The 57,671-nt window shown below is 60.0% G+C and carries 51 protein-coding genes and 1 pseudogene (2 of these 52 cut by a window edge); 37 read left to right on the top strand and 15 right to left on the bottom strand.

Annotated elements, in window-relative coordinates; all coding sequences use genetic code 11:
- The 10 genes and pseudogenes from FIU28_RS17110 to FIU28_RS17065 all read left to right on the top strand — a co-directional run.
- Nucleotides 1-121 carry the 3' end of an NAD(P)-dependent oxidoreductase gene (locus tag FIU28_RS17110; protein ID WP_168209952.1) on the top strand. 767 nt of this gene lie to the left of the window's left edge, so only the last 121 of its 888 coding nucleotides appear in the window; its start codon lies beyond the left edge, outside the window; its stop codon occupies nucleotides 119-121.
- A 24-nt stretch (nucleotides 122-145) separates the two neighbouring features.
- The gene (locus FIU28_RS17105; RefSeq protein ID WP_143574403.1) at nucleotides 146-1,036 is read left to right on the top strand and encodes an amidohydrolase family protein; all 891 of its coding nucleotides are present in this window, start codon (nucleotides 146-148) and stop codon (nucleotides 1,034-1,036) included.
- Between the two features lie 117 nt (nucleotides 1,037-1,153).
- Entirely contained in the window at nucleotides 1,154-1,843 is a 690-nt protein-coding gene (locus FIU28_RS17100) for a cyclase family protein (RefSeq protein WP_210247731.1), read from the top strand.
- 1,255 nt (nucleotides 1,844-3,098) lie between these two features.
- Nucleotides 3,099-3,902: a hypothetical protein gene (locus FIU28_RS17095; protein ID WP_143574401.1), complete on the top strand. Its 804-nt coding sequence runs from the start codon at nucleotides 3,099-3,101 to the stop codon at nucleotides 3,900-3,902.
- Nucleotides 3,903-3,992: 90 nt separating this feature from the next.
- Nucleotides 3,993-4,106: pseudogene (locus FIU28_RS17090) on the top strand (phospholipase effector Tle1 domain-containing protein); the annotation flags it as partial.
- A gap of 289 nt (nucleotides 4,107-4,395) precedes the next feature.
- Entirely contained in the window at nucleotides 4,396-4,917 is a 522-nt protein-coding gene (locus tag FIU28_RS17085) for a hypothetical protein (protein ID WP_143574400.1), read from the top strand.
- Nucleotides 4,914-5,264, top strand: coding sequence for a helix-turn-helix domain-containing protein (locus FIU28_RS17080; protein WP_246660717.1), 351 nt, complete (start codon nucleotides 4,914-4,916; stop codon nucleotides 5,262-5,264). The genes FIU28_RS17085 and FIU28_RS17080 overlap by 4 nt, the downstream gene beginning before the upstream one ends.
- A 117-nt stretch (nucleotides 5,265-5,381) precedes the next feature.
- Nucleotides 5,382-8,270 carry an SNF2-related protein gene (locus FIU28_RS17075; RefSeq protein WP_143574399.1) on the top strand — a complete coding sequence of 963 codons (2,889 nt, stop codon included), beginning with the start codon at nucleotides 5,382-5,384 and terminating at the stop codon, nucleotides 8,268-8,270.
- Nucleotides 8,267-9,100: a site-specific DNA-methyltransferase gene (locus FIU28_RS17070; RefSeq protein WP_143574398.1), complete on the top strand. Its 834-nt coding sequence runs from the start codon at nucleotides 8,267-8,269 to the stop codon at nucleotides 9,098-9,100. The genes FIU28_RS17075 and FIU28_RS17070 overlap by 4 nt, the downstream gene beginning before the upstream one ends.
- Complete coding sequence (locus FIU28_RS17065; RefSeq protein ID WP_168209950.1) at nucleotides 9,019-11,619, top strand: DEAD/DEAH box helicase; 2,601 nt, start codon at nucleotides 9,019-9,021, stop codon at nucleotides 11,617-11,619. The genes FIU28_RS17070 and FIU28_RS17065 overlap by 82 nt, the downstream gene beginning before the upstream one ends.
- A 129-nt stretch (nucleotides 11,620-11,748) precedes the next feature.
- Here the strand turns inward: FIU28_RS17065 and FIU28_RS17060 are convergent, their stop codons facing one another.
- The 3 genes from FIU28_RS17060 to FIU28_RS17050 all read right to left on the bottom strand — a co-directional run bounded on the left by FIU28_RS17060 (nucleotide 11,749) and on the right by FIU28_RS17050 (nucleotide 15,880).
- On the bottom strand, nucleotides 11,749-12,090 hold the full coding sequence (locus FIU28_RS17060; protein ID WP_143574396.1) for a hypothetical protein: 342 nt from the start codon (nucleotides 12,088-12,090) through the stop codon (nucleotides 11,749-11,751).
- A gap of 948 nt (nucleotides 12,091-13,038) precedes the next feature.
- Nucleotides 13,039-14,991 (bottom strand): hypothetical protein, encoded by a 1,953-nt coding sequence (locus FIU28_RS17055; RefSeq protein WP_143574395.1) that lies wholly within the window; start codon nucleotides 14,989-14,991, stop codon nucleotides 13,039-13,041.
- Between the two features lie 451 nt (nucleotides 14,992-15,442).
- The gene (locus tag FIU28_RS17050) at nucleotides 15,443-15,880 is read right to left on the bottom strand and encodes a hypothetical protein (RefSeq protein WP_143574394.1); all 438 of its coding nucleotides are present in this window, start codon (nucleotides 15,878-15,880) and stop codon (nucleotides 15,443-15,445) included.
- Nucleotides 15,881-15,910: 30 nt separating this feature from the next.
- On the opposite strand from FIU28_RS17050, the gene FIU28_RS17045 reads away from it, so the two are divergent.
- The 9 genes from FIU28_RS17045 (at nucleotide 15,911) to FIU28_RS17005 (ending at nucleotide 20,482) form a co-directional block, all read left to right on the top strand.
- The gene (locus FIU28_RS17045) at nucleotides 15,911-17,407 is read left to right on the top strand and encodes an AAA family ATPase (RefSeq protein WP_246660716.1); all 1,497 of its coding nucleotides are present in this window, start codon (nucleotides 15,911-15,913) and stop codon (nucleotides 17,405-17,407) included.
- 2 nt (nucleotides 17,408-17,409) lie between these two features.
- Entirely contained in the window at nucleotides 17,410-17,778 is a 369-nt protein-coding gene (locus FIU28_RS17040) for a hypothetical protein (protein WP_143574392.1), read from the top strand.
- The gene (locus tag FIU28_RS17035) at nucleotides 17,775-18,125 is read left to right on the top strand and encodes a hypothetical protein (protein ID WP_143574391.1); all 351 of its coding nucleotides are present in this window, start codon (nucleotides 17,775-17,777) and stop codon (nucleotides 18,123-18,125) included. Before FIU28_RS17040 ends, FIU28_RS17035 begins: the two co-directional genes overlap by 4 nt.
- Nucleotides 18,118-18,540: a hypothetical protein gene (locus tag FIU28_RS17030; protein WP_143574390.1), complete on the top strand. Its 423-nt coding sequence runs from the start codon at nucleotides 18,118-18,120 to the stop codon at nucleotides 18,538-18,540. Before FIU28_RS17035 ends, FIU28_RS17030 begins: the two co-directional genes overlap by 8 nt.
- Nucleotides 18,541-18,542: 2 nt before the next feature.
- On the top strand, nucleotides 18,543-18,881 hold the full coding sequence (locus FIU28_RS17025; RefSeq protein ID WP_143574389.1) for a hypothetical protein: 339 nt from the start codon (nucleotides 18,543-18,545) through the stop codon (nucleotides 18,879-18,881).
- A gap of 308 nt (nucleotides 18,882-19,189) precedes the next feature.
- Entirely contained in the window at nucleotides 19,190-19,417 is a 228-nt protein-coding gene (locus FIU28_RS17020) for a hypothetical protein (protein WP_143574388.1), read from the top strand.
- Between the two features lie 44 nt (nucleotides 19,418-19,461).
- Nucleotides 19,462-19,677 carry a hypothetical protein gene (locus FIU28_RS17015; RefSeq protein ID WP_143574387.1) on the top strand — a complete coding sequence of 72 codons (216 nt, stop codon included), beginning with the start codon at nucleotides 19,462-19,464 and terminating at the stop codon, nucleotides 19,675-19,677.
- Nucleotides 19,674-20,231, top strand: a complete 558-nt coding sequence (locus FIU28_RS17010) for a DUF7693 family protein (protein WP_143574386.1) — start codon at nucleotides 19,674-19,676, stop codon at nucleotides 20,229-20,231. The genes FIU28_RS17015 and FIU28_RS17010 overlap by 4 nt, the downstream gene beginning before the upstream one ends.
- Nucleotides 20,228-20,482 (top strand): hypothetical protein, encoded by a 255-nt coding sequence (locus FIU28_RS17005; RefSeq protein WP_143574385.1) that lies wholly within the window; start codon nucleotides 20,228-20,230, stop codon nucleotides 20,480-20,482. Before FIU28_RS17010 ends, FIU28_RS17005 begins: the two co-directional genes overlap by 4 nt.
- A 913-nt stretch (nucleotides 20,483-21,395) precedes the next feature.
- Here FIU28_RS17005 and FIU28_RS17000 read toward each other — a convergent pair.
- The 4 genes from FIU28_RS17000 to FIU28_RS26510 form a co-directional block, all read right to left on the bottom strand.
- Nucleotides 21,396-21,638 (bottom strand): hypothetical protein, encoded by a 243-nt coding sequence (locus tag FIU28_RS17000; RefSeq protein WP_143574384.1) that lies wholly within the window; start codon nucleotides 21,636-21,638, stop codon nucleotides 21,396-21,398.
- A gap of 704 nt (nucleotides 21,639-22,342) precedes the next feature.
- Nucleotides 22,343-23,152: an IS21-like element helper ATPase IstB gene (gene istB / locus FIU28_RS16995; protein ID WP_143574383.1), complete on the bottom strand. Its 810-nt coding sequence runs from the start codon at nucleotides 23,150-23,152 to the stop codon at nucleotides 22,343-22,345.
- Nucleotides 23,149-24,657 (bottom strand): IS21 family transposase, encoded by a 1,509-nt coding sequence (gene istA / locus FIU28_RS16990; RefSeq protein ID WP_143576244.1) that lies wholly within the window; start codon nucleotides 24,655-24,657, stop codon nucleotides 23,149-23,151. Before istA ends, istB begins: the two co-directional genes overlap by 4 nt.
- Nucleotides 24,658-26,203: 1,546 nt before the next feature.
- Nucleotides 26,204-26,353 (bottom strand): hypothetical protein, encoded by a 150-nt coding sequence (locus tag FIU28_RS26510; RefSeq protein ID WP_168209949.1) that lies wholly within the window; start codon nucleotides 26,351-26,353, stop codon nucleotides 26,204-26,206.
- Nucleotides 26,354-26,751: 398 nt separating this feature from the next.
- Here FIU28_RS26510 and FIU28_RS16985 point away from each other — a divergent pair, with 398 nt between their 5' ends.
- Together FIU28_RS16985 and FIU28_RS16980 are read left to right on the top strand one after the other, a co-directional pair.
- Nucleotides 26,752-27,105: a helix-turn-helix domain-containing protein gene (locus tag FIU28_RS16985; RefSeq protein ID WP_143574382.1), complete on the top strand. Its 354-nt coding sequence runs from the start codon at nucleotides 26,752-26,754 to the stop codon at nucleotides 27,103-27,105.
- Between the two features lie 339 nt (nucleotides 27,106-27,444).
- Nucleotides 27,445-28,902 (top strand): undecaprenyl-phosphate glucose phosphotransferase, encoded by a 1,458-nt coding sequence (locus tag FIU28_RS16980; RefSeq protein WP_143574381.1) that lies wholly within the window; start codon nucleotides 27,445-27,447, stop codon nucleotides 28,900-28,902.
- A gap of 39 nt (nucleotides 28,903-28,941) precedes the next feature.
- On the opposite strand, the gene FIU28_RS16975 is transcribed toward FIU28_RS16980, so the two are convergent.
- From FIU28_RS16975 to FIU28_RS16960, 4 genes are all read right to left on the bottom strand, one after another.
- Nucleotides 28,942-29,526, bottom strand: a complete 585-nt coding sequence (locus FIU28_RS16975) for a hypothetical protein (protein ID WP_143574380.1) — start codon at nucleotides 29,524-29,526, stop codon at nucleotides 28,942-28,944.
- Between the two features lie 46 nt (nucleotides 29,527-29,572).
- Nucleotides 29,573-30,310, bottom strand: coding sequence for a metallophosphoesterase family protein (locus tag FIU28_RS16970; RefSeq protein ID WP_143574379.1), 738 nt, complete (start codon nucleotides 30,308-30,310; stop codon nucleotides 29,573-29,575).
- Between the two features lie 16 nt (nucleotides 30,311-30,326).
- Nucleotides 30,327-31,565 carry a hypothetical protein gene (locus tag FIU28_RS16965; protein WP_143574378.1) on the bottom strand — a complete coding sequence of 413 codons (1,239 nt, stop codon included), beginning with the start codon at nucleotides 31,563-31,565 and terminating at the stop codon, nucleotides 30,327-30,329.
- 144 nt (nucleotides 31,566-31,709) lie between these two features.
- A complete protein-coding gene (locus FIU28_RS16960; protein WP_143574377.1) occupies nucleotides 31,710-31,973 on the bottom strand; it encodes a hypothetical protein in 264 nt (87 codons plus the stop codon).
- Nucleotides 31,974-32,613: 640 nt separating this feature from the next.
- On the opposite strand from FIU28_RS16960, the gene FIU28_RS16955 reads away from it, so the two are divergent.
- The 10 genes from FIU28_RS16955 (at nucleotide 32,614) to FIU28_RS16910 (ending at nucleotide 44,458) form a co-directional block, all read left to right on the top strand.
- Nucleotides 32,614-33,801, top strand: a complete 1,188-nt coding sequence (locus FIU28_RS16955) for a polysaccharide biosynthesis/export family protein (RefSeq protein ID WP_210247730.1) — start codon at nucleotides 32,614-32,616, stop codon at nucleotides 33,799-33,801.
- 156 nt (nucleotides 33,802-33,957) lie between these two features.
- Nucleotides 33,958-35,289 carry an O-antigen ligase family protein gene (locus tag FIU28_RS16950; protein ID WP_168209948.1) on the top strand — a complete coding sequence of 444 codons (1,332 nt, stop codon included), beginning with the start codon at nucleotides 33,958-33,960 and terminating at the stop codon, nucleotides 35,287-35,289.
- A 92-nt stretch (nucleotides 35,290-35,381) separates the two neighbouring features.
- Nucleotides 35,382-36,026 carry a hypothetical protein gene (locus tag FIU28_RS16945; protein WP_143574375.1) on the top strand — a complete coding sequence of 215 codons (645 nt, stop codon included), beginning with the start codon at nucleotides 35,382-35,384 and terminating at the stop codon, nucleotides 36,024-36,026.
- Between the two features lie 114 nt (nucleotides 36,027-36,140).
- Entirely contained in the window at nucleotides 36,141-38,417 is a 2,277-nt protein-coding gene (locus FIU28_RS16940) for a polysaccharide biosynthesis tyrosine autokinase (protein ID WP_143574374.1), read from the top strand.
- A 118-nt stretch (nucleotides 38,418-38,535) separates the two neighbouring features.
- Nucleotides 38,536-39,180 carry a hypothetical protein gene (locus FIU28_RS16935; protein WP_246660715.1) on the top strand — a complete coding sequence of 215 codons (645 nt, stop codon included), beginning with the start codon at nucleotides 38,536-38,538 and terminating at the stop codon, nucleotides 39,178-39,180.
- Nucleotides 39,181-39,284: 104 nt separating this feature from the next.
- Nucleotides 39,285-40,058 carry a class I SAM-dependent methyltransferase gene (locus FIU28_RS16930; RefSeq protein ID WP_246660714.1) on the top strand — a complete coding sequence of 258 codons (774 nt, stop codon included), beginning with the start codon at nucleotides 39,285-39,287 and terminating at the stop codon, nucleotides 40,056-40,058.
- A 6-nt stretch (nucleotides 40,059-40,064) separates the two neighbouring features.
- Nucleotides 40,065-41,183 carry a glycosyltransferase family 4 protein gene (locus FIU28_RS16925; protein ID WP_143574373.1) on the top strand — a complete coding sequence of 373 codons (1,119 nt, stop codon included), beginning with the start codon at nucleotides 40,065-40,067 and terminating at the stop codon, nucleotides 41,181-41,183.
- Nucleotides 41,176-42,483 carry an O-antigen ligase family protein gene (locus FIU28_RS16920; protein WP_143574371.1) on the top strand — a complete coding sequence of 436 codons (1,308 nt, stop codon included), beginning with the start codon at nucleotides 41,176-41,178 and terminating at the stop codon, nucleotides 42,481-42,483. The genes FIU28_RS16925 and FIU28_RS16920 overlap by 8 nt, the downstream gene beginning before the upstream one ends.
- On the top strand, nucleotides 42,444-43,832 hold the full coding sequence (locus FIU28_RS16915; RefSeq protein ID WP_143574369.1) for a polysaccharide transporter: 1,389 nt from the start codon (nucleotides 42,444-42,446) through the stop codon (nucleotides 43,830-43,832). Before FIU28_RS16920 ends, FIU28_RS16915 begins: the two co-directional genes overlap by 40 nt.
- Complete coding sequence (locus FIU28_RS16910; RefSeq protein WP_143574368.1) at nucleotides 43,832-44,458, top strand: class I SAM-dependent methyltransferase; 627 nt, start codon at nucleotides 43,832-43,834, stop codon at nucleotides 44,456-44,458. Before FIU28_RS16915 ends, FIU28_RS16910 begins: the two co-directional genes overlap by 1 nt.
- A 20-nt stretch (nucleotides 44,459-44,478) precedes the next feature.
- On the opposite strand, the gene FIU28_RS16905 is transcribed toward FIU28_RS16910, so the two are convergent.
- Nucleotides 44,479-45,213 carry an FkbM family methyltransferase gene (locus tag FIU28_RS16905; protein WP_143574367.1) on the bottom strand — a complete coding sequence of 245 codons (735 nt, stop codon included), beginning with the start codon at nucleotides 45,211-45,213 and terminating at the stop codon, nucleotides 44,479-44,481.
- 243 nt (nucleotides 45,214-45,456) lie between these two features.
- On the opposite strand from FIU28_RS16905, the gene FIU28_RS16900 reads away from it, so the two are divergent.
- Nucleotides 45,457-46,050: a class I SAM-dependent methyltransferase gene (locus FIU28_RS16900; RefSeq protein WP_246660713.1), complete on the top strand. Its 594-nt coding sequence runs from the start codon at nucleotides 45,457-45,459 to the stop codon at nucleotides 46,048-46,050.
- Here FIU28_RS16900 and FIU28_RS16895 read toward each other — a convergent pair.
- The 3 genes from FIU28_RS16895 to FIU28_RS16885 form a co-directional block, all read right to left on the bottom strand.
- Nucleotides 46,034-46,783 carry a class I SAM-dependent methyltransferase gene (locus FIU28_RS16895; RefSeq protein WP_143574366.1) on the bottom strand — a complete coding sequence of 250 codons (750 nt, stop codon included), beginning with the start codon at nucleotides 46,781-46,783 and terminating at the stop codon, nucleotides 46,034-46,036. The genes FIU28_RS16900 and FIU28_RS16895 overlap by 17 nt on opposite strands.
- An 11-nt stretch (nucleotides 46,784-46,794) precedes the next feature.
- Nucleotides 46,795-48,105 (bottom strand): nucleotide sugar dehydrogenase, encoded by a 1,311-nt coding sequence (locus FIU28_RS16890; RefSeq protein WP_143574365.1) that lies wholly within the window; start codon nucleotides 48,103-48,105, stop codon nucleotides 46,795-46,797.
- Nucleotides 48,106-48,296: 191 nt separating this feature from the next.
- Nucleotides 48,297-49,451: a glycosyltransferase family 4 protein gene (locus tag FIU28_RS16885; protein ID WP_368039450.1), complete on the bottom strand. Its 1,155-nt coding sequence runs from the start codon at nucleotides 49,449-49,451 to the stop codon at nucleotides 48,297-48,299.
- Between the two features lie 458 nt (nucleotides 49,452-49,909).
- On the opposite strand from FIU28_RS16885, the gene FIU28_RS16880 reads away from it, so the two are divergent.
- The 5 genes from FIU28_RS16880 to FIU28_RS16860 form a co-directional block, all read left to right on the top strand.
- Complete coding sequence (locus FIU28_RS16880; RefSeq protein ID WP_246660712.1) at nucleotides 49,910-50,977, top strand: glycosyl hydrolase; 1,068 nt, start codon at nucleotides 49,910-49,912, stop codon at nucleotides 50,975-50,977.
- A gap of 374 nt (nucleotides 50,978-51,351) precedes the next feature.
- Nucleotides 51,352-53,232 carry a bi-domain-containing oxidoreductase gene (locus tag FIU28_RS16875; RefSeq protein WP_246660711.1) on the top strand — a complete coding sequence of 627 codons (1,881 nt, stop codon included), beginning with the start codon at nucleotides 51,352-51,354 and terminating at the stop codon, nucleotides 53,230-53,232.
- Nucleotides 53,233-53,264: 32 nt separating this feature from the next.
- Nucleotides 53,265-55,220, top strand: coding sequence for a heparinase II/III family protein (locus tag FIU28_RS16870; RefSeq protein WP_246660710.1), 1,956 nt, complete (start codon nucleotides 53,265-53,267; stop codon nucleotides 55,218-55,220).
- Entirely contained in the window at nucleotides 55,217-56,383 is a 1,167-nt protein-coding gene (locus FIU28_RS16865) for a glycosyltransferase (protein ID WP_143574361.1), read from the top strand. Before FIU28_RS16870 ends, FIU28_RS16865 begins: the two co-directional genes overlap by 4 nt.
- A 422-nt stretch (nucleotides 56,384-56,805) precedes the next feature.
- Nucleotides 56,806-57,671, top strand: partial view of a calcium-binding protein gene (locus FIU28_RS16860; RefSeq protein ID WP_246660709.1) — the 5' portion only. 418 nt of this gene lie beyond the right edge of the window; only the first 866 of its 1,284 coding nucleotides appear in the window; the start codon lies at nucleotides 56,806-56,808; the stop codon falls past the right edge of the window.

The raw sequence follows: 57,671 nt of genomic DNA, 5'->3' as shown, positions 1-57,671 counted from the left end.
CCTCGAGCTTCCCCTGGCGCAGCGGACGTTGGCCGTGTTTGACCAGGCGAGCAGGGAGGGCTGGGGTGGCCGCGACTGCACCGAATTGCCAGCCTTCTGGTCGACTTCGCATTCATCCTGACCCAATGCGACCGGAGTTATGACAATGAAGCCGATCCCCACGATCGATGGGCACCACCACATATGGCGGCTGAAAGACCTTAGCTGGCTGTCGGGCCCGCAGGTGCCTCGCATCTTCGGGCCGTATCAGCCGATCTGCCGCGACTACACGATCGAGGAGTTCCGCTCCGAAGTCGCTGCATGCGACGTGGTCAGATCGGTTTACGTACAGACTAACTGGCCAGCCGGGCAGAGCCTCGACGAGGCCCGCTGGGTGCAGTCCGTGGCTGACGCCACCGGATGGCCGCACGCCAACGTCGCTCACGCCGATCTAGCGGATCCCGATGTCGGAACCCTGCTGAAGCAACTGAAGGACCTGCCTGCGACCCGCGGCATCCGCCAGCAGCTGCATTGGCACGACAATCCGCAATACAGCTTCGCGCTCCGCCCGGATGTCTTCAACGACAGCGAATGGCGGCGCGGCCTCGCGATGCTGTCGGACCACGGGTTGCTGTTCGAGTTGCAAGTCTTTGCCAGCCAGATGGCGGACGGCGCGAGGCTGGCCCGATGCTTCCCCGATACCACGTTCGTACTGGAACATGCGGGCATGCTCGAGGACACCTCAAAGGACGGCTGGAAGAGATGGCGGGACGGCATGGCGGCATTGGCCGACTGCAGCAACGTCAACGTCAAACTGTCGGGGCTTGGCACGTTCGATCACGCCTACCGCCTCGAGACGGTGGCGCCCATTGTTCGGGAGACGATCGCGCTGTTCGGCGCGGACCGCTGTCTGTTCGGCAGCAACTTTCCGATCGAGAAGCTTTGGACCGATTACGCGTCGCTGTATGGCACCTTTCGCCAAGCAATCGAACATCTTCCGGAAGGAGGGCAGCACGACGTGCTTTACAACACGGCGGCGCGTCTGTACCGGATCTGACGCCTGCGCTCGGCCATGCATCGATTGGCGCTTGCGACAGGAGACGGCATCCGAACAATGCCCGCCGATTTGCTCATTGCCAGCCAAACATTCCAAACGTTCTTTAGAGATTATGACATGAAGATCGTCGATCTTAGCCGCGAATTGCATCACCGAGCCCCGACTTATCCCGGACATCCTCCGATCATGCACGGGGTCTGGAAGAGCCATTCAGATTCCTTCGCCGACTCCGGCGGTGTTTACGGATTGGCATCCATGTTCATCTCGATGCCTGACCACGCCGGGACGCACATCGATGCGCCCAGTCATTTTGGCAAGGGAGGAATACCGATTGACGAGTATCCGCTGGAAAAGTGCATCGTGACGGGGATTTGCATCGACCTTCGCCATATCGCGCCACGCGCGGAGATCACACCCTCCGATCTGGAGGCGGCCGTGGAAAAGAGCGGCGTCGGTGTGCCCGATGGCGGCACGGTGCTGCTGTGTACCGGACACCACGAGCGCACCTTCCCCGGCAAGGAATACGCAACCGACAATTCGGGCATCAACGTCGCTGCAACCGAATGGCTGGCCGACAAGGGCGTTGTACATTTCGGCATCGACTCGATGCGACCTGGCCCCATGGGTGATGTGAACCTGCTGGTTCACAAGGCGTGCCTGGACCTTGATATCACCCACATCGAGAGCCTGTGTAATCTGGAATCGCTCCTCGGCCAGGGTCAATTCACCTTCATCGGCCTGCCCATGAAATGGCGTAACGGCACGGCTTCTCCAATCCGAGCCGTCGCTGTTTTCGATCTGAAGTAAGATGCGCCCCGAGAATTGATCCTACGACGCTGCACGGTCGTCCATTTCACACATGAACTCCAATGACCGAAATATTGATATGCATGGTCGATCACCACGACTGACAGCTTCTGGCGCAAAGCAGCCGATCGGCTGGGAGGACTACTCCGCCGGGCACGCCATCCACGTACGGTACTGCTGCAGCAACAGCACCAGCGCGCTCGCCGCCAGGGCGGCACCGTTAGTGACACAGCAGGATACCCGAGCCCAGCCCGATTACGGCTGCCCAACGCCGCGCCGATGGCATTGCCAAGGCGAATGTGCATCGGCTTCGAACTTTGACCCTAACGGGGCTCAACAGTACCCGCCCACGGCTGATTTTAATAGCGGTGTCGAGAAACATCGAGCGGCACCGATGAGGTCAACCTTGGAAGCCGATCGGGGTCAAATAGCGTGCCTGTTCATACCTGAGTTGCCCAGCTTTGTATCGAACGACTATTGCTCATTTAAAATTCATAGGCGACGCCGGCATCGCCGCTCACGTCGGCGGACCGGGCAGCCTAGCTGTCCGACACCGAGTTGGAAAAACTGTTCCGCGCGCGCGACTGGGAGCTTGTCGGCCGATACGTTTCGTCCAACACCGCGTCCGCAGCATGATGTTTCCGACGCCGACGCCATTGATGCGATCCGCGAGCGAGACCCACCGGTCCGCCGATGCCATGAGGACGGCGCACCGATGGGGGTGGCCACCGCCAGCCGAAGCCGATGCGCAGCGGTTGCCCGGCACTCCACGGCCGTGATCATGACGGGCGGGGCTCGATGACCCCATCCGGAGGTGGGCCTTACCTTTTCCAGGGCCGGACTCTCGCGGATGAAATCGCAGTTCATGCATTCGTATCGATGGATCCCGACGTCGTTGTTGATCGACCGAACTTGGACCAGCAGAAGCCTAGCATCGCACTTGGGGCATGGGGGGGCGGCCTGGCATTGTGCGCGCCTGACGGTTGTCAGGAAGCATGTCCCGGAGTTCCATCCTATCGACGGGTTCCATTCCTCTTGGCACCATAAGCGACTCTCGGTGACGATTCCCAGCAACGTGGCACAATCATCTCTTTCCGAGCGGTCCATCGCGGACCGATGTCCGGACCGCGGCCTTGCTCTCGATCAGCCAGTATTTCCCGCTGCTTATGCTTATTCACACTCCGGCTGGCTACGTGCATCTCACTGCCGAAGAGCTCACGACCGGATCGATAGCAGCGACGACGGAGGCGAAGATATGAAGAATCCACTAGACGCGTATACGCTCCAGGCGCGGCTGGCTCCGGCGATCGTCGCCGGCGCGCCGGCCTTCGCTTTCGCCGCGATCTTCCTTTCTTTCGGCTCGATCGGCTTGCCGCACTTGATCGCGGGTGTAGCGCTCATCGTGCTGTTCGGACTGTTCTCGGACGTGGCCCGACGACGAGGACGAGCGATCGAACCTCTGCTAATCGGGAAGATGGGCGGGCTGCCGACAACCGTGTTGCTGCGTCACCGGGATCCGAATTACGACGAGAGGACGAAGGCAGACTTTCACAGCTTCATGTCAGCGAAGCTGGGAGATCCCGCACCCTCATCGGAGGATGAGGAAAGACATCCTCAGGCGGCCGACGAGTTCTACGCACGCGGCGTCGCCTGGCTGCGAGAGAACACCAGGAACGCGAAGAAATTTCATGTGCTGTTCGGTGAAAACGTTAGCTACGGTTTCCGCAGGAATTTGCTGGGCCTCAAGGCGCCGGGCTTCCTGCTGAATGCGACGATCGTGCTGGTTTGCCTTTCCATCTTGTGGGCTCGCTGGCCGATCGATCAATCGAACGGGTTCGATGGGAAGCGGTTAGCCGTCGTGACGATCGCTCTGCTGCACGCCGCCTATCTAGAGCTGTTCGTGACGGAGGAGGGTGTGTCCGAAGCTGCCCGTACTTACGCCCGTCAGCTTCTGTTGAGCAACCAATCTCCCTATTTCGGCAAACACCCAAGAACTCTGCCGCCGCCCCGCAAGAGGGCAAGTCGTTCACGTGCGCCGGCAGCCGACCAACCCAAATGATTCCAGATCACCGCCTGCCTAGCTGGTTTCAAGCTTATAATGGGCGAACGACGGGGAACCAGCGAACCGTGAGATGAGGAGGGCGCCTACCTGCGCCAATTGTGGTTCGCCGGCAACCATTCCCACATCGGCGGCAGCTACCCAGAGAATGAATCCCGGCTATCCGACCTGGCTTTGAAGTGGATGGCCACCGAAGCAAGAAAGGCCCGCTTGCTGGTTAACGGGAACCTGCTCGCGACCTACGGCTGTCACATCGGACGCCAGCATGACGAATGCAGGGTCGGTATAAGGCTGCTCCACTTTTGGCGGTTACCGCAGCGGCGGCATCTCCGCATACAGGACGAACATCGAACGCAGAGAACCGCGTCGCCAATCCAAAAATAGCCCCGATCACGATTAGTTGTGCGGCTCAAAAACGAGGCTGCGGGAATGTAGAAGCCCTACGGTTTGATCCAATCCGTTCACGAAGCTCACGAGTGAGCGTTTGTGTGACATGGCAGGCCCGCTCAATCTTAAGGCAGCAGCAGATCTCTTCGAAGTGCACCCGCGACAAATAGAATCCGATGTTTTGATAGTTGCCGCTCATCAATTGATAGGTCATCTTCTTATGAGAAGATCTGGAGCCTATGCAATGAGAGCGATCGCGATAAATTCCGCCGCACAATCGGTTGAGATCACCGCGGTGTCATCGGATCTTGGGGCGACCGCAAAATGGTTTGGATCGCGTCCCCATAAGGCGGCCCGATTTCCGAACGGAGATATTTTACTAGCCGTAACCGCCAACGTTGCGGAGGCATTTACGGTCGGTGGATCAGCACCAATCGCCGGATCGGCCCTCCTGATCGGCCGTCGCAATAAGTTTGGAGAGTACGCGGCCGCGCGCACATCGGTGGACGTACTACAATCTCTGATCACCTGGACGATGATACAGATAAACAGTGATCCGCATGGCTATACTCAACCCGGGGTGGGGGGCAGGGTTAGAAATACGCGTAAGAAGGCCGCCGTTCTGTGATTAAAATCGCAAATGGAACGACGGTAAAAAGGCTGAACGCCGGCAGGGTTTCGATGCGGCTGACAGACTTCGAACTTACGGCGGAGTTGTTGTCAGAGGCCGTGCGCCAGGAAGACGGGGCGCGAGACCGTGTTGCAGACCGATACGGGATCCATAAATCGGTGATCACTGACCGGGTTCGAAGGATGGAAGTCTTTTTTAAAGTTCGGTTGTTTCAGGGGCCTCAGCGAAAGACGCCGACGGCGGCCGGCTTGAAAATGGCGCGGTATGGCCCGCAGCTGTTAGAAGAAGTCAAGCACTTTTCTTATATCCTTAAAGTAGCTGAAAAAGACGACGAAATTGTCTGAACGATAAACAAGCGGTAAAAACATGCTGTCAAGTTACAACGCCGGTTTAGAATGCCCGTCGTCGCGACGCCCGAATCGACCGTTCGGATGCTCGGGTGTGCTACTCTGGCGGGGAAAATGACGGCATACACACACTACCACGGCAAATATCTCGCCCATCGCATCATGCTGCAGGGGAGAAATGAAGAAGCGTTTGCCAAATCTCTTTCGGCCGCTCGCGTCGATATGAAGCCTCACCAAGTAGAGGCCGCTCGCTTTGCTTTACATTCGCCGCTGTCCAAGGGGGTCATTCTTGCCGATGAGGTCGGCTTGGGCAAAACCATCGAGGCATGCCTTGTCATCGCCCAGAGATGGGCTGAACGTCGGAGGCACGTCCTTCTGATCGTCCCGGCGTCACTGCGAACGCAATGGCAGCAGGAGCTTCAGGAAAAGTTCTCGTTGCCGAGCATCGTTCTCGATTCGAAAACCCACAGGGACGCTGTGAAGGGGGGCAAGCCCCGCCCTTTCGACAATCCCGCCGCTGTCATCATCACGTCCTATCAGTATGCCGCTCGCAAACACGACGAGCTTCGCGGCATTGCGTGGGACCTTGTCGTTATTGACGAGGCGCACCGGCTCCGCAATGTCTATAAAAAAGGACAATCGGCTCAGGCAAAGCAATTGAGGGACGCGCTCGCCTCCCGCTTCAAGATAATGCTGACCGCCACTCCTCTGCAAAACTCCCTCATGGAGCTTTATGGGCTGGTTTCCGTCATTGATGACTCTTTCTTCGGCGACGAGCAGAGTTTTCGCGGGATGTACGGCCGGACCACCGACCGGCTGTCATTGCAAGGCCTGCGGCGGCGCCTTGCGCCGATCTACAAGCGTCACCTCAGGCGCGACGTACAAGAGGCCGGACACGTCAGCTTTACGAAGAGGATCGCGGTTACATTCGATTTCGAGCCGCATGATCGCGAAGCCCAGCTCTACGAAGGCGTATCCGAGTATCTCCAACGCAAGGATTCTATCGCTTTCGGCTCCAAGCCCAACCAGCTCGTGCTCATCGGCGCGCGCAAAACCCTCGGGTCGTCAATCGCAGCAATCGTCCTGTTCCTGGAAAATGTCATCGCACGGCTTCGTAAGAGCGAGGTGGCAGACGTAAGTGTCGTTGAGGATATTGACGACACGGCAGAAGTCGAAGAGGAAATTGCCGACGACGCCATTCTCTCCGATTCGACCGGATCTGGTCCCAGCGAAGACGAAGATGATGATGGCACGGGTGGGATCGATCCAAACGTGCTGGCGGTCGAGATAGCTGAATTGGAGGGCTATCTGAGTCTTGCCCGATCCATCGGATCGAATGCAAAGGGCGAGAAGCTACTTGAACAACTCCCCTTTGTGCTTGACGCGGTAAAGTCGCTGAGAGGTCAACGGAAGGCGGTGATCTTCACCGAGTCCGTCCGTACGCAGCGCTACCTTGCCGACATTTTGTCACAGAATGGGTATGCCGGCGAGATCGTGCTGATGAACGGGTCTAACAGCGATCCGGAAAGCCAGACGATCTACAAGGACTGGAAGAAGGCAAAGCAAGGCACCGACGCAATTTCTGGCTCCAAATCAGCAGACATGAAGACAGCAATCGTCCAGGCGTTCAGGTCCGATGAAAAGACGATCCTGATCGCGACGGAATCCGGCGCGGAGGGCATCAACCTCCAATTTTGCTCGCTGATTATCAACTTCGACCTGCCGTGGAATCCACAGCGGGTAGAGCAGCGTATCGGCCGTTGTCATCGTTACGGTCAGAAAATCGACGTCACTGTTGTCAACATGCTGAATCGCAAGAATCAAGCCGAGAAGCGGATCTACGAGCTTCTCAAGAACAAGTTCAACCTGTTCGAAGGTTTGTTCGGTGCGAGCGATCAAGTGCTCGGGACAATCGAATCCGGGATCGACTTCGAGAAAAAGGTACTGGCGGTTGTGCAGAGCTGCCGCGGCGAGACTGAAGTTCGGGAGGCATTCGAGAGGCTCGAAGCCGAACTTGAAGAGCAGATCAAGGCTGATATGGCGGAAACCCGCCAGCACCTATTCGACCTGTTCGATGCATCTGTCGTCGACGTCTTGCGACGGCGCGCAACCGACATCGAGCGCACCATGTCGGACTTTGAGCAGCGCCTTTGGCTGGTGGCTCGCGCCGAGCTTCCAGACGCCGAGTTCTTAAATGACGGCATCCCCCACTTTGTCCATGCTAGCAAGACCTGGTCGACAGTCTGGCCCGAGGCGGATGAGCGTGGATGGCAATTTTTCCGGCTGGGCGATGGGACACTTGCGGATGGCTTGGTCGAGGAGGCGCGCAAGCGCGAGCTTCCGGAAGCGAAGCTGGTTTTTGACTACAAGGCCTACCGAAGCGAGGGGCAGCCTCGCCTGTCTGACCTCGAACGGGTTTCCGGAAAATCGGGCTGGCTCAAGGTGTCGCTTTTGAGAGCAGAAACAGCCCTCGGATCGCGGGACAGCATGGTGGTCGCAGCGCTGACCGATGACGGCCAGATGCTGGCTCAGGAGACCGCCGAGCGACTATTCCAAGTGCCCGCCTCCCACGGCCCGGTGGACGCTACCTATCCGGCCGGTACGATGGCGGCAATCGATGGGGAAGCCATGAAGGCTGCCCAGCAGGAGGCTGAGGACGAAAGCCGGAAGTGGCTGGATGAGGAAACCCTGAAATTAGAGGCCTACGCCGAGGACCTCGAAAGCGCCAACAAGCGTCGCGAGAAGGAGCTCAAGGCCGAGGCCGACGCCGCCAAACGAGCGCTTCGAGGCAATCAATCAATGCCGCTGGCAGAGAAAATCGTCGAAGAGCGCCGAATCAAGAAATTGGAGCAGGAGCGCGACGACTTGGTGTTCGGCAGTTTCCAAAGGCTACGCGAGATTCGCAGAGAGATCGATGACAAGTTAAACGATGTTGCCGCGAAACTGGCGATTACGCCGCAAATAACTCCCTTGATGACGATCCGTTGGGAATTGACGGCATGAACAGAAAAACACGTCTTGAACTCACCTGGATCGGCAAGGACGAGCGACCGAAACTTGAGCCAAGGATTCTCATCGAAGATCCAATAAATAGCCATCATGCATCGGAGATGAGTGAGGGTAGCATTTTCGACAATACGTTGATTCAGGGCGACAACTTACTTGCGCTCAGGGCAATGGAAACTGATTACACAGGCAAAATCAAATGTGTTTTTATTGATCCGCCATACAATACGGGCAGTGCATTCGAGCACTACAACGACGGAGTCGAACACTCTTTATGGTTGTCGCTTATGCGCGACCGGCTTGAGATCCTTCGACGACTGCTTTCCGAGCAGGGCTCTCTATGGATTACGATCGATGATAATGAAGCGCACTACCTAAAGGTGCTCTGCGACGAGGTGTTCGGGCGCGAGAACTTCGTTGGGAACGTCGTTTGGCAGAAGCGGTACTCGCGAGAAAATCGAGTAATTATTGGATACGCTCACGATCATATATTGATCTACGCGAAAGACGCATCGAAGCTTCGGTCAGCATTCAATAAGCTTCCGTTGGAAGAGAAGCAGCGAAAGGTTTACAGAAATCCGAACTCGGACCCTCGCGGTCTTTGGCGAGGAGTTTCGCTGGCCGCACAAGGCTATCGTCCGAACCAGATGTATACAATTACGGCTCCCAATGGGAGATTCAGCAGATCAAAGCGCGGCTTTCTCTCCGGACACCACAGTCTGAGGCGCTTGATATCCTCTCCGACGTGCTCGAAACGATCGAGTTTTCTAAGGCGGCGGATGTTGCCGCAGCGCTTGAGGCGATCAAAGCTGATTATCCAAGTGTGACCGAGTTCGAGCGGAATTTTCCGTCGCTGTGCTTCGCCCTTGCGACCGGCGTCGGGAAAACCCGGTTGATGGGCGCGTTCATCGCCTACCTCTATCTCACCGGCCGCTCGAAGCATTTCTTCATCCTGGCTCCAAACACCACGATCTATAACAAGCTGGTTGGCGACTTCAGCCAGCAGAATTCTCCAAAATATGTGTTCCGAGGCATCGCAGAGTTCGCCCAGCTTCCCCCCATCGTCGAAACTGGAGACAACTGGGAGCGCGGTTATGCCGTGCGGGGTGATCTTCTCGGCGACACGGCGGTCGTGTTCATCTTCAATGTTGACAAGATCAACAAGGAGCAGGGCCGCATTCGCAAGCTCCACGAGTATATCGGAGAGAGCTATTTCGAATACCTGTCTGGCCTGCCGGATCTAGTTCTCTTAATGGACGAGGCGCATCGCTACCGCGCCAACGCGGGCATGAACGCGATTGCCGAGTTGCGGCCGGTGATCGGACTGGAATTGACGGCAACGCCGCGCTCAGTCGGTGCGCGCTCGACGGCGTTCAAGAACGTCATCTACGACTACCCGCTCGGCCAGGCGATGGTGGACGGCTTTGTGAAAGACCCAGCGGTCGCGACGCGTGAAGGATTCCGCGCTGACAGCGTCACTCCTGAGCAACTTGAGCGCATCAAGCTGGAAGATGGCATCCACTGCCACGAACACACCAAGGCGGAGCTCGGAATCTATGCGCAGCAGACAGGCCGAAAGCTTGTCCATCCCTTCATGCTAGTTGTCGCACAGGATACCGGCCACGCCGGCGAGATCCGAAAATTAGTCGAATCCGAGGAGTTCTTTCAGGGCCGCTACAACGGGCGCGTGATCGAGGTGCATTCCGGAACGCGAGGCGAAGAAACCGAGGAGGCAACCGCCAGGCTTGTCGCTCTGGAGACCGATGCACAAACTGACATCGTGATCCATGTGAACAAGCTGAAAGAAGGTTGGGATGTCACGAACCTTTACACTATCGTGCCACTACGCGCTTCGGCATCGGACATTCTGACAGAGCAGACCCTCGGCCGCGGCCTCCGATTGCCCTACGGTCAGCGGACCGGAGTCGAGGCCATCGACCGGTTGACGGTCATCGCCCATGATCGCTTCGACGACGTGATCAAAGCAGCACGCGATCCCAATTCGTTGATTTCTATCCGTAAGACGGTGATCGTCGGCGCCGGCGGCGACGTGTCCAACGTTGGCGCGCATGTCGTCGAATCTGCTTCGAACGTTGAAACGTCGCTGACCGGGAATGGCGGAGCGTTCGGAGAATCCGAACAGAAGCCATATGTGTTCGAAACGCAGGAAGAGCGCGAGGTCGCGAAAGTCACCTGGGACGTAATCGCCCGGGAGTTCGAACGGAAAATCAAGACCGGTATCGATAAGCTCGAAACTCCCGAGGTTCAGGCCGAAATCACCCGCATCGTGAAGGAGGTGATGGCTCCGGAGCAAGGATCGTTCGAAACTTTCGAACAAAAAACGGACGTGGCGGCAACGGTGGCCAAAGTCACGAAACAGCTCGTCATGAACACCATTTCGACTCCCGAAATTGTGGTGCTGCCGACGAGCGAGGTGAACTTCGGCTTCAAGGATTTCGATCTTTCGAATCTCGAAACAATCGCCAAGCAGCCGCTGTCCGACCAGATCATGGTGCAGCGCCTGCGAGACGAGTCCCGCGCTTTCCTCGCGCGCACCGTCGAAGGGGTCAAGGAAGAGCGCCTCGAAAACTATCTCGTCCGTCATCTCATGGATCTGCCGCAGGTGGACTACGAGACCCAGAGCGAGCTTCTCTTCAAGCTTTCGGGGCAGATGGTGGAGCGGCTGGAAGCCTATCTCACCAAGCCAGAGGATGTCGAAAATGTCCTCATCGTGCACGGGAAGGACCTCGCCAGGTTCATTTTTGCGCAGATGCAGGAGCATTATTGGGAGACGGCGACCGACTATCGGGCGAGCGTGTCCCGGGGCTTCGTGATGCTGAAACCGACGGCCTATAACGTGCCCAGCCCGGCATTCGTTCGAGATTTCCGAACGCCTGTTGAGCCGCTCAATCAGACGCCAAAATACGTCTTCGAAGGCTTCTCGAAGTGCTGCTATCCGTTCCAAAAATTCGATTCGGACAAAGAGCGCGAGTTCGCAGTGATCGCCGAATCGAAGAGTGAAACCGGAGTGCTGCGTTGGATGAAGCCAGCGACCGGCCAGTTCCGGATCGAGTACGCGGCCGGGCAGTCATACGAGCCTGATTTCGTCATCGAAACAGACAAGGACAAGTTGATCGTCGAAATCAAGGCCAAGAACGAGATGTCCGATCCTATCGTGCAGGCGAAAGCAAAGGCTGCGCAGAAGTGGATCTATCACGCGAACGACCACGCCAAGGAGACTGGCGGCAAGCCATGGACCTATATGCTCATCCCGCATGATGCCGTCAGGCCGAGCGCGACCTTGGCGTCGCTGGCATCGGCATACTCTCGGTCAGCGTTGATTTGAAAAGATAAGGAATTAGCTAGCGACGTGGCCATGGCAGTATTTTTCGGCCGAAGCTCCTAGGGGTGACCGGCCGCGTCCATCGCGTTGGCCTGCTTGTTCATGAGCTGCTGGATCGCTCGGGGATCGAACTCAAACGACATCGACGCCTCCCGCCTGAGCCATGAGCGTCTGGACCGTGGCACGGCAGCCGCGGCCGCTGTGCTCTCCGGAAGCGGTCAGCTCCTCGGTGGTGGCGCGAACCAGGTCGGGTGCATCGCACGGCAGGCCTGCCTGATAGTGCTTGAAGACTATCTCACGCAGCATGCGATCGAAGGCGGCCACGGCAGGCTGACCTGCGGCCCGCTTGCGTTCCCTCGCTGCGCGCGCCCGTTCGGCCACGGTCTTCGGCGCCGGCTTCTCGGGACCGGACAACATGCGGCCGGCGACCTTGCGCCGGACAACGATCTGCGATGAGGGGTTCTGCTGCGTCATGCCGGCGAGGGTGACGGCCGGAACGTCATTAAACTAGGGCGATTGCGTTGCGTGTCACGCGTTTGCAAGACCACGGCCAGATTCGAAAACCTGCTATCCGGATAGCGGAAGTTCACGCGAGCGGCAGGTCTCGGTGGAATCGCAAACCTGCTACTTCGATAGCGGAAAAGAAAACCCCACCGCGCCTTGTGAGCACGATGGGGTTCCCGTTTCAGGGCTCGCATCACCAAGACCTGGACGGAATCTGATACCGAACCCTGCATGTGTCAAGCAGAGGCTTCAAAGAAACCCCGCCACCGAGGTTGCCCGGCAGCGGGTCAGTTGAGAGGACCATGCCGGATCGGGCATCGTCTGAGCGAGGGATAGCACGGCGTTGCGCAAGGGCCTTCGTCCTTCGTGCAGGCCTTCCGGGACGCGACAGGCTTTCCTCCCTGCGAAGGAGAGCGTCACGGCCAAGGCTCTCCTCGTTGCCCTTGGAGGGCATCACAGCGAAGGGCAGCCACCGCAGCATCGCCTTCCATGACAACGCAGGGCTTCCTCGCAGCGAGGGAGATCGACACTGCCGAGGTTCTCCGATGCTGCGCAGGCTCTCCATGAGCTACAGGGAGGCGTCACGGCGAAGGCCTGCGCGACAGCACCGCTCTCCTGAACGAAGGAGGTAAGCATGCTGCGCCGTGGACAGCGAGGCTCGCAGGGCCTTCCATGCAGCGGTGGAGAGCGATGCTGCGAAGGAAGGCCGAACTGCGATGGAGATCGGAAGAGCGTCGCTGCCCTGCATCCTGGCCTGTGACGCCACCTGCATGCGAAGGGCGTCAACGAAGAGGAAGGTTCGATGCTCGGCCGGGATCAACGGGGCATGCGCGGGCTTGGGGAGGTCGGACGGAGAAGGTGAGATGATGTTGGCCGGGACCTACCCGAAGGCGGTGACGGCTCGACTATGGCCGATGGTCAGGCTGCATAGGAGCCGGATGCCTCGGCGCGCCGGGACTGTCGATGAGCCTCAGCGAAGGCTTCGAAGATGCAAGTTGGCGGTTGGCCGGGGTCTCCCGATGCCGGGTCTGCCGTGGAAGGCTGGGCAGTGGCATGCTGGCCGGGTGCTGCGCCGTGGATGGCCGGGTTTAGGTTCGCTTGCTGGAGTGTATCCCCTACCCAAGGCAGCTTCTTTCCCTTGCAAACAGGGGTCAACGCGATGGCGACCTTGGTGACGATGTGCTGGAAGAGGAAGCCCTGCGCCATCTTGAGCGCGGCGTCCCAACGGTTGCGGACGGTCTTGATGTGCAGGCCGGTCACGACCGTCACATGGTCCTCGTTCGGCACCTTGTCGGCGCGCAGCGCAGGCAGCATCGCCTTCGCCATGGCCTTGATGTTCTTCTCCATGACCGACTGACGGGCATAGGTGCCGCCTGCGCCCTGCTTGGTGGCGAGGGCGTCCGTGGGCTTGATCTTGTCGCGTGCAGCGCCGCGGTTGACGCCGCCGGAAAGGGTGATGACCTCGAACTTCTCGGCGGCCCAGGTGGCGCGGGCGGAGCAGCACTCCAGGAGGGCCTCCAGCTCGGCGCCCTTGAACTCGGGGAATTCGACCTTGGCGCGGGCGTGCATCTCGGTCTCGATGATCTCGGCGAAGCGGGTGCAGTCGAAATCGAGCGCGTTGGCGTCGATGATGCCCTTCTTGTGCAGCTCGCGGGCCAGCAGCGACGAGGTCGAATAGCACCAGTCGTAGACCTCGTTCGAGCGCGTGCCGATGTGCGTGCGCTCGATCTTCCGGATCGACATGAGGCGGGCCATGGTCGCGCAGTCGAGCGTGACGTCGAGCTTCTCCGCCAGCTCGGAGAGCGTCGGCAGGTGCGTGTCGTTGCTGATGTAGTAGGAGGCGTGCGGCGACAGGGGGTTCTTGCCGTCATGGATGTTGGCGAGGCCGCCCGGGTCGGCGCCGAGGTGCTCGAGCTTGGCGAACAGCGCGGCCGCGACGCCCTGGAGCATGCGGTCGGAGACGTTGCCGTGGCCGTAGACGCCTTTCTTGTCGGGCAAATAGTGCCAGAGGTGAGGCTTGTTGACCGTGCCTTCGGGCAGCGTCTCGCACGGGATCCACGTGATGATGTTCGGCATCGGGTAGTCGGCTTCCTCGAGCTCGAACATCAGCTCGGCGATGCTCTTGAACGACTTGTCGAGCTCGACGCGGAAGCAGTCGCGGACCTCGGTGTTCATGGTGGCGTGCGTGCAGTCGAGCGCCGGGAGCTTCTTGTTCCAGGCCTTGCGTGCGTCGCCGTTGCCCATGCCTGCGAACAGGCCCGATCGGACCTTTGGGGTCGAGGCGGCATGGCGCATCAGCAGCCAGTGGCGGTCGCTGCGCTTGCCCTTCTCGACGAAGGCGCTCTGGTAGCTCTTGCCGGAGACCCAGCCGCCCTTCCAGACGTAGCCGATATTCAGGCGGTCCTTGGCGCTCTGCCGGGTTGGCTCGTCGCGGTTGATGCGCTTCGTGTACTCGATGAACTCGACGCGGTTGATCAGCTCCTTCTGGCGGGAGGTGATCTTCATCGCGGCCTGGCCAGCCTCGCGGGCGGCCTTCTTGGCGGCCTTGGCTTCCGCCTTCGTCATGCCGACGGCCAGGAAGGCCTTCGTCAGCTCCTGACCCTCGGCCTGCGCGGCCTTCTTGGCTTCCGCTGCCGTCATGCCGGCGGCCATGAAGGCCTTCGCCACCACCGCGCGCTCGGCATCGCGGCGCAGGTCGCCGTCCCGCATGGCAGCGGCGTAGGCGTCCTTGAGCTCGATCGCATCGATCGGGTCGAACGCGGCTTTGCAGTCCGCGCGCCGTGCAGCCTTCAGCTTACGCTTCGCCGTCGCCTCGCTTGTTTTCACAAAGGCGGCGTAAAAGAGCTGCTCGGATTTGAGGGCGATCGGCAAAGGGGAAAGGTCCAAGGTTCGATGCGAACCCTGATGGAACCTTGGACACCTGCCTGTGTCAACGACGGTCCTCGCGCTGTCCCCGGTCAACTACCTGTGGCTTGGTAGCAACAGTACGGACCGGAAGCTTCGAGATTCGAAACGTTCTGGAGGCCTGCTACACGACGGAAACCGCTGCTGTGGTTGGGACTGTATCGAATGATACACCTCCTATGATTCCGGCTTCATTACTTGATAGCAGCCGACGCCGCCGAAGTATCAAACCTTTCGAAACTCGAAGCTTTCCGGAGGCCATTATTTCGGAGAGCCGACACGCCGCAAACGCACGTTTTGCTCGGAAAACGCGCCGGGAACGTTTCGAGATTCGAAGCTTTCGGGACACCATTAATGCCCGCGATTGCCGATCACGAAAGCCTGCTGAGGTGCGGCGAGATGTCGCAGCCCTTGTGGGCTACTTCTTCGTCCGGGGCGGCCTGGCTTCCTCACGGAAGTAGGCGGCGTTGGCCTTGCCGAGGCCGGGACCGATGTTCGGGTGCTCATAGGTCAGCGGCGGCGGGCCACCGCTCTCCCTGAGATCGCGCATCTTGTCGATCCGAGTCTCGAACGCACCGGCTTGGCCGGGCGCCCTGCGCTTGCCGATGGCGTCCAACTCAGCGCCTTCAACGGTATTCATGTACTGGATCAGAATCCGCTCGACATATTGCGATCGGGTGAAGCCGGCCTCGCGGCTGCGCTGCAGGATCGCCGACATCAGGTCGGGGTGGATGCGCTGCACCAAGCGCTCGGAGCGCAAGTCTTCGAGCGGGCCCGGGATGCGGCCGGTGCGACGCTCAGGGGGCTTGGTCGGTGGTAACGGCTTCTTCACCATCGGGGCAACGAGTCCTTGCAATCGTGTGTCCTTGTAATGCACAAGAACGCTATGGAAGATGATCCGAGTACATTCGCAAGCTTAGCCGAGATCAATGCCCGAGTCGTCCAGGTTTTGGAAGACCGCGCAGAATTCGATGAAGGATTCGTCATGCCCTCCGCCCCAGGCGCCGTGCCACTCCCGATCGCCGTGATGATGTGCCCGACGTGGGCGCGCGCTGTCGATATGTGCTGGAAGTTCACTTCGAAGCTGAAGGCGCATCCGGCCGACTTCGAGCTGAAGGACGCGGTGGCGATGCAGGCGCATTGCAACGACGTGTATTCGACCGTCCTCGCGCAGCGCCTGGAGCTGCACGCCTACGACATAAAGATGCCTGAGCTGGGGCTGGCCTGGGCGCTGATCGCTGCCACGATGGACGACGGCGAGAACATCCGCCGCTGCATGCCGCAGCTCGACGCCTTGGTGCGGGACCACGTCTCGGACCTGCCGGACGGCTCTCGGGAAGTCCGCCAGATGATGCGTCGGCTGGATGCTTGGTGGCATCTGGCCGATGGCAAGGGCGAGTTCGTGTTCACGTCGCCGATCGACTGCGCGGCGGCGATCATCGACGAGGAGGACCGCATGGACCGCGAGCGCGAAGAGAGAGAGGCCGCCGTGAAGGCCCTCTGCGACCTCGCGCAGGCGTCCAAGCCCGGCATGGTCGTCATCAAGAAGAAGGGCGCGTTGAAGTTCACCGCCGATCAGGCGCCGTACAAGGAGCTGGTCGACCTGCGCCTGCCGCTCGTCGTCGCCCGCGATCTGCACGCGACCAGGCGGACGCTCATGATGGAGTATCCGCACGCGATGGCGGCCGTGGACCTGCTGCTGCGCGATCTCCGCGAAGGCGAGCCGGTGAGCATGAAGCCAATGCTGCTTTTGGGCGATCCCGGGTCGGGCAAGTCGAGATTGGTACGCCGCATCGCCGACCTGTTGGGGGTGTCCACATACCGCTTTGACTGTGCAGGCAGCCACGACGGGCAGTTCAGCGGCAGCCCGAAGGCCTGGCATAACAGCCAGCCGTCGGTGCCGCTGCGCGCCGTCGCCGTCTACCGGCAGGCCAACCCGATCCTCATGTTGGATGAGATCGAGAAGAGCGGAACCGGGTCGCACAACGGCAATCTGTGGTCGTCGGTAATCCCGTACCTTGAACGCGAAACGTCGTCTCAGGTGCGCGACACCGCGCTTGATGCCGAGTGTGACCTGTCCTGGGTGTCGTTCATCGCGACGGCCAACGACGACCGCGACCTGCCGCGGCCGCTGCGCGATCGCTTCAGGGTGATCCGCGTGCCGTCGCCGACGTTGGTCCACCTGCCGGCGTTGGCGAGGGCGGTCCTGCTCGAGCTCGCCGAAGAGCGCAATCTCGACCCGGCATGGGTGCCGGCGCTCGAAGATGACGAGTTGGAGGTCGCCGGCCGGGCGTGGGCGCGCACCGGCTTCTCGATGCGGCGATTGCAGAAAATCGTCGCGGCCACGCTCGACGCCCGCGACCAGTGCGCTGCGAGGCACTGATCGTGGACGACGATCTGAAGGCATGGATGGAGAAGGCCAACATCGCGCGCCTCCTCGACCAGCTGCGCCGGGGGAATCCGCCCCCGGCGAGGTACCTCGCGGCAGCGACCGTCATCGACGAATGGTCGTCGATCCGAGCGGAATTCATCGACCGCGACAAAGGTCTGAGTCGCTTCCACGTCGTCATCGTCGGCGTCATCAAGCCGAGGCTGGTGAAAGTCGTCGGCTGGCGCGCGCTGTCGACGCCGGTCTCGGGTAGCAACCTCGCACGGACGCAGGCCATCCGGTGGATCGATTGCCGCCGGAAGTGGTGCATCGACGAGGCCCGCCTGTGGCAGCTCGGGACCCCGGCACCGGAGAAGCAAACATGATGACGAGCCTGCAGCTCGAGGCGGCGATCTGTGACGGCGACGTCGAGGCTCTACTCGCCGACGCGCGGTCCGGCGCGTGCGCGCTGTGGTCGTCGTCGAGTTTCTCCCATGCGCCGGCGATATCGGAGTGGACGACCGAGGTCTTCACCGACGGCGGCGGCCAGCGATGGGTCGCCATCCGAGGCCTGGTCTGTGGCGGCGGCGGCAAGAAAGCCTCCGCCGCCGAGCCACGGCGAACCACCGGTGTGCGCTGGATCGATTGCCGCCGGCGATGGTGCATCACAGCCGACCGTTTCTATCGACTCGGCAAGTCTCCATCCAACTACAAGGACACGTCCGATGGCTAGGACTACTCGCCTGCAGCGCGCAATCGACGCCCTGATCGAGGAGATCAAGGACAAGTTCGAGCCGGCGCCGGAGCGCCTGTCGTCGGTGATCCCGCAGCGACGGCTGACGGAGTGGCGGTGGTCGCCGACCCAGCTCTCCATCATCGGTCGCGCCGGATGGCTGCACGCCACCGGCGAGATACTTCGGGTCGACCGCCTCCAGACCTGGGCGGTCGCCGAGGACGGCTTCTATTGGCTCGAACGCGTCGACAAGTGGCGGGCGGTCGAAAGCCTGCATGAGCTGCCGGCGGTCGACGTCGACGTCGGACCCGTGGCGGGCTCGACCGCCGATCTGACCGATGCCGAGATGGAGGCGCTCCTAGCGGCTAGGACGCCGCCCGAGCACGATTATCCTTACGATGACGACGAGGACTGACAATGACGAACGCCATCGAAGCGCTCTTGGAGCGCCTGCGGAGCGGCTGGTCGCCCAAGGCCGACGAGATAGATCCCGCTGTGCCGCAGCGGGATCTGATCGACTGGCGGTTCTATGGTGAGCGCCTCGAAGGGGTCTATGCGGTCGACGAGCGATGGACCTACTCGAACACGGTGACGCCCGAGCGCGAGCTGCAGCACGGCGGCAGCAGATGGTCATACGTCACCCGCAGCGAGGTGCTGTGGATTGATCCGTGGCTTGGCTGGGCGCTCACGACGGCCAGGTTTTATTGGCTGTATGACGCCGAAGAAGGCGCGAAGAGGGCCTATCTCGGTGGCTGAACACGCCTGGGCGCTGAGGTTCGATTGCATCCGGTGCCGCGACTGCGGGGTCGGCCAGGCCGACGCTGGGCAGGCCTGCCGGCCGTTCCCGAAGGTCCGCCCGCTCGCCGGGATGCGGTCAGAAGGAAGTTTTCAGCAGAAAAGTATACATGACGCCACGCTCGAAGGGCGTCCGGAAAGTTGCCGTACGGCGACATTTGAGGGGTAGCGGGCGATCCGCGGCCCGAAAGTTGCCGCTCGGCAACTCCGCCGGTGTCCAATAAGCTCACTTATCGGACAGCGGTTTCGGGAATCAGAGAGGTTTTCGAGTGCACATCATCGAGGTCGAGGTCGTCGTCAAAATCAGGACGTCGCACAACACGACGCGGCCGCTGTACGTCGCGGTCAACGGCGCCGGTGCCGCGCAGGCGGTCGTCGGCGTGCTTGACGTCGCCTTCAGTATCTCGCCGGCGCCGGCCGCCGACGAGTCCGTGTGGGTCCTGCTGGCACGCATCGCGAGCGAGGGCGCGCGGGCGCAGGCGGAGAAGTTCGGATGAGCGATCTGCGAGCCCGCGCCATTGATTGCCTATTAGACGGCCGCATGGCCGAGGTCGCTGTGGCGCGCGACTGGGAGCTGCTGCGGGAGATCGCCGCCCTGGCGCAGGCCGACGCGCCGACGGATCTGTTGCCGGCCGACACGGAATTGTTCAAGCGCTGGCGGGAGGCGGTGACGAGATATCATCTGTCCGGCTGGAGCCGCATGACGCCGGAAAACGTCGAACGCGTCGCCGCAACGCAAAGTGGTGACGACTGTTGAGCGAGCCAGCCGACATCATCGATCGCATCTGGCGCGACTGGCACCGGCGCCGGATCGACCATACCGCTTTCAACGTGGCGTTCCGCACGGCGATCGCTGTCCTGCGGGAGCGGAATAACGAGCGGATTTCCGCCGAGGCCGCCGTCGCGCAGCTGCAGGCGATCCATACCGAGGCGCTGCGACATCCGGTGCCGCCGGCCGTTCTGCCGCCGTTGCGGCCGGACGAGGTCGGCATGGAGGAGGTGATGGCCGCGCTCCGGCGCGTGATCGCCGTCGAGGCGGAGGTGATCGTCGAGCAGCCGTGGACGGAGGTCCGTCACACGTGCGGGCTATTCGAGATCAACGGCTGGAAGTTCTCGGCGTTCAAGCGTGGCTACGGCGTCAAATACATCAATGAGGTAACGGCGCCCGATGGCCGACGCGGCACGATCGACAGCTTCGACCGGCGCGAGGGGGATGCCGTCATGCTGCTAGCGAACGAGGAGGAGGACGCGTTCGACGAGATCATCGAAAAAGCGCGCGTCCGTGAGCAGGCCGGAGAGGGAAATCTATGACAAGCGTTCGAGCTTTAATCGCCAATAAATACGCTCCGCATGTCGGGATTCCGAATCTCGTCACGCTTTCAAAGCCTGACGCCAATCCGCACGCGATCGGGCAAATGTTGTCCGCGGAATATTGTGGATGCCAGACCTGGGCACTTTCTGACTACGATCTCCATATCCTGATTGAGAACGACGACGATGCGACGGCGCGTGCCGCGTTCCCGCTCACGGTGTCGATCGACGCCTATGTCTCCACCAAGTAATGCGAAAAGTGGTTCTTGATCGACGCGGAGCACTACAGACTGCACGCTTACGGCAGCAACCACTGGGATCTCCCATGAGCTACAAGGACGCTGAGACCGTCCGGGCGGACTGGTCAGTTGTTGTGGCACTTGCGGTCCTGTGCATTCCCGCGGCAGTAATCGCCATCTTTCTGGCCGCTTGGAAGTCGCTGTTCGTCACCTCTTGCGTGCTGCTGTCCGCACGCCAGATGATAACAACGGCGTCGTTTGGTACTGCATGGGCTTCCAGGTGCGTTCGTGGCTGAAGCTACTGTTGCCCGCGCTGTGCCTCAGGCGGCCGAAAGTCGTAGGTGGCTCCTGCCCATACAAAACGACGATGTCCGCGTCAGACAGACGTGCCGCCCGCGCAGCCTTGACGGCAGCCCTGCGATAGGCCGCTGGAAACGTGACCTTCCTTGGCCATCTCGCGAACCGCTTTTTCGCCGACGTCGGTAATGATCACGTTTTCTGGTTTGCTCAAGAACGTCGTAGGCCCGCGTCACCCGCCACTCGATGTTCTTGACCAGTTGCAGGATCTCCCGGGCGGCATCGACCACCCGGTCTGGGTGGCATTGCTGCATCTTCCTGATGAAGGAATCGAACACTGCGCCGGCGCCCGCCTCGGGGGCCACTTCGAGCGCGGCCCACCAGGCGTTGGGGTCGATCAGCGGCGCCCCAGCCCGGAGTTCCGGTCTGCCCGTCCGAAGCGCCCGACGCCGGCGAGCTATCCCGACGGATCAGGTCCCGCTCCGTAGCGGGAGACCAGCGGTTTCGGGCGTTCCTGATAGGCAAGGACGGGCATGCTGCCATTTCGTACGACATGCCGTTGTCCATGGAGTATTTCCTCGCTCAGGTCGCCGCGACGCCAATGCGGCGAGACGAGATGCGGCGCGCCCTAGCAATTCTTGCAGATCGGTCGCATGGCTTTCTTGATGCGCTCGTCTTCAGCCAAGCTTTGGTCGATGGTGCGGTTTTTCTGTTTCAAAGCTTGCTCTGGCGTGGCCTTTACAGGTGGATACGCCTTGTCGTAACAGGCGAGCCGATCGATCGCGACAGTCATCAAAAGGCACTCGGAAGTCTGCGCGCTTACTGAAGCAGCCTGCGTTAAAGCGATGGCAAGCCAGAATAACTGTCTCATATGTACTTTCCAAGCGGTGTTACTTCCGCCTATCGCCGCAAACGTCGTGCTGTTAGCCGATGTTGGCGACCTGCACCATTACAGATTCAGTGACCGTTTTAAGGAATAATAGCTCTTCCTATGCCGGCTGCCACCGCTACGACTGTAAGCACAGGTGCCGGTAGGCGGTCTCATGTTTAGTAAAAAGCGTCATCCAGTGGTCACGATCAATCATAGTGACGCCCTTTGCCAGACGTAACAGCTCTTCGGTCTCCGATTGCGAAAGTCCCACAAGGACTCTTTGACCATCGCCATTGGGCCTCGATCTGAGTGGTATGCTCTTCATGATAGGTATTCGTTGTAATGGGGCATTCTCAGCAATAGAACTCAAACTGGAAATGGAGGATCATAAGACGCGCCTTTAGCCAATCATTGAAAATGCGGCTCATCCTGATGTTCTGGATTTTAGCTAGCTGGCGCACAAGCCTCATACCTGGGCGCCAAACTGAGAGTTATAGTGGAGGCAATGCTAGAGTTAAGCGATATGGGCCTCTATGACAGTTGCTAAGTGTTCTCCTTGCTCCGGTGTAGCGCGTCAATCTGGATGGGAAGAGCGACAATCAGGATGGCAATTTAGCGGTCGCGGCGTGGGGATGATTGTCGCGGCCTGACGATAACGCAAGCGATAATTGCGTGTCGTGGAGTTGATTGTCGTGGAGCGACAATCAGGATGACGCTTTGATTGTCGCGCGCGTTGGTGGCCTTCCGGCTCCGCGGGCTTTGTCGACAGCCTCTTTTCGGCGGTAGCTGTCGACATTCATTTCGAGGATGGTGGCGTGGTGGACGAGGCGGTCGATCGCCGCCAGCGTCATGGCTTGGTCCGGGAAGATTTTGCCCCATTCACCGAATGGCTGATTGGCCGTGATTAGCATTGAGCGGCGTTCGTAACGGGCGCTGATCAGTTCGAACAGAACGCTCGTCTCGGCTTGATCTTTGGTCACATAGGCGAGATCGTCGAGGATCAGCAGATGATATTTGTCGAGCTTGGCTATCGCGGCTTCGAGCGTGAGGTCGCGGCGCGCGATCTGGAGCTTTTGCACGAGATCGGTGGTTCTGGTGAACAACACGCGCCAACCCTTTTCGATCAGGGACATGCCGAGCGCCGCTGCCAGATGCGATTTGCCGCCGCCAGGGGGACCAAAACACAACAGATTGGCGCCCTTGTCGAGCCAGGCGTCACCGGCGGCGAGCGCCTGCACCTGCGCCTTTGAGATCATCGGCACTGCATCGAAGTCGAATGCAGCGAGGGTCTTGCCCGGCGGCAGGCGGGCTTCATCCAGATGACGTTCGAAGCGACGACGGTTTCGCTCCACCATCTCCTGTTCAGCCAGCGCGGCCAAAAAGCGTGCGGCGGGCCAGCCTTCCTTATCGGCGGTTTCCGCCAGGGCGGCCCAGATCAGCTTGATGCCGGGCAGACGCAGTTCGCTGAGCAGCAATTCGACACGGGCGGCGTCGATCTTGACGGTCGCGTTCATGCGACTTCTCCCACGGCTGCTGCGATCTGGTCGTAGATGGCGAGCGAGGGCAGCGTGACGACGACGACCGGTAGTGCCATGCCCTTCGGTCGGAAGCGTTCGATCAGCGCCTTGAGATCCGGCAGGATGCCGTCGTCGAGCGTGGCTTGCAGCACGGCACCGAGTTCCGCTTCGCAGGCCCGTTCATGTGCGAGCGCCAGAAGCCCGACCATCGCACGGCAGGCTGGTCTTTCGCCAATGCCGGCGAGCAAGGCGTCGAACGCACGAGCGTAAACGCGGCGGGGGAACAACTGGTCTCGATAGACCAGATTGAGCAGCGCCATCGGTTTGCGGCGCAGCGAATGGATGACGTGACGATAGTCGATGACATGGCCGTGTTTGCCGTTGGGCTGGCTTCGCCCGCGCCGCAGGGTGACGATGTGGGTGGCGCCCTGGAAGCATTCGAGCCGGTAGTCATAGAGACGCACCCGCAGCCGGTGACCGATCAAGCGGGAGGGGACCGAGTAAAACACCTTGCGCAACGTGAAGGCGCTTGATGTCGTTACATCGACGTTGACCTCCTCATAATCGGCGGTCTTGCGGACCGGCAGTTTCTGTAGCGCCGTCCGCTCCTGATCGATGCGCTTGGCATTGCGCGCATTGCCGCGGCCAACGATCTCGTCGACAAAACCACGCCATGCCGGAAGATCGTCGAAGTCGCGAGAGGCACGCAGCAGCAGGGCATCGGCCAGCGCTCTCTTGAGATGGCCATGCGCACTTTCGATCGAGCCGTTCTCATGCGACACGCCGGGATTGTTGCGGGTCGGCGTCATGCCGTAATGACTGCAGAACGCCTCGTAGCGCGTCGTCAAATCCTCCTTGGCTTCAGCGCCGAGATTGCGGAACGCGGCTGACAGGCTGTCGCTGCGGTGCTGCTCCGGCACCCCGCCCAGCGACCACAGCGCGTTCTGCAAGCCTTCCGCCAGCGCGACAAAACTTTCGCCACCGAGTACGACATGGGCGTGTTCGAAGCCGGAGAAAGGCAGCCGGAAGTGATAGAGCCGGCAGTCCAGCAACTGGCCTGCAATGGTGACGCCGAGATCGGCAACCTCGGTGAAGTCCGACAACCCCATGCGGCCCGGCGGATGTTCCTGACGGAAGATCACCTCCCGATCCGGCCCGTTCACCGCCCGCCATGCCCGAATGCGCCGCTCGAGCGTCCGCCGCGTTCCAGAACCCAGCTCCGGATGTCGGCGGCATAGTTCCTCGAACACGGCGATCGGCCGTAAGCCTGGGGCGGCGTTCAGCATCGGGAGGATGTCGTTCTCCCAAAGATCGGCAAATGGATCAGCGCGGCGGCGTTCGCGGGGCGACTTCTTCTGGGTGGGAAGTCGGGGATCCTTTTCGAACCGGTAGGCGGCGGAGGTGCTGAAACCAGCCTTTGCAGCGGCGACGGCTGGCGAATGGTTGCGACGCAAGCTCATGAAAAGCCTCATTTGTTGATCGGTGACATGCCGGCCGGCCAAAGAATTGGTCCTCTCAAAGGAGAAACCCGATCTTTGACCAGCCGCCGTTACCGCCAAATGAGGCCCGTTCGGGCGACACGCCGCTGCTGGGCTGCCTCCGGTCGGGCTACGCCCTCCCTTCGTCAACCCAGCAGCGGCGCATTCTCATCCTGATTGTCGCGGAATTCTCATCTTGATTGTCGCGCTGCACTCCGGCTTGAGATCGTTCCCTGAAATTCGCCCAGTGCGCCGTTGTCCGGAGCGTTTAGTTGCAAGACTGTCATCAAGGCCCTCTGAGAGGAGAGCCGGCTCGCTCGCCTAGAATTTTGGGCGGCCTAGCGAGGCGGGCGCTGACGCTAGGCCTGACCGGAGCAACACATTGGGGAGTGATGCGCCGGCTGGTGCATAGATACGCGCGTCCAGTCAGCTGCTCAACGGGCATCCGATCTTAACCTAACCGATCAACCTTACCGTAGCAGTGATAAGTCTCGGTGATCCATCGGGAGATGGTGCATTACCGCTCGAACGTTATCCGCAATCAATCTTCTCAACAAAGTTGCCTATGACGCAGTTTCTATAATCATTCCATCGACGCTTAGACTAACGGCTAGTCGCGCAATCTACCGGCTATCGGATCGTTGAGACCGGAACACCCGATCGGGATTGGCCGGTTAACGGCACTGTTCCCGAGCCGGTTTGGCTTTGATAGGTGGAGGTCGCCGATGGCACCGGTTGGGCCATTCCACGAGGTGTCGAGACTCCGCCGCCTGGTCCGTCGATTGTGTATTTTTGAGGCAGCGTCTTCTGCGATGTTTGCGCATAAACTTGTGTCATGGCTATCATGCCGATCGCGAATACGACATATCCATATCCCAAGGATCGCATGGCAATCTCCGCTCGCATTTGTTGTGTATTCTACATCTTAATGTCGATGTGTCGAGTTGCCCTCACGCCCGCGCGTTAGGCGGGACTTCGCGACGATGACAGGATTGCAAGATTGAGAACCCTTTGCCGGTTGTCACCATGGGGGGCCGCCTGCTGATGGGCTTATGGACGTCGGCGACCTATTACGGCGGCAAAGGCTCAACACGATATGGTCGTAGAACGACACCGTTTCAGCGGTCGGGCGCGAAAAATGGATCGAGAATGTCCGTCGCGAGATGCGACAGATCTGAGAATTGGCTGCCAAGTGGCGGCTCAAGAGCCTAAAGGAACCCGAGGCCGTCGTTCTGGATAGCGACCTGACTATTCACGTCAGAGCGCGCCACCCATGACGGTCGCCTGCAGCCGGGTGATATTGCTGTTATCGTAAGGGGCACTTTGTACTCAAGGGACAGATCAACGCTGAAAGATTGATCGGAGACTTTGAGCGGGGAGCCGATTAGCTCCGAGCATCGCGCCGTAAACCAAGCTCACACCTTCGCAGACGCCACCTCTTTGGGGGCGTGGTCCCGCCTTGTGCGACGACTTAGCGTCCATCGTCGTGTCAGATGAAGCGACAGGGCAATTTAAATTATCAGTTGCGTGGATGCGAAAGGTTAGAGTCCCAGCCCTGAAGCAGAAGAAGCTACTCTCGCAGGACGGTATTTTGCAGCACGATCTTGACCGCCGTTTGCCGCAGCTCGGTGTTCTCCTCCATAAGCCGTTGCAACAGATCGCTGCGATAATCCGATGGTGCTGGCCATCGTGATGACTCTAAAGGGCTCTTCTCGCTCATGTTATCTCGCATGCTAATAGCTAGGAGATTGCGCGTTCGCTTGGCGCGACATTCGACTGATAGACTTTACGACTACTGCGTTCATTAACAACGCCCAAGTTACTAGCAATAGTGCTGATGTTTTGTGACGCGCGTTGAAATATTGAGCAACGTATTTTGGCCGTACGTGAGTTTGAAATGCACAACGAATTTGCAATAGGAGGCTATTTGTAACAGCTGCTAAATTGCTGTCCAACGATCATTTATCCCGCTTAAAATGCATCGAAAATTGAAGCACCCATAGGTTGCTTTTTTTGGGGCGCTTTGGGATTGGTTCGTTTACTCAGACTGCGAGTTTCTGTAGGTTTTGTGGGGACTTGCGCCCACATTTGATCGAAATTAAAAGTTAGTCTCCAAAGATGAAACGTCACTCGGCCGAAGAAATATCATCGAAATTGCAAGAGGCCGAAGCGCTGATGGCGCGTGGGCTTTCGCAGGCACAGGCGTGTAAGAAACTCGGTGTCAGTGTCATGACATTTCATCGCTGGCGAAAACAGGATGGCGTTCAAGCCGGTCTTTCGTATTCGGAGGGCGCTTCATCCAGCTTGGCAAACATCGCCGCCCTCGCTCCGAAAGAGGACCCTATGACGGACAGCCGGGTGTCCGAATTGCGCCTTGAGAATGATCGCCTGCGCCGGATCGTGACGGACTTACTGCTTGAGAAGATGAGGATAGAGGAAGAACTTGTCGCACGTGAGCAACGCTCAAAGTAAAACAGGCTTCGAGGCCCGTCGCGGCCATTGTCCAGCACTTCAAACCTGTTCCGTCGATACAAACGCCCGCGACATCGGCTGAATCCCGAGTTCCGGGCGCTTTCGTTACTTCTGGGCGTTCGTTCTGAGGGCGCATAGCCGGGCTGGCCAATACCTTATAGGTAAACAGAGAATAGGCCCGCACCGCCACGATAACGCTTGACCATCGACTGTCATTGCCATGCGCAATTAACCATATATGCCTGAAGGGGCGGTCGTGCAGTTGTTCCTTGTGTCTCACAATTCCAACTGTTATCGTTAATTTATTGTTAATTCGACGCTGGCTTTTGGTAACAGTCGATGACCGAAATCTCCGAGGTCCGCAGTAAGGCGATGGCGGCCGTGGACGTTCGCGGTATCGGCAGGGTGTCATTAGTCTCGCTGGAGATTGCGGGCATCTTCTATGATGCCGCCATTGTGGTAGCTGCCAGCGTGATCGGCGGCTTGCTTTATCATATCACTTACTACGGTGTGCTTTTTAGAATTGAAGCCTTCCTGGGCATCGGACTAGTTGCCGCGGTTCTGCACATGCTGCTTGCCAAGACGCAGAACCTGTACGAGATGCCTGTGCTGGCAGGCCTCGACCGAAGCTGGACGCGACTCCTCAGCGTATGGATTCTTGTCGTCCTGTTGCTCATGCTGTTTATCTTTCTGCTCAAGATCGGTGACGGGGTTTCTCGCGGTTCGACAATTGCCTTCGGGCTGATTGGCGGTGCAGGACTCGTCGCGGGACGGGCTTTGCTGCAGAGGCCTTTGCGCCGTGCGATCGAAAGCGGCGCTTTGGGCGGGCGGCGTATCGTGCTCGTTGGCTCCGCCGCAGAACTTGCCCATCTTCGTTCCCACGACTTGCTTCACAAGTTCGGGCTGACGGAAGTCCGCCGTTTTGTGATCGGCGCGCAAGGGATCGAGGAGTCCGATACTGCACGTTGCGACATGACTGGCGTATCCTATGCGATTGAGATGGCCAGAGTGTTGCGGGTCGACGAGATTGTCGTTGCTATCGGTTGGGATGAGCAGGAGCTCATTCAGCAGGTTCGCGATCAGTTGCGTTGGTCGCCGCTGCCGGTCCACTTGTTGCCCGATCAAAATGTCGAGCGTTTTCTTTCGCTTCCCACGGTTTCGACCGGGCCGCTGCCGACCTGGGAATTCCAGCGGGCGCCGCTCAGCGCATTCGAACAGGCCCTCAAGCGCAGCTTTGATCTCTGCATGGCAACGATCATTCTTGTCACCCTCTCACCGCTTCTGCTGCTGACCGCTCTGGCGATCAAGCTGGATTCGGCTGGTCCTGTTATATTCCGGCAGCAGCGAAAGGGTTTTAACGGCGAGCCATTCTCAATTCTGAAGTTTCGGACGATGAAAGTCGTAGAAGACGGTGCTCCTGTTGTCCAGGCGCGGCGAGGCGATGCCCGGGTGACGCGGGTGGGGCGGACATTGCGTCGACGGAGCATCGATGAGTTGCCGCAGCTTATCAACGTCATTCGAGGCGACATGTCGCTGGTGGGCCCAAGGCCGCACGTGCTGGCGCAGGACGACAAATATTCGCGGCTGATATCGAGTTACGCGTTCCGTCACCACGTGAAGCCCGGCATCACGGGGCTGGCACAGGTCCATGGATTTCGTGGTGAAACCCCCAAGATCGAGGATATGCAGAAGCGGGTTGAACACGATCTGGCATACGTTAACGGCTGGGGACTCTGGCTCGACATACGGATCATCTTTCGCACATTGGGCGAGCCTTTCCGCTCCGACGTCTACTGACGGAGGTCATGACGCACAGGTTTCTGCGGATGCTCCGCATCAGTGGTTGCTGCGAAATGTATCCAGAAAAGCCTGATCGAGGTCGGCTAGTTCGCTCTCGATAAAACGGCGATTAATCTCTGTGGCGCTGGCATAGGCCGCCGTGATCGCCGGTTTCAGATCGGGCGCGCGCGTCAAGATTACGCGCAACTGCCGTGTCAGGATATCACGGAGTTCTGGGTCCCGGACGAGGTCTGTCCGAACCAACAGTTCAAGCCGCGGCGCGACAAGCGCCGTGACATTGAACCCCGTATAGTAGGACATCTTCAGCGCTGCGGTGGCGCGTCCATCGATCCAATCGTTTCTTTCCGTCGCCAACGCCAGTGCAAACCACGCTTCGGAATTGGCCGGACCAAGCGTCACCGCGATACGGAAAGGTGATTGCATCTCGGTCTCGGAGGCGCCCGGCTTCTGCGTCAGGGCCTGACCTTCGTTCAGCCAGAGTTGTCCGCGGATGATGCCCAGCCGCGCAACAAAGGCATTCCGAACCGTCAGGGGCGCCAGCCACCAAATCGACAACATCGCGGTGACTATGCCGATCGCCACGATGGCGTGGGCACGCATCGATATCGGAGTGGAGATCACAGTTGGCCCCGGCCTGTCGTCCCGCGCGCGAGTTCATACTGTTGCATCACAGAAATCCGAGTTCGCGGTTGCGAATAGTGATACAGGTCAGCCGCCCGGTGGCGTAAGCGCCGGTATCGATATTGATTCGATTGCCATGTACTTCAGGCTCGTGCACCGGCGTATGTCCATGCACGACGATCTGACCGAAGTTCTCTTCTGACAGCAGGAAATCGTCGCGGATCGAAAGCAGGTCTACCTCACGTTGCTGGTCCATCCGGACGCCGGGGCGAATCCCTGCATGGGCGAAAAAGTAACGTCCGCGGCTGTAAAAAGTCGGCGTCGCTCGCAGAAAGGCGAGGTCCGCCGGCGGAATAGCCAGCGCCAGTGCGTCTGATAGTCGTCGGCATTCGACAGGGTCGGGATTGGCGGAGGGCGATAAACCGTAGGAGATTAACGTCTGCAGCGCGCCGAAGCGGCGCCATGACGTCAATACATGGGGGTTGTCCAGAAAATCCAGCAGGAAAGCTTCGTGATTGCCGCGCAGGCAGACCATGGGACGCCGGGACTGCCGCGCCCCCAGCGTGGCGATTACTTTCGCCGAGTCGGGGCCCCGATCGATGTAGTCGCCGAGAAAAACCTCGAGCGACTCGCGGCAGCGTCCGGAGGCAACGTCGGAATCGATCTTTGCGCAGACGGCGTCCAGCAAATCCGCCCGACCGTGAATGTCACCCACCGCATAGATGCAGACGTTGTCAATCTGCGGTGTGATACGAAGCAGCCGGTCTTTAATCAAATTCCACATCTGCGACTTTCGCGGGTCATGACCTGGAGCGGCCGACGGACTGCACGACGCCCATGCCCACAGTAATCCCTAGAAGAACCAGCGAAGAAATGGCCGGCGAAATAGGCGAAACAAAGGATGTCGTCACAAATATCACTAGCGCTCCTGCAGCAGCTGCGCAAAAAACCCAGTCCCGTCCGCGATTGATCGCACTTGTAATCATGAAAAAGACGCTGGCTGTCGTGATGACGAGCATGGCCCAGAAAGCGACTGGTCCCCAACTGATCAAGGCTGCTGCGGCGGCGGTCGCCAGTCGCAGGTGATCGGGAGAGCCGGGCGTTCCGAGGTAGGTCGGTAGCAGAGCTGCGGCTGCGCCGGTGCCGGCCCACGGCACGTCCGCCAGCATGGCGAGCGTTGCGGCAAGGTGATCAGCCGGGATGCCGGAGAAAGCGACGACGAACGGAAACGAGGGATATGGACGAGACGCAAACGCGGTTGCCGTTCCGATGACGGCTACTACCAGCCAAAGCGTGGCGGCGGCCCAGGCCGAGAGGCCCAAGCGCCGCGCGGCCCAGATTATCAAAATACTAGCGGTGCCTGTCGCGACCGGAAGCAGGAGGCGGGCGCTACCAAGCTGGTACACTGAGGCAATGCCGATCAACGTTGCAGACAACAACGCCGCCACGCGGAGCCAGGGCCGATCAAGCGATATATTCCCCGCGGGCGGCCTGCTTTGATCGAGCAGACTCGCGATGCAGGTCGACAAACAGATTAATATAGCGCCGACCGCTCCGCTGTTGTCATTATCGACGTGAATTGCGAGCGACGACATGCCGGCCGCGGTAAGGGAAATGATCGCCAGAACGGCAGCGCTCGCAACGACGGTGTGCGCTATCGCGCGCGCCCGCCTCGGATCAACGGCGGCGGCCGCGGCAGCCAGGCCTGCCGAAAGGCTGCCAAGGCCGAGAAGCAGTGATTGCAGCGAGGTGCCGAGATCGATGGAGATGCTGCCCGCGACAGGAAATCCGAGGTTTTCTGCGGCGACGGCCCAGATGGGGTGCGCTATAGACGGCAACGGAAGCATCTGCACGATGGTCCAGAGCGGAATCAGGCAGCCGATGGCGATCGGGACGCCGGCCACGGAATGCAGGAAGGCCCGTTCGCCGGGCCGTATGGCTACAATGCCAGCCAAAAGGCAAACCGATGCGAACGCGCCGGTCGCCCCGGTGGCAAGTGCCTCGTTGGCAAAGCTCAGAGGCACCATCAGCCCGATCAAGAGGCAGACTAAGGTCGCAACTTTCCACACAGCAGATGCAATCCGATGGTAGGCACTTCGCGCGGTTGAATCGCGGGGGGGCGCGAAGCCTGTCAGGACCAAATGGCAAAGCCCTGTCATTCGGAGCCACGCGTCGAGCAGGTTCTAGAGGTGTTCCGACCGGTAGGTACGATTGTTGGAGCCGCGTCCGCAAGCTAGCAGAGGGGCGAATGTGGAGATCGCGTAGCCAAACTGAAGGCTCAGCAGGCTCGCGAGGAGGCTTACCAATCCCGAAACAGTCAGAATGCCGCCCAGCCAAATCATTTTTGCCAGCACCAGGCTCGCCGTTGCCGGCAGCAGTATCATCACCGGGCACCGGAGACCGAGCGCCATGCCGACCAAGAGACTGAACGAGAGAACCGTAAGCATAAATGACACCTTGCAGGGCCAAGCATGCGGGATATGCCGTTAAAGGCGCGTTAACGCCTGATACGGGGAACTGTCGAACTTTTCGAGCCAAAGTGCCTCGCTCCGGAACGACATCGAAATGTTAATAACGGAACGACGGAGCGCTGTAGCCGTATGCTGCCCAATAGTCTCGGCCGCCGTATGGCCCATAGGCGCCATACAGTGGAGCGCATGAATAATGATCCGGGCAGCCACGCCAGCAGACGCGCTTCCAACCGCAAAGGTCTCCCCGGCAGCTCCACACTCGCGAACAATTCGGGCTAATCTGGACTGTCTTTTGCCGCGGTCCCGGGGATGTCAGGTCCCTGTCCGCCGCCTGAGCGGCGTCGAGTCGGAAGAGCGAAAACAACGCCAAGGCGCCGGCTAGAATCTTAATCGTCGACATGAAACGCCCCCATCGGCCTACACGAGCCGAAAAACAGTTACTGGAATGCCCCGCCTTACGTCAGTTGAAGGTAGATTATATATTCTACAACGAGAAAATGTGTCTCAATTGCCTCACCTTCATAACATTCGTTATCATTAGACCCAATTTGATCATTGGCAACCTTGTTGTCGGAACCAGCCGCGTGATACCGACAATCAATAGGGTGGGGTTGGGATGCTGATTAAAAAGATCATTCGCATAGGGGTTTTGCTGGCTCTCCCGGTTGGTTTGCAGGGGTGTCTCTACATGCCGACCAACGGCCCCACTGGCGAAGCCATTCGCGCCGCAGAACAAGATCCCGTAATTGGCCTTCCTTATGCAGTTGTCAAAGTAACTCCGCAGACTGAACAGGTACTTGCAGCCTTCGCGCCGCGCCTTGCTGGAGGCATCCAGGGGCGGCCGCCAGGTGAGATTCGCTTTGGGATTGGCGATGTCGTCAGCGTCACGGTATTCGAAGCTGCTGCCGGCGGTCTGTTTATTCCTTTGGAAGCCGGCGTTCGTCCGGGAAACTTTATTACTCTGCCGAATCAGAACGTGGACAGCGACGGCAACATCTCAGTCCCGTATGCTGGCGCCGTGCGTGCCAAAGGTCGTACGCCCAGCGAAGTTCAACGTTCGATTGTCGATGCTCTGAAGAATCGCGCCATCGAGCCGCAGGCGGTCGTCGCCTTGATCGAGCAGCGTACATCGCTGATCAGTGTACTCGGTGAGGTCAATACGCCTGCGCGCTTTGCGGCCAATGCGGCCGGCGAGCGTATTCTTGACTCGATCACGCGCGCTGGTGGGCCCAAGGGGCAGGGCTTCGATACCTGGGTAATGCTCGAGCGGGAAGGCAAGCGGTCCACGGTGCCGTTTGGGCAGCTTGTTTATGAGCCGACCAGCAACGTTTACGCCCATCCCGGGGATACGATTTACGTCTACCGCGAACCTCAGACCTTCGTCGCATTCGGCGCATCGGGCGCTCAGGGACAGTTTAATTTTGAAGCGTGGCGCGTGTCGCTGGCCGAAGGCGTCGCCAAGGCCGGTGGCCTGAACGACTCGTCTGCGGACCCCGCGGCGGTGTTCCTATATCGCGGCGAGTCCCGCGAGGTCGCGGTGAGGCTTGGAATCGATGTCAACACGTTCAGCGGACCCGTCATCCCGGTGGTCTACAATATGAATCTGCGCGATCCAGCGGGTTACTTTCTCGCCACGCGCTTCCAGATGCGCAACAAGGACGTGCTGTTTGTGTCGAACGCACCGTCGGTCGAAAGCGCCAAGCTGATGCAGCAAATCAGGCTCGTGACCGCGACGGTCAACGATCCGATTGTCGCAGCGGCGAACGGCGTGATCCTGCGAAACGCCATCAAGCTCGCTCCCTAACCGGCAAGAATGCCAAATCATCGGGGCGGCCCGAGATCGAGTGCGAACCCAGAATCTGTGCCGCTCCACACGGCTTGTGTACGGTGGTCTGGCTGGCTGGTGCTCGGCGCGGTTGCTCTAGCGCCGCTGCCGCTCGGGTCTGTAAGCGCGCCCGCCATGGCGATCTGGGCGGTCGTTCTGGGAGTTGCTCTGCTCGGCCTGCTGACGCTGCGTCCGCGACGCGGATCTTTGATCGTGCTGGCCTTGGCGTGTACCTTGGCACTCGCCTGCCTCGTCGTCCTGTACGCCCAATTGGCCGTCGCGCCCTCGCTGTCCGTTGTGCCGGATCCGATATGGGCGCAAGCGTCGCGCCTTCTCGGCGAGCATCTGTCGCCGTCCGTGGCCATTGCCCGAAACCAGGCATTCTATGCGATGGGTCTCGGCATTAACAGTTTTCTGGCGTTCACGACGGCCTTACTGCTGGCAGCGGACCGTCGCGCGGCCCGGCAGTTGCTGACCGTAGTCGCGTGGTCGGGCGCGATCTACGCCGTGGCCGCCATCGCGAGCCATCTGGCCGACCCCGGCAAGATCTTTTTCGTCTACGAGAAGCAGGCGCACCGCGAGTCGCTTACCTCGCCGTTTCTCAATCGGAATACGGCAGCTTTGTATTACGGCTGCTGTGCGCTGGTGTGGCTGATGCGGGCGTGCGAGCGAATTCAACACAAGCTTCCGTCGGGACGCTTGCGGTGGCGGCGCTTGCGGGCAAGTTTCGATACCCGATCGTCAAGGCCCATTCTGACAGCCACTGCCGGCTGGCTAATATGCCTCATCGCAATGTTTCTGACGGGATCGCGCGCCGGAGCAGGGGCAGCGCTGATCTCGATGATTATCGCCGTTGCTGCTTTTTTCCATCGCCGGATAACCGGTCGCTTCGGGTTCGCGGGATTTCTGATGGCAGCAAGTGTTGCGGCCTTGGGCCTTCTGCAGCTGTTCGGCGGTCTGGTTGGCGGACGTTTTAATGCGCAAGGATTGTCCGACGAAGGACGGCTGTCGACCTATCGCGCAACCGTCGGGATCATTCGCGATCATCCTTGGCTAGGTACGGGATTCGGCTCGTTCGAAATGAGTTATCCGGCCTATCGAGGCAATGATATCTCCCTGGCCGGGATCTGGAATAGGGCTCACAATTCGCTGCTGGAATTAGCCTCTTCCGGTGGATTGCCGCTCGCGGGATTGATCACCGTGGCCGGCTTCGCGGCCTTTACCGTCCTTCTTTATGGGATCCGTATGCGTCGACGGAACGTGATATTTCCAGTCATTGCATTCGCCGGGGTGATCGCCGCCGTGATTCACTCGATGGTCGACTTTTCGTTGCAGATACCGGGATATGCAATTGTTATATATTCACTTTTTGGCGCAGGCCTGTGCCAGTCATTTCGTTCCGGAGAGGTTCCGCAGGGCGCTGCGGTACCCGAACGGGTTTCGTCGGCGCTTAACCTTAAGGTCTGAAAACGCGCAAGATCCCGGCCGCGCCGGTAATTTCATTGGCTCCAACACATTGTTATGCTAAGTTTTGTTAGCATTTTGTTAAGGAGATTGCCGTGCCTAATTTTCAGGTTCTTGTGACGCGCCGTTTTGCGAGGAGTGCAGTCGCCGCGCTCTTCACTATTTGCGCGCCGATCGCCCCTATCGTCGCCCAAACAACTCGGAGCACCGTGGCGCAGTCGCTTGTCGTGTTCAAGAACAGTCCCGAACAGTTGTTGACGACCTTTCCGAACGGCGGCGTTGAGCTGCAGAGCCGTATTCGCGAGTTCGCGCTCAATGATCCGACAGCGCTCGATGCGATGATCGGCTTGATCGCCAAGGGAAACAAGGACCAGAAGACAGCTATCGCAAAGGGGCTAGGCGAAGCTGCAAAAATGCTCGCGCGGACCAACCGGCCTTATTCCGAAACGATTCAGAAGGCCGTGGCCGAAACCAAAGACCTCGACGCGTTTACGGCATACGCGGAAGGGGCGGGCGACTCCGGCACGGCCGCGACAGGCGCAGGCGCCGCGGGTAGCGCGGGTGCATCCGGTGGCCAGACAAGTTCGCTCGGAACCACTGGAGCAGGTGGTGGTGCAGCCGAAGCAATCAATGGCAGCAGCACAAACACCGGTAATTTTGGCTTCACGTCTTCGGTAACCGGAATTGGCAACAATTCCACGACCGGGACGACAACGATTTCTTCCACCACCAGCCCATGATGGCGTTCTGCGCGGCGGTGTAGACCGCGCCTTGTCGTTCAGTTGAGTCGGGGCAATCGTCGGTGACCCGGTCGTATATCGGATGAACGTTTCTATATGTGACGCTAGGACGAGATGCTGCAGCTCAATAAAATTCCGACACCTATAGACAGGGCGATCCGCCCGATCGACGTGCCGTCATTGGCCGAGACCGTTGACGGTCTTTTTTCCTATCTTCGTCGGCAGGCCTGGGTCATCGTCATTTGTACGGCACTCGCTGTGCTGGGAGGACTCGCCTATGTCCTGACCGCCGCACCGAGCTATACTTCGCTTGCGACGATGATCATCGACACGCGCAAGTTCCAGGGCTTTCAGCAGCAATCCATTGCCAGTGATGTGCCGATCGATTCGACGGCGGTCGAGAGCCAGGTCGAAATTCTTCGTTCCGAGAATGTCGCGCTCGCTGTCATCAAGAACCTCAAGCTCAATGAAGATCCGGAATTCGTCGGGTCGAACTCGGGTGTCGTTGGCGCGGTGTTCGATTTTGTCTCCAACCTGTTCGCGGGCGCCGCACCGCGCGACGAGTACGAAATTACCCGCCGCGCCGTCCGGATGTTCCAGCGACAGCTGGACGTGCGTCGGCGCGGGCTGACCTACGTCATCGAAATCAGTTTCCGCTCCCTGAGCGCCGAGCGCTCGGCCGAGGTAGCTAACGCCGTCGCCGACGCCTACATCGTCGACCAGCTTGATTCGAAGTATCAGGCGACGCGGCGCGCCAGCATCTGGCTGCAGGACCGCATCCAGGAACTGCGTTCCCAGGCCTCTGTCGCCGAACGGGCGGTGCTTGACTACAAGAAGGAAAACAACATCGTTAACGCTGGCGGCAAGCTGGTGAATGAGCAGCAGCTCGGCGAGTTGAACACCCAGCTGGTCACGGTTCGCGGGCAGGTATCCGACGCCAAGGCAAGGCTTGACCGCATCGACGCCGTCGTCACGAGCGGCACGCCCGACGCGACGGTTGCCGACACATTTAACAATCAGGTCGTCACCAAGCTGCGCGGACAATATCTTGATCTGGCTGCCAGGGAAGCCGACTGGTCGGCCCGCTATGGGTTCAACCATCTTGCGGCGGTCAATCTGCGCAACCAGATGCGCGAGATTCGAGGCTCCATCATCGAAGAGCTCAAGCGGTTGGCGGAAAGTTACAAGAGCGATTACGCCATCGCCAAGCAGCGGCAGACCGAGCTAGAGCGTGCGCTCGGCGAATCGGTTAACCAGTCACAGTCGACCAATCAGGCGCAGGTGTCACTGCGGGAGTTGGAGAGCTCGGCGCAAACCTACCGCGCGATGTATGACAATTTCCTGCAGCGTTATATGGAGTCGGTCCAGCAGCAGTCTTTCCCGATCACCGAGGCCCGGATCATTACACGGGCTTCGAGGCCGCTGGGACGCAGTCACCCGCAGACACTGGTAGTGATGGCGCTGACGACCTTTGCGGGGCTGCTGTTCGGTCTCGGCTTCGGCGTGTTTCGCGACCTCTACGATCGCGTATTCCGCACCAGCGAGATGGTCGAAGCAACGCTTGGAACGGATTGCATCGCGGTGGTGCCGCGAGTGCCGCCAAACCAGATCAAGGCGGTGGCCCCGCCGGCAATGGATGGTCCGCAGGAACCTCGAACGATTCAGCGCGGCAAAGAACCGATCCTTTGGGCCGCGATCGATTCGCCGTTCTCGCGGTTCACCGAGTCTATTCGCTCCATCAAGGTCAATGCCGATCTCGGCGTGACCACCAAAGGTGCCAAGGTGCTCGCGCTGACCTCGGCCTTGCCGAACGAAGGCAAATCCACCATCGCGTTCGTGTTCGCCCAGTTGATCGCCCAAACCGGCGCGCGCGTGATCTTGATCGATTGCGACCTGCGCAATCCTTCGCTAAGCCGCAAGCTGGCGTCGAACGCCGACGGCGGTATCCTCGACGTTCTGGCGGGGACAGCGTCGCTAGAAGATTCGCTATGGAAAGATCCAATTACCGGTCTGGTGTTCCTGCCGGGAGCCACGAAGTCGCGTATCGCGCATTCGCAGGAGGTTCTCGCATCCGACCGGATGAAGAGTTTTATCGAGAGCACGCGTGCCAGCTATGATTACGTTATCGTCGACTTTCCTCCGCTGACGCCGGTCGTCGATGTGCGAACCACGGCCCATTTTGTTGACTCCTACATTTTCATCGTCGAATGGGGCAAAACCCAGGTTCAGGTTGCCGAGCGGGCGCTGCATAGTGCCAAGGCCGTGAGCGATAATCTGCTTGGTGTTGTGCTGAACAAGGCCGACATCGCGTCGATGAGCCGCTACAGCGGCTATTCGGGCAAGAGTTATTATTACAACTCGCACTATGGTCGTTATGGTTACACGGACTAGCCTGACGTCGCTCGTCCTACCCCGTGCCGGACTGTGGCTTGTTCGTCTGGCGCTCGCGACTTCTGCGGTCGTAGCGATCGTTTGGGGAGCTTTCTGCCTTCCGGTCTTTTTCGATCAGATGCGTCTGGAAGCCACGCAGAATCTCATCATCCAGAATGTCCCGATCGGGCAGGAGGCTGTGACCAGCCTCATGCCATTGCTCGATCGGGCGGCTGCCCGGCCCGATTGCATTCCCGCCATCGATCGCAGTTCGGCCATCATCCGGCTTCGTATCGCTGAGAGCGCACCCTCATCGGAATCGCACGATCAGGCCGACGGGCGGATGAAGGCGCTGGACCACGCTTTACGCAAGTCTCTCGGTTGTGCACCTGCGGATTCCTATCTTTGGCTGGTCCTGTTCTGGACCAGGAACACGCGTGACGGCTTTACGCCGGCTAATCTGGACCTTCTTCGGATGTCGTATCGCCTTGGCCCCAATGAGGGGTGGATCGTCCCGAAACGGAGCTACCTTTCACTGACGCTCTTCGACGTTTTACCCCCGGACCTCGCGGCTGAAACGCGTGCGGAATTCGCGCGATTGGTGAAGAGCGAACTCTATTCGGAAGCCATGGCAATCCTGTCAGGACCCGGCTGGCCCTACCGGGACATGCTGATGGCGAGCCTGTCCTCCGTCCCCGAACGCAACGTGGCCATTCTCGTCAAGGCGATGGCCGACATCGGCTACGAGGTCAGGCAGAATGCGGGTGCAAGACCGCGCGGTTGAGCGTACGCAATGGTGCAGGTAAGCGTGCGACCTTTGTTAACGACTTTGCCAAACTTCAGACGCCCGCAATACGTATTTCCGGCGGTCGTGCTACAGTGACGATCATGACAACAGCGATGAGCACGGACTTCCAGATCGGTCGGCACAACGCCCACTACGAGGGGCTTTATTCTGCGCGGGAGCGCGAGTGGCGGCGGATCTGCGCGATCGACAAGGCCGGTCATATCGCCGACCTGTTGGCCGATGTGGCCGCCGGCGTCGACGGCGTGCTCGAGGTCGGCTGCGGCACCGGTGCGGTGCTGGCACGTCTGTCGACCCTTCAGGTCGGCAAGCAGTTTACCGGGATTGATCTGGTCGATCCGTCGCCAAATCTCGAAGCAAACGGTGCGGCAACGGAGGCGCTGCGGTTCAGTGCCTATGATGGCGAGGTGGTGCCATTCCCGGACGGTGCCTTCGACCTCGTGTACGCCAGTCACGTGCTCGAGCACGTACCTGATGAACGCCGTTTCCTGAGCGAACTGGCTCGTACGTCGCGGCGTTTTGTTTATGTGGAAGTGCCATGCGAATTGCATGCCCGTACCAACCATCGGGCATTGCAGTCGACCGTCGATATCGGTCACATCAATTTCTATACGCCTGACACATTCCGGCTCGTGCTGCAGACCGCCGGGTTACGAGTCCTCAAGCTCGGTGTCTACGATCATAGCCTGGCAGTGCATGCCTTTCATGGCTCGCGGATGTCCGGCGTGACGAAGAGCATCATCCGAAAATCGCTGCTCGCGGCGTCGCCCGACATGGCGGTGCGGCTGGCGACTTTTCACTGTGGCGCGCTGTGCGAACCATATACGTCCGCATTAGAGACCAAACAGGGGGCATGAGGTGTCATGGCGCCGCGCGTGGTCGTCTTCAACAACATGATTACGCCTTATACCAATCGTCTCTACAACGAATTGGTGGAGCGCGGCCTCGATTTGGCAGTGCTGTCCTGCACGGCACAGGAGCCGGACCGGCAATGGGCGGCGTCAATCTCTCCACGCTACGCACACCACGTCGTTCCTGGTCTCACGCTTCCGATAAGCAGATCCCGTTTTACGCATATCAATTTTGGCATTTCGCGGGCGCTGCGCAAGCTTGAGCCGGACATCCTGTTTCTGAACGGCTTCTTTCCGTCCATGCTGGCGGCGGCGCTATGGGCTACAACCCATGGCAGGACATTGGCTCTGACAATGGACGGGTGGGCGGAAACGATGCCGGATACGCTGTACCACCGCGTTGTCAGGCCCTGGATCCTGGCAAGATGCCAGGCAATCGTCAGTTGCAGCCGCAAGGGACGTGCTTACTTTCATGACCGTGGAATGGCCGCCGAACAGCTCGCTCTAATTCCGCTGGTGCCCGCCTGGGATGCGCCCATCCCGGTGCCCGGTGGCGATCGAGCGTTCGATATTCTTTGGTGCGCTCGAATTAACGATGGCGCCAAGAATGCAGCATTCTTCGAGGACGTCGTCGTCGCATTGCATACCCGCAGACCGCACCTCACGGTGCGCATTGTCGGGACGGGACCAGCGGAACAGCGCATGATGGCGCGCTTCGCCGCTGCCGGGATCGAGGTTTCCCACGACCGATATCTTCCATGGCAGGCCATGGCCGGCATGTTCGGGCAATGTCGTGTCCTGATGTTGACGTCGCTGCTTGAGCCATGGGGACTTGTTTGCAACGAGGCCATGCAATGCGGTGTTCCGTGCATCGTATCGCGGCATGTGGGTGCAGCCGACGAATTGGTGCGTGACGCCGATACCGGCTTCGTCTGTGATCTCGCCGTCGCGGATTGGGTCGAGGTTGCAGGACGCTTGCTGGACGATCGCCGACTATGGAATGAGATGTCGGCCCATGCCAGACGCGCCGCCGGCGAGGTTACGATCGAGGCTTCGGCCAGCTCCTTCCTGAAGGTTGTTGAGCGCCTCGCGCAGCCTTTACCGAGGGAGCGGGGAGCTGCACATGCGTAGCTGGTGGTCGCAGTTCGACTTGTTTCTGCATTTTTATCTCATCATGGTATTGGGTGCGATCTACTTCCTGTTCAACTATATCGAGGGAATTTCCTATTCGGAGCGCGCAGGAGAATCAGTCCTGTTCCGGATCGTGTGGATGTGCCTTTACGCGACGCTATTCATCAAGATACTGGCGAATGCTAGAGTCTTTATCGCGCTCTATGCTCGGTCGTTTCTGCTGGTGACTCTGTTTGTTCTTTCCGTTGGTTCGCTGCTTTATAACGGCAGTCAGGATACCGCCGTGATCAAGTTCGCGATGTATTTCTCAACTATCGCATTCGCCGGTTGGGTCGTCGTGCGGTGTCCCGTCGATTCGTTTACTGAAGCGCTGTTTCGAATTGGAATTTTCGTTCTGGTGTTTCACATTCTGTTTTTCCCGGTCATCGGTTCGGTGATCGACTACGATCCGTTGCATCGAGCCACCATTCTCGGGACTGAATCCTATGCCGGCGTGTTCGGACACAAGAATCTCGCGGGGTCGTTTTTTGGGTTGATGGCGACGATTTCCCTCGTTCGCATGCTGTCTGGCGGCAGCCGTTGGCGAATGATCAGCTCGGCCGTGATGGTGTTGTTGCACTTGCTTGCGCTGGCCGCGACAGGTGGGGTAGGTCCGCTGATCAGCGTTGCCGTCGCGATCGTTTTCACTTTCGGCGGCTTTCTGCTCGTGTCGGGTCGGCGTGATGCTGCAGCAATTTACTGGCTGGTGATCGGTTTTGCGACCCTGGCATTGCTGATGACGCCGACCAACATGTTGTACCAATTGATTGGCCGCACGTCAGGCCTAACCGGGCGCGCCTTCCTGTGGTCTGTCTGGCCGTATTTTTTCTGGCAGCATCCGCTGATCGGATATGGCTTTGCCGGCTTCTTCAACGGACTGGTGAGTGGTCCCGCCACGGAGCTGACCCGGATGGCGCCGTGGAATACGGAATACAGCTCCTTCGAGAATGCCTATCTTGAAGCACTCATCCAGTTTGGCTTGTTGGGTGGCGCAACGTTCATCCTGGTTGCCTGCCGGGGAATCTGGAATGCTGTTGTGTTTGCATTTGCCGGATCGTCGACCATGCGCCTCGCGCCGTTCGCTGTCCTGGTCTTCACGTTGGTGTCCGCCTTCAACGACAGCAGCCTGCTGCTTCATAATTTCATCGGCTGCGTCCTTATGTTCTGGTGCTATTTTGGCCTGCAGGTCAGGGTGGTGGATACGTCGGAGGCGTTGGAAAGTTGGGCATCGTTTCGCTTTGCGCCGGGGTGGCGGGCTTGAGTGCGTCGCTTCCCGACATCACAGGCGCACCGATGCGTCGCGAGCAGATTAATAAGCGGATATGTGAACTGCTGAATCGGCGCATGCCGTTCGTCTGGGGCGTCGCGGATCAGGCGATCGTGAGCGGATGCTCGCTGTTCCTGACGCTCGTTCTGGCCAATGCGCTCGACGTGCAGTCGTTCGGGCGTTTTAGCATTGCGTGGGCGTTCCTGATCCTGCTCGAATCGGTGCTGTTCCGTGGTCTGTTCGATGACGGCCTTCCGGCAGTAGCGCATCGGGTTGCCAGTTCCCGTTGGCCGCAGCTTCGAGCCAGTCTGTATGTCGCATCGATCGGGACGTCCGGATTGTTTGGTGTCGCATTTGTCGTTGCTGGACTTGTCGCATTGAGTTTTCATTTCGATCATGCGGCTCTACTCATAGCGACGGGGACCGCGATTCCGTCTACGCGGTTGCAGAGCGTCTTTCGCCGGATCGGCTATCTCGATGGTAGATTGCGGCGTGTCGTAAGCGGGGCTTTAATTTATGCTGTGGTGCTGGCGGGGTCCGCGGCTGCGATGATCTGGCTGCAACTGACCAGCGCTGCCGCGGCGATGGCATGTGTGGCCTTATCGTCCGCCGCCGCCGGTCTGTTTGGACTGGTCTACGCCGCCGGCCTTGCGAAGCCGCACCGGCGCGTCCTGACATGGTTGATTACACGGCTGTTGCGTGAAGGCCGCTGGTTCGCCGCGACCTCGTTGACCTATTGGATCAGCAGCATCGGCCTGATCCCGCTCTGCGGCCTGCTGATCGGCCTGGAAGCGAGTGCGTCGTTGCGACTTATGTTGGTCGTGTTCGCTCCGCTCAGCCAACTCAATGCCTCGCTGTTATCGGTGAAGCTGCCGGGGGCAGCGCTCACGTTGCGGCACAATGATCGCGCGATGTTTCTGTCCTTGACTCGATCGAACGCCATGCAGTTTGGCGGCCTATCCGCGCTCTATGGGGTTGCGGCCGCGCTGCTGGGCGTACCGATCCTCGCGTGGCTGGTCAGCGATCGCGGCTTCGACGTAAGCGAGGTGAATATGGCACTGATGGCACTGGCCATGAGCCTGGATGGCATCTGGCTCGGACTTGCGCTGCCGTTGTTCGCCGTTGGCCGTCCGCAGCAGTTTCTCGCCAGTCGTATTACTGGACTGGCGGTGCTATGCCTCAGCCTGCCGGTCGGGACCTATGCCTGGGGTGTGGCCGGTGTGATCGGGGCCATGGTCTTGTCGAGTGCGGCGTCCGTCGGCGTGCTCGGTACCCGCCTCGTCAGATTGGAAACACCGAAGCCCATCGTGGCCTCATCGCTGTATTCGGACCGGATTTCCTGATGACATCTACCGACATCTTCGACCGCTTTCCGCGCCTCCATCTTGGAGCCTTCAATTGCGCTGTTGATCATTGGATCAACACCGACGTAACGCGGCACATCTGGGTTTCCCGCATTCCTCTGGCGGCCCGGGCGCTGCATATGTGCAGGTTGATGGGAGCCGAGCGTTACCGCGAACATCGCGAGGGCCGTTTCCGGAAACTGCGTTACATGGATTTGACAAAGCCGCTGCCTTTCCCGGATCGCAGCATTTCGGCGGTGTTCAGCGCTCACGTCTTCGAACACCTGTTTCCCGACGAGGTTGAGGCGCTGACGCGCGAGATTGCACGCGTGATAGTGCCCGGCGGCGTCTGCCGAGTAGTTGTGCCCGATCTGGAGCGCATTGTCGCAAGCTATGACGTCGCGCAGCCATATACGTTCATTCGGCAAATGTTTGAGGTCGAAAGCCGAAGTAGTGCCGCCTTTGCGCACCATTGGGCGTTCACGCGACCGTCGCTGAACTCACTGTTTCAGGCTGCCGGGTTCACCGAGACTGCGGTCACCAACTACCGCGTGGGGCGCTGCCCCGACCTCGCTCAGCTGGACAATCGTCCGGACGAGTCGATATTTTTCGAGGCCATCAAATAACGTGAGGCTCCACGCCGCGATCAGGCTTGGAGCTGATCGGCGCGCACAAAAGCTAGTTCGCGGCCTCCCGGCGAGACGTCGAACAGACGGTAGCCGACGCCCCGCAACCGCTCGATGGCGCGGCGGGTGTCGATGATCGTCGCTCCATCGATACGATGGTGGAATTCGACAAGCATCTGGATCGGCAGCAGGCTGCCGCGACAGATGTCGTCGATCACGGCGTACTCCGCCCCTTCGATATCCATCTTGAGGACATCGATCCGGCTATGGCCCAGTTCCTTGGCGAGTGTTGCCAGACGGCGGACTTCGCAGCGAACGACGGCGCCGCTGTCCGCTCGTGCCATGCTGAAATCGTCGAATGAATCATCTGTTGGCACGCCGAAATCGATCGCGCCGTCACAATCTGCTATGCCCAGTGGAATATAACGGAAACCGGCGGGCAGCGACTGCCGTGAAATCCAGGTCTTGGTCTTGGGTGTGGGATCGAAGCCGAAGATTTCGCAAGACAAGTTGTCGGCCAGCGCGCGGTCGAAAGAGATGTCGTGGCCAAGGCCGACCGAATAGACGGTCGGCCTTGGGACACGCTTGAGCAAGTCCAGGGATAGCGTCCAGCCGCCATAGTCGCTGCCCAGCCGGAGCGCGGGCAGGGTGACGTCGCGGCGGGACAGGTGATCGGTCCCCATCAGTGTGCGGAGGGCGCGTTTCGAATAACGAAACCGGTCGCGCAGACCATTTGCGAAGGATTCGGTCGTCATCGGCGATCTACAAAAGCTGTCATGGCGTTGGAAGCTCGTCGTTGCCGTCGGTATCGGCTCGGTCCTGCCTAGATGAAATTCATGTCAGGTCTCTGCGTTCTTTGTCAAATCGTCGGGTTTTAAGATAACATTGGCTCGAATTTTTGCTGAAGGGGGCGATCGTTGAATTGGTTCCAATCATTACTTTCGGAAGGGGCCCGTAAGCGTCGAGGACTGTTTCTGACGCGTATGGTGAAGATTCCATTGGACGCCCGGATTCTAGATCTCGGTGGCGGCTCCGGCGCTCACATTCATGCGGTGTTGCCGGAGCACAAAAACGTCACGGTTTGCGACATCTCGGTCGACGATCTCAGGAAGGCGCGCGAGCGATATGGCTATCGAACCGTCGAGCTAAGCGAGACCGACAGCCTGCCATTTTCCGATCGAGAGTTCGATTTCTGCTTCTGTTCATCCGTGATCGAACACGTGACCGGACCGAAACGGCAGGTGACGACGATAACCGACGGCGGCCAGTTCCGATCGATCGCCCGCCGGCATCAGCTGCGCCTTGCCGCCGAGATTGCTCGTGTTTCGAGGTCCTATTATGTGCAAACGCCCTATCGGTACTTCGTGATTGAGAGCCACACCTGGTTGCCCGGGCTGGTCGTCCTTTTGCCGCGCAAGCAGCAAATAGCGGTCATTGCAGCGTTCAACAAGTTCTGGTTCAAGAAGACGTCGCCCGACTGGCACCTGCTTGACTGGCCGGAGATGACAGAGACCTTTCCTGATGCAGTCATCTACCGAGAGCGCTTCCTTTTCCTGACCAAGTCGCTGATGGCGATCAGAACGGCGGCTTAGAAATCGGATCCGCTGCGTCCCGTCGTGCCACGATGTTAATCAGCGTACCGACTAGGGACGTGCGATCCAGCACGGCGGGAAATGACGACCCCGCAAAATTATGACCAAGAACGATAAAACCGTGCTTGTACAGCAGTTCTGTAGCGGACCGGATGGAGAGCTCAAAAACCGAGTGCTGGAGATAGCGAAATGCGGGACGCGGCAGCAGTCGGGACGAAATTGCGTAGGCTATCTTGAAGAGGCGGCGAGGTAGGGACGGGCGGTTCGGGATCGATAACAAGAGCAGGCCACCCGGACGCAGAACCCTGGAAAATTCTGTCAGGCAGCGCTCTGGCGCAGAGGTATATTCCAGCACACTGGCGCAAAGAACACCATCGCATGACCGCTGAGGCATCGGCAGGTGCTCGATGGTCTTGATGAGCTGGAACGAAGGAGCGGTTACGGATTTGGATGGTTCGTGAACTGTTGGTCTCCTGGCGACAACCAGCATCTCCTCCGAGGCGTCGAAACCCATAACGCTGGAGCCTCGCTCGGCAAGCCGCCGCGACAGCGTACCGGTCCCGCATCCGGCATCAACCCAGATTTGGTGTGTTAGATCGGCTCCGTCGAGCAATTTAAACATCGCTGCGGTACGCTGGCGAAACACTCGGCCGCGATGCAATGTTTCCCATTTGTGTGCGATGCCGTCGTGGAACTGAATCTCTGGTCTTTCGTCAGCGGCTGAGCCTGCCATCTCGCCCTCGATCAACCGAGAAAAACTTTTGTCGGCGTTGGATTGCCGCGAACACTCTCGTGTCCGGACAGATCAAGAACAATCTGACGACCCGTCACGGATGCGAGGGCTTCCACATAACGCGGGTCTGCGGTTGTTACGACGATTACGTCGGCCCATTCCACCGTAGATGTCGGATCGTTCTGCAGAAGCCGGTCGAGCTGCGGGTTGCGCAGCATGAAATCCTTATTGGCGCCTATGAGACCGGCCAGTTGTACGTTGGGATCAAATATGCGGATTTCCTTGCCGTGATCCAGCAGTCGATTGACCAATTCGACGTACGGACTTTCCCTAAGGTCGTCGGTGCCGGCCTTGAAGCTGATGCCGAGAAAAGCCAGTCGCTTTCCGCCGTGGGACAAGACCCAGTCAACGCCGCGTTCCATGATCATCCCATTGCTGGGCAAGACGCTATCGATCAGGGGGACGGACAGTCCTTGACGCTGCGCGAGATGCGTCAGGGCGCGAACATCCTTGGGCAGGCAAGAACCGCCGAACGCGAAGCCTGGGCGCAGATAGGCCGCCGAGATGTTGAGGCGGGTGTCCTGAAGAAAGATGTCGATCACTTCACGGCTGTCGATCTGAAGTGATGTCGATAGAAGCCCGACTTCATTGGCGAAGGTAACTTTCAGGGCGTGCCAGGTATTGTCGATATATTTGACTAGTTCTGCTGTTTCGATCGGTGGCATGATCTTCGCGCCGGGCAGGTCGCGATAGAGCGCCATAACCTTGTTTGCTGTTTCCGGATTAACGGCGCCTACGACAGTTTTGGACGGGCTGGCAAAATCCGCGATCGCGCAGCCTTCGCGAAGGAATTCTGGGTTGAAGGCGATATCAAATCCGGATCCGACGGTCTTTCCCGAAGCCGCTTCGATGTGTGGTGCGATGGTCTTGCGCGTCGTGCCCGGCAACACCGTTGAGCGGACGACCACGATGTGTGAGCCCTGTTTAGCCCTCAGACCCCGGCCAATCTCGGAGGCGACCTGCTTGACGGCGGTCAGGTCGAGGTCTCCATCAGGTCCCGCCGGCGTACCGACGCAGATGATGGATATGTCGGTGTTGGCGATCGCTTCCGTCGCGTTAACGGTAGCCGTCAAATGGCCTGATGCGACCGCGAGGCTGATCTTCTCATCCAGTCCCGGCTCGATGACCGGGGATTTGCCACGTTGAATGAGATCGACCTTGGCCTTCGACTTGTCGACGCCGATGACGCGATGACCGAGCTCGACAAAGCAGGCGGCGCAGACGGTTCCAACATAGCCTAGTCCGAAGATGCTAACATTCATGGGAAAATCTCGAGACGCCGGCAGGCGTCACACTTGGGTTGGCCACCTTTGCGGCAACCTAACGCTGATAACACAGGCATAATGTTTTGGAGAAATTCGACGGATAACGGTAAATAACTGTCCTAAAGAAGATCGGCGACAATCGACGCTACAACAGTGTCAACGGGCCCGTAGCGGGAGGTTGCGATCGATCAGCCGCGTGCGACGGATCGTTCGCGGGCGAGCTTTGCATCAAGTTGGGGCTCAAAAAGACGACGATAGGCGTCCAGCAGCTTCGGCTCTTCGTGATCCCACGACAACGCATCGACGATGCGCTGGCGACCGAACGCGCCCATTGCCATCCGGAGCTCAGGGGCATCGACGAGCTGCAGGATCTTGTCGGCAAAATCGACCGGGTCGTTCTTCGCGGCATATAGAGACGCTTCGAGGGCTGATCGGCGCCCCTCGCAGACATCGAACTGCACGATGGGTTTGCCGAGCGCCATGTACTCCATGATCTTGTTCATTGTGGAGATGTCGTTCATCGCAGTGACCCGATCCGGATTCACGCAGATGTCGGCGGTCGACAGCATCGTGAACAAAGGGTCGTCCGCAATGGCACCCGTCAACGTCACGAATTCATCCAGCTGTTTCGCGCGGGTGGCTTGGACGATCGCGTTCCATTCCGGTCCGGTCCCGGCAATGTTGAACTGAATGTCGGTACGTCCGCAAACACGCACGATGTGTTCGATCGATTCCAGCAACAAGTCCAACCCTTCGGACTGACCGATCACGCCGACATAGCCGACACTGAAGCGGCGACCCTTATTCCATGCGAGATCCGGCTCCCGCGACCGGACGCGCTCCAGGTTGGGTCCGGAGCGAACGACGAAGATCTTGTCCGGGGGCATGCGGCCGCGGCTGATCGCGACCTGCCGATAGGATTCGTTGGTCGCGATGGAAATGTCTGCCGTCTTGAAGGTCAGGAATTCAAGCAGTTTGAGCAGCTTCCAGAAAATGTCGCGCCGCCCGAACTTGGCTTCGTAGAGCTCCGGATTGACATCGTGATGGTCGAATACGAATTTCTTTCCGCCGAATATCTTGTAGAATAAGCCAATCAGGAAGATCAGATCCGGGGGATTGCATCCGTGAATGGCATCGAAGCCGTGGCGCCACGCAACTTTCAGCGACAGCGCGAATTCCCAGAAAAGTGCCGTCGGATATTCGATGAAATAGGCCGCAACGCCGCGGGCCTCGACCGGCAAGGGATGTCTGTAGATGTGGATACCGTCGAGATATTCGTAAGCAGCGTCATGTCCTCGGCCCTTCGGGCAGATGACCGACACGGCATAACCCGCCTTGCGCAACGCCGTTGCTTCGCACCAGACACGGCGATCGAACGGGACCGGGAGGTTCTCGACGATGAAAAGAATCCGCTGACCGGGCTTATGCTTGACCATTCTGGCAATCGAACTTCTGCTATGGATGTGAATTCGCTTAAAGCGATATAAATTCTAACATCGTATTGGCAGCATACTCATATACGAAAGGCAAATGTTATCATAAAAGTTCGCTATGTTGTTAATGTATTCGCCCTGAGTGTGCGGCACGTCCGGACAGACGCTACGGGGTATTTATGGAGGTGATCGACCGACGCGGAATGTTAAGGCGAGGGGCTGCAATGTGGGTGCTCAGCCTCGTCGCGCTAGGCGCATCCCTGGTGTGGCTTCTTAACCATAAAGAACCAAGCTCGGATCCTTCACGGATACATCAGCGTATTCCCGCAACGTATTTTGGGCTTACGATCAATGGGATCGGAGGGCACGTGCCGTGGCCGGAATTCGGGTTTGCCGGAGTCCGGCTGTGGGGGGCCATCTACTGGGCCGAGATTAATTCGGCCCCTGGCATCTATGATTGGTCGCGCTTCGACGAGATTCTCGTCGCTGCGCAGCGCAATCAGGTCGATGTGGTGTTCAATCTGGCATTCACCCCGCGTTGGGCTGCCTCGGTTCCGGATGCCGCGCCGGCCTTCAGCCGAGGCGCAAGCTCGCCGCCGTCCGACATCAGGCACTGGGAGGCCTTCATCACTGCAGCGCTGCAACGGGCAGCGGGGCGGATACGCTACTGGGAAATATGGAACGAGCCGGAGGATCCGAATTATTACTCCGGCGACGTCGCGACCATGATCCGACTGCAGCAGCGCGCCTACGAGATCATCAAGGATAGCGACCCGTCCCTGCAGGTGATTACGCCGTCGTTCATCGGGACTGCTGACGGCTTTAGGTGGCAAGCTGAGTTTCTCGCGGCGGGAGGCGGAAAACATGCCGATATCATCGGCTTTCACGGCTATTGGGACGATCCGAAGCCGGAGGCCTTGATTCCGATCATGGTGCGCCTCAAGACACTGCTTGAGCAGCATGGTTTGGCTGGCAAGCCGCTATGGGACACCGAGGCCGGTTGGCCGGCGACGCTGAATGACCAGGATCTGCAGGCCGCGTTTGTGGCGCGGTCCTATCTCCTACGATGGTTGTACGGGGTCGACCGATTCTATTGGTACGCCTACGAAGGAGGCGGTGCTAGCTTCGGCAAGCTGTGGGACGCCAAGCTTGGGCTTTTGCGCGCCGGCCATGCCTATCGTACGGTTCAACGCTGGCTGGTGGGTGCCATGCCCTCGGGTCCCGTCGATCAAAACGGCGGCGTCTGGAGTTTGCCGCTTGATCTGCAGGATGGTCGCTCGGCGCTTGCGGTCTGGATGACCGACGGAAAGTCGAATTTTGCATCCGGATCGGCCTACGACCGCTACGAAACCCTCGATGGCGCCAGCCACGCGGTCGTTAACGACGCGGTTGAAATCGGACCGATGCCTGTTCTGTTAATCGCAAAAGCCATATAAATCAGAATGATGACGAAGCGCCTTAACCTTGGCCTCATCGAGACTCCGAGCCGACAACAGCAGACCCCAGCATGAAGCAAATCGCGCAAAATTATAAGACCGGCGAGCTCGCGCTGCTAGACGTGCCGGCGCCGACATCCCGCCCTGGCGGACTTCTCGTGCGCACTGCCTTCTCGGCAGTTTCGTCCGGCACCGAAATCATGAAGGTCTCCGAGAGCAAGCTGTCATTGCTTGGCAAGGCCCGCGCGCGGCCCGACCAGGTCGCAAAGGTGGCGCGTTCGGTGAGGCAGCAGGGTCTGCGCGCGACCTACCAGAAAGTCATGAACCGGCTGGATTCATATACCCCGCTGGGATATTCGCTGGCCGGCCACGTTGTGGAGATCGGTGAGGGTGTCGAAGGCTTCACGATCGGCCAAGCGGTCGCCTGTGCCGGCAACCAGTTTGCGCTTCATGCAGAGTTCAACTGGGTGCCGGTCAATCTGTGTGCGGCTGTTCCCGATGGCGCGGCGCTTGATCAGGCTGCGTTCACGACCATCGCGTCGATCGCCTTGCAAGGCATGCGTCAGGCCGAGATGCAGCTCGGTGAGACCGCCTGCGTGATCGGACTGGGATTGATCGGGCAGATACTGGTCCGGATGTTGCGCAGCGCCGGCGTTGTCGTCGTCGGTCTGGATCGCCTAGAGGGCAGGTGCCGTCAGGCGGAAGTGGCCGGTGCCAAAGTTTGCGCGCAGGCGAGCGCCGACGCGATGCCGGCGTTTCGCTCGCGGGTGCTGGAACTGACCCAGGGCCACGGGGTGGATTGCGTATTCGTTGCGGCGGGTAGCAACGATGCCGCGCTGGCCGGGCAGGCCGCCGCCTTGCTCCGCGACCGCGGCCGGATCGTGGACATCGGCAAGAGCCGTCTCGACCTGCCGTGGAACGATTTCTACGAGAAGGAACTCGACGTCAGGTTTTCCCGGTCCTATGGGCCGGGACGCTACGATCCGCTCTACGAAGAAGCCGGGATCGACTACCCGATCGGCTATGTGCGATGGACCGAAAAGCGCAACATGGATGCGGTGCTGTCGCTCCTTTCGGACGGCCGGCTCGATTTCTCTGCGCTGATATCCGATGTGGTGCCGTTCTCGGATGCGGTTGCGACCTATGAGCGGATGAACCGGGGCGAATGGGCCGGTCTCGGCATGGTGTTCTCCTATCCGGCGTTCTCGGCGGCCCAGACGCGCATCATTCATCGCGCCACGACGCCGCCTGTCCCCGGCCAGGTTCGCCTCTCCGTCATCGGTGCGGGCAATTACGCGTCGAGCATGCTGCTCCCGCAGCTGAAATCGGACCCGCGCGTCAATCTTGTGGAGGTCGTGACCAACGGCGGATTGAGCGGGGCGACGGCCGTGCAGAAATTCGGCTTCGCCCGGGCCTCGACCGATGCCGCTGAGGCGCTGCTCGCTCCCGATATCGATGCCGTCGTCATTGCGACGCGGCACGCCTCGCACGCCGTGCTCGCGGCCCAGGCGCTGCGCGCCGGCAAGGCGGTGTTTGTGGAAAAACCCCTCGCGCTCGACCCGCCCTCGCTGCAGCTGATCGAAAAGGCCGTCAGCGAGTCCGGCAACGATCGCCTGATGGTCGGCTTCAATCGCCGCTTCGCGCCGTTGCTGCAGAAATTGCGGCTGGCCTGGACCGGGCGCGGCCTGCAAACCTTGCAATACCGGGTCTTGGCAGGCCAGCTCGACAAGTCGTCGTGGTACTTGCAGAGCGAAACCGAAGGCACGCGCTTTGCCGGCGAGGGCGGTCATTTCATCGATACACTGAGCTGGTGGATCGGCGCCGATCCGGTGCGCGTGGTGGCCATGGCCGACCGCAACGACGCGGACAACCTGGCCGCGACGTTTTCCTTTGCCGACGGCTCCTTGGCCACGCTGAACTATCTCACCGGCGGCGATCCGCGCGTGGCCAAGGAAGCCATTGAGATTTCCACGGCATCGGGCTTTGCCGCATTCGATAATTTCACCGGCTACGGGCTCTGGCAAAATGGCGGCAAGAGCTCGCAGCGCGGGCGCCTCGACAAGGGGCAGTCATTGATGCTGACCGCCTTCGTCACCGCCGTCGCGACGGGAACGGCGATGCCCATCACCTTTCAGTCTCTCGTGGCGACAACGCGGGCGACCTTTGCCGTGCAGGACAGCGCGCGCACCGGGCAGGTTATCGACTTGCAGGCGGCTGTCGATGCGCCGGACGTCGTGAAGTCCGGGATTCGATGACCCCGGGTTGGTACCTCCGTCGTCTCCGGCGAATGACCGCGGCCGAGATCGCCGGCCGGCTGCGCGACCAGCTGCAGCAGTTTGCGTGGCGGCACCGGCCGCCCGACATCCGGGCGCGCGTGTCGCGCAGCCGGCTGCGCGAGGGCGCTGTGAATTGCAAAGCGCTGCCGGCGCCGGCGGATTTTCCCGCGGCTGCGGCGAAACCTTTGCTCGAAGTGGCCGACGGCATCCTGCGCGGCGAGTGGCGGGTTTTCGGCCGCGCGCATCCCGGACTGTGCGAAGCGCCGGACTGGTTCGTCGACGCTCGCGGCGGCCGGCGCGCCCCGTCCTCCAGCTATGCCTTCGACATCCCGCACCGCGATGAAGCCCGCACCGGCAATATAAAATTTATCTGGGAGCCGTCCCGGCATCACCATCTGACAGTGCTGGCGGCTGCCTACGCCGTCTCCGGTGACGAACGCTACGCCGAACGCGTCGCCCTGCACCTGCAATCCTGGTGGCGCGAAAACCCGTTCTTGCACGGCCCGCACTGGATCAGCGGCATCGAGATCGCCATTCGCCTGGTATCGTGGTCGTGGATCCGGCAATTGCTGGCCGGCTGGCCCGGCGTTCGGACGCTGTTCGAGGACAATCCGGAGTTTTTGGCGCAGCTGTATGGCCACCAGCTCTGGCTGGCGAGATTTCCAAGCCGCGGATCGTCGGCGAACAACCACACCATCGCCGAGGCCGCCGGCCAGTTCGTCGCCGGCTGCGTATTTCCACTGTTTCGCGACAGCGCGAAGTGGCGCTCCGCTGCCGCCGAAGAGCTGCGCGTGCAGGCGTTGGCGCAGACCTTTGGCTGCGGCGTCAATCGCGAACTGGCCACCGACTACCACGGCTTCGTGCTGGAGCTGCTGTGGGCGGCCGCGGTGCAAAGCGAGGCCGCCGGGTATCCGCTTGACGGCGCAGTGTGGAAGACGATAGGCCGGATGACCGATGTCATCGCAGCAATGCTCGACGCCGCCGGCCGGCCGCCGCGCCAGGGCGACGCCGATGACGGCATCGGCCTGCTGCTCGATACGCCCGATTACGATCGCTGGCACAGCCTGCTGGTCACCGGCGCTCGCATATTCTCCCCGATGCCGTGGTGGCCCGCCGTCGTAGCCGAAGACCTGCGCACTGCGTTCCTGACCGCGGGCCTGCCGTCGCGGGAGGCCAGCTGGGATCGGCCATCCGAAAAGCCCGCTGAGATGCCGGAGGCCGGACAGGTGTTATTGCGCGACGGCGCGATCTGGTGTCGTGCCGACCACGGGCCTCACGGCTTCGGCGGCATCGCCGCGCACGCCCATGCCGATGCGCTGTCGATCGAACTGCGCGTCGGGGCCACTGAGCTCCTCGCCGACCCGGGCACCTATTGCTACCATGGCGAGCCGCGCTGGCGCGATTACTTCCGTTCCACTCTTGCGCACAACACGCTAGAACTGCTCGGGCGGGATCAGTCGATCTCCGGCGGGCCATTCTTGTGGACGCAGCACGCGGACAGCCGCCTGATCGGCGCCGCGGGTCTCGACGAGCGCTCGCCATTGGCCACCTGGCAGGCCGAACACACCGGCTACCTGGCGGCGGCGGGCGTGAGCCACCGCCGCTGCGTCAGCCTGCAGCGCGGCAAGGGATTGCTGCACGTCGACGACCGCATCATCGGCGACGCCACGATGCAGGTCGCGGCGCGATTGAGCTGGCACCTCGGCCCCAACGTGGCGTGCCTGCTGGACGGGGCGCGGGCTTTTTTATCGTGGCCGGAGGGTCGGGCCGAGATCAGCCTGCCGGGACAGCTGACCTGGTCGCTGTTCAGAGGCAGCGAGGCGCCAATCGCCGGCTGGTATTCGCCGTCGTTCGATCGCAAGACGCCTGCGATAACCCTGGTGGGCAGCGGCGACCTCGCGGTCGGCACGGCGCTGCTGACGGTCCTGCATATCCATCCGCGCAAGCCTGCGGAGCCATTTGCATGAAAATCCTCGTCGCGCATAACCGCTATCAGGGGCGCGGCGGCGAGGATATGGTGTTCGAGGCGGAAGTCGCCTTGCTGCGCGATGCCGGCCACGCGGTCGAGACCCTGATCGTCAGCAACGACAGCATCGATTCCCTGGCCACCCGGGTCCGCGCCACGCTGCGGGTGGCGAACAATCCGGACGGCGTGCGCGTCATGGCCGCGGCGATCGATCGCTTCCGGCCGGATGTCGTCCACATCCATAATTTTTTTCCGCTGCTGTCGCCGGCGGTGATCGACCTATGCCGCGAAAAGCGCGTCGCGGCGGTGGTGACGCTACACAATTATCGCACCATCTGCGCCGGCGGCATGCTGCTGCGCGACGGCCGCATCTGTCACAAGTGCGTCAACGGCAGCAATTTGTGGGGCGTGGTGCACCGCTGCTACCGCGATTCCCTGGTGGGCTCGGCGGCGTCCGCCTGGATGGTTTCGCAGCATCAGCATCGGGGCACCTGGACCCGGCCGGGCGTGCGCCTGATCGCGCTGACGCGATTTGCGAAGGACACTTTTGTCCAGGCCGGCTTTCGTGCCGAACTGATCGACGTCAAACCCAACTTCATGCAGGACCCCGGCGCGCCGGACTTTTCGGCGCCGCGCGACGGCGTGCTTTATCTCGGCCGGCTCAGCCCGGAGAAGGGGGTCGATGCGCTGCTGCGCGCGGCGGCGAAAGGTGGCTTTCCGCTGCGCGTGGCCGGCAGCGGCCCGGAAGAGAGCAGGCTGCGTGCGATGGCGCCGCCTAATGTCACATTCCTCGGCCAGCTGACGCATCAACAGGTGATGACAGAGCTGTCGCGGACCCGGGCGCTGGTGGTGCCGTCGCTGTGGTACGAAGGCTTCCCGCTGGTGATCGTCGAGGCGTTTGGCCGTGGAACGCCGGTCATCGCGTCCGCGCTGGGCGGGCCGGGCGAGGTTGTGACCCACCAGGACACCGGGCTGCTCAGCGAACCCGGAAATGTTAACGCGCTCGCCACAAATGTTAAACGAATGCTGGCGGGCGACAGTTTTGCCGCGGATTGTGGCCGCAGAGCTCGCGCCGAATTCCTGGCGTTGTATACACCAGAGCCGAATCTCCGCGCCCTCGAAATGGTATATCGCAGCGCCATCGAGGCATATTCAGCCGGTTAAGGTACCGCTTCGACGTTGGCCGAACTAAAAATATTCTTCCCGAAGAATTCCCGGCGTTTTGTGCCTGCTACCTAGGCGGGATTTTGTCCGTGATGTGGCGGCAACGCGCTGGATTCATTGCGTATTGTTGCGCTGCACTTAACAAATATTGCGTCGCTTCGTCCCACCGGTTCACGGTGCGGGCGCCAAAAACCGCTGCGTTATAGGTCACAACGCCAGCAAAATATGAGGTTAACGAAGCATTAGTAGTTGACTTGGCATTTTCACCAATTTAACAATGCGCTTAACAAGTCATGAACAGGCGTGTTTAATAAAGTCGTAACGCAGTGAGTTAGTGCCCGGTTTTCGGGGTGAATTTCAAAGAAACGGCCGCCATTTGGGTCGTTAATTGTGCAGGGGTGCAAACGATGGCGACTTACAACATGGACCAGACCGACCTTCGGTCCGCTCTGACCCCGAATATTGATCCGACCATCCGACAGGAAGTTATCGATTATCTCGTCGGTAAGACTGGTTTTCAGGCTAACGGTTCCGGCACTGCATTGGTGCAGACCGGCGCGGCGATTTTGACGCCCGATCCGACCGCCAACGTCCTGATCGAGCTCAATGCCAACAACAACCCGGTCACCACCGACGCCAACCTGAAGGCGATCATCGCCAACACCCCGGCAAACGTGACCTTGGTGGTCGACGGCAGCACGAATGTCCTGGTGGCCACCGGCAATGGCGACAATCAAGTCTACATCAACAACACCGCCTCCGTGACCGTCCTGACGGGATCCGGCGCCGACACGATCTACGCCGGTTCCGGTGCGGACTCGCTGAGCAGCGGCGCCGGCAACGACGTACTGGTCGACCAGATCTCCGGCCACAGCACGCTCGACGCGGGCGCCGGCAACGACTACCTGTTCGGCTTCGGTTCCGACACAATGCTGGGAGGCACCGGCAGCGACACGCTGTACGGCGGTGTCTCGTCCGAGCTGCATGGCGGCGCCGATAACGACGTACTGATCTCCGGCAGTGACGCTACCCACGCCAACACCCTGTACGGCGATGGCGGCAACGACCTGTTCTACAACGAGGCGGGCTACGGCGGCGGTCTCGGCCACGACTCGATCTACGGCGGCACCGGCAACGATACGGTCTATGCCGGCAACTCCGGCCAGTATGTCGATGGTCAGGACGACCAGGATTACATCATCGGCGGTACGGGTGCCGACACCCTGCACGGCGGCAGCGGCAACGACATCATATACTCAGGCAGCGTCTCCGGCGGTAGTGCAGCCAC

It is taken from the genome of Tardiphaga sp. vice154 (assembly GCF_007018645.1).
Classification (GTDB): domain Bacteria; phylum Pseudomonadota; class Alphaproteobacteria; order Rhizobiales; family Xanthobacteraceae; genus Tardiphaga.
Note: the sequence above shows the minus strand (reverse complement) of the source record. Positions and strands in the feature narration are given on the sequence as shown.

Excerpts from the sequence above, each read along its gene's own strand:
- FIU28_RS17070 (WP_143574398.1), top strand. The coding sequence starts at position 8,267 with ATGAACAGAAAAACACGTCTTGAACTCACCTGGATCGGCAAGGACGAG.
- FIU28_RS16895 (WP_143574366.1), bottom strand. The coding sequence starts at position 46,783 with ATGGCAGGCTCAGCCGCTGACGAAAGACCAGAGATTCAGTTCCACGAC.
- FIU28_RS17105 (WP_143574403.1), top strand. The coding sequence starts at position 146 with ATGAAGCCGATCCCCACGATCGATGGGCACCACCACATATGGCGGCTG.
- FIU28_RS16910 (WP_143574368.1), top strand. The coding sequence starts at position 43,832 with ATGACATCTACCGACATCTTCGACCGCTTTCCGCGCCTCCATCTTGGA.
- FIU28_RS16865 (WP_143574361.1), top strand. The coding sequence starts at position 55,217 with ATGAAAATCCTCGTCGCGCATAACCGCTATCAGGGGCGCGGCGGCGAG.
- FIU28_RS16940 (WP_143574374.1), top strand. The coding sequence starts at position 36,141 with ATGCTGCAGCTCAATAAAATTCCGACACCTATAGACAGGGCGATCCGC.
- FIU28_RS16970 (WP_143574379.1), bottom strand. The coding sequence starts at position 30,310 with ATGTGGAATTTGATTAAAGACCGGCTGCTTCGTATCACACCGCAGATT.
- FIU28_RS17025 (WP_143574389.1), top strand. The coding sequence starts at position 18,543 with ATGACGAACGCCATCGAAGCGCTCTTGGAGCGCCTGCGGAGCGGCTGG.
- FIU28_RS17045 (WP_246660716.1), top strand. The coding sequence starts at position 15,911 with ATGGAAGATGATCCGAGTACATTCGCAAGCTTAGCCGAGATCAATGCC.
- FIU28_RS17005 (WP_143574385.1), top strand. The coding sequence starts at position 20,228 with ATGACAAGCGTTCGAGCTTTAATCGCCAATAAATACGCTCCGCATGTC.
- FIU28_RS26510 (WP_168209949.1), bottom strand. The coding sequence starts at position 26,353 with ATGAGCGAGAAGAGCCCTTTAGAGTCATCACGATGGCCAGCACCATCG.
- FIU28_RS17075 (WP_143574399.1), top strand. The coding sequence starts at position 5,382 with ATGACGGCATACACACACTACCACGGCAAATATCTCGCCCATCGCATC.
- FIU28_RS17095 (WP_143574401.1), top strand. The coding sequence starts at position 3,099 with ATGAAGAATCCACTAGACGCGTATACGCTCCAGGCGCGGCTGGCTCCG.
- FIU28_RS16890 (WP_143574365.1), bottom strand. The coding sequence starts at position 48,105 with ATGAATGTTAGCATCTTCGGACTAGGCTATGTTGGAACCGTCTGCGCC.
- FIU28_RS17085 (WP_143574400.1), top strand. The coding sequence starts at position 4,396 with ATGGCAGGCCCGCTCAATCTTAAGGCAGCAGCAGATCTCTTCGAAGTG.
- FIU28_RS17000 (WP_143574384.1), bottom strand. The coding sequence starts at position 21,638 with ATGAGACAGTTATTCTGGCTTGCCATCGCTTTAACGCAGGCTGCTTCA.
- FIU28_RS16870 (WP_246660710.1), top strand. The coding sequence starts at position 53,265 with ATGACCGCGGCCGAGATCGCCGGCCGGCTGCGCGACCAGCTGCAGCAG.
- FIU28_RS16985 (WP_143574382.1), top strand. The coding sequence starts at position 26,752 with ATGAAACGTCACTCGGCCGAAGAAATATCATCGAAATTGCAAGAGGCC.
- FIU28_RS16950 (WP_168209948.1), top strand. The coding sequence starts at position 33,958 with ATGGCGATCTGGGCGGTCGTTCTGGGAGTTGCTCTGCTCGGCCTGCTG.
- FIU28_RS17015 (WP_143574387.1), top strand. The coding sequence starts at position 19,462 with ATGGCCGAGGTCGCTGTGGCGCGCGACTGGGAGCTGCTGCGGGAGATC.
- FIU28_RS16960 (WP_143574377.1), bottom strand. The coding sequence starts at position 31,973 with ATGCTTACGGTTCTCTCGTTCAGTCTCTTGGTCGGCATGGCGCTCGGT.
- FIU28_RS17100 (WP_210247731.1), top strand. The coding sequence starts at position 1,154 with ATGAAGATCGTCGATCTTAGCCGCGAATTGCATCACCGAGCCCCGACT.
- FIU28_RS17030 (WP_143574390.1), top strand. The coding sequence starts at position 18,118 with ATGGCTAGGACTACTCGCCTGCAGCGCGCAATCGACGCCCTGATCGAG.
- istB (WP_143574383.1), bottom strand. The coding sequence starts at position 23,152 with ATGAACGCGACCGTCAAGATCGACGCCGCCCGTGTCGAATTGCTGCTC.
- FIU28_RS16980 (WP_143574381.1), top strand. The coding sequence starts at position 27,445 with ATGACCGAAATCTCCGAGGTCCGCAGTAAGGCGATGGCGGCCGTGGAC.
- FIU28_RS16905 (WP_143574367.1), bottom strand. The coding sequence starts at position 45,213 with ATGACGACCGAATCCTTCGCAAATGGTCTGCGCGACCGGTTTCGTTAT.
- FIU28_RS16935 (WP_246660715.1), top strand. The coding sequence starts at position 38,536 with ATGCGTCTGGAAGCCACGCAGAATCTCATCATCCAGAATGTCCCGATC.
- FIU28_RS17060 (WP_143574396.1), bottom strand. The coding sequence starts at position 12,090 with ATGACGCAGCAGAACCCCTCATCGCAGATCGTTGTCCGGCGCAAGGTC.
- FIU28_RS16925 (WP_143574373.1), top strand. The coding sequence starts at position 40,065 with ATGGCGCCGCGCGTGGTCGTCTTCAACAACATGATTACGCCTTATACC.
- FIU28_RS16930 (WP_246660714.1), top strand. The coding sequence starts at position 39,285 with ATGACAACAGCGATGAGCACGGACTTCCAGATCGGTCGGCACAACGCC.
- FIU28_RS16920 (WP_143574371.1), top strand. The coding sequence starts at position 41,176 with ATGCGTAGCTGGTGGTCGCAGTTCGACTTGTTTCTGCATTTTTATCTC.
- FIU28_RS17035 (WP_143574391.1), top strand. The coding sequence starts at position 17,775 with ATGATGACGAGCCTGCAGCTCGAGGCGGCGATCTGTGACGGCGACGTC.
- FIU28_RS16955 (WP_210247730.1), top strand. The coding sequence starts at position 32,614 with ATGCTGATTAAAAAGATCATTCGCATAGGGGTTTTGCTGGCTCTCCCG.